The organism is Pseudomonas anuradhapurensis (assembly GCF_014269225.2).
Lineage (GTDB): Bacteria > Pseudomonadota > Gammaproteobacteria > Pseudomonadales > Pseudomonadaceae > Aquipseudomonas > Aquipseudomonas anuradhapurensis.
Genome location: NZ_CP077097.1, coordinates 2784974 through 2842644 on the forward strand (window position 1 = coordinate 2784974; position 57671 = coordinate 2842644).

Here is a 57671-nt window from a genome sequence, read left to right on the forward strand (position 1 = left end):
CGCGCAGTTTGCCGAATTGCGCAGCGTGGCCAGCCGCTACCCGCTGCTGGAGCGGGTGCCGGCCAGCAACTACCTGGAAACCCGCCTGGACATGAAGCACATGATGATGCTCAAGTCCCGCCTGCGCGAAGCCACGGTATTCGGCAACCACCGCCGCCACGGCCTGCTGCTGGACTGCGTGGACCAGGTCAAAGCGCGCAAGCTGTTCAACCACGGCAATGCAGACGGCTTCGACTTCCAGGGGCATCATCTGTACTGGGGCGGCACCCGCACCAGCGGCCCGTTGCTGGCCCTGGCCCTGTACTCGCCGACCAGCGCTGGCAGCCAGTTCTACGAGCTGATCCATGTGGCCAGCGTACCGGTGCTGTCGCGGGCGCACCTGTTTCCGGTCTATCGCGATGAGGAACGCGAACCGCTCAAGGCGCTGGTGTCGCTGATCGACTGGATGGCCAGCAAGGGCGTGAAAGTGCAGATGCGCCGCCCGGTGATCGGCGGCGAGGTGATGGATGAACTGGTGCTGACCTCGGACCAGGACCGGGTGCTGTCGGTATCGCTGCTAGAGCAGCCGATCGGGCCCGAGCCGGATACCGAGAACTTCAAGCGCTACGCCGACTTCAAGAGCCCGGAAACCTTCCGCAAGTACGTTGCGGGGTTCTTCATGCGTGAGCGCTGAGGGCCATTGGCGCTTGGGGGGCTCGCCGGAGCCTTTGTAGCGCCTGCGAGATCGAGCGCCGCCCGCGCGGCGCTCGATCTGCCAGGCGCTACAAATCAAACGGCATGCACCCCGTTACCAAACAAACGGCTCAGCCAAGAAACAGCTTGTACGCCGGGTTGTCGGTCTCGTCCCAATAGCGGTACCCCATCTCATCCAGCGCCAGCGGCAAACTCGCCAGCTCATCCCCCGGCACTTCCAGTGCAGCGAACACCCGTGCCTCTGCCGCACCATGGTTGCGGTAATGGAACAGGCTGATGTTCCAGCGCTTGCCCAATCGCTCCAGGAAGCCCAGCAACGCCCCCGGTCGTTCCGCAAACTCGAAGCGCAGCACCCGCTCGGCAGCACCTGGCGCGGCGTGGCCACCCACCGTATGACGCACATGCAACTTGGCCAGTTCGTTGTCGGTCAGGTCGAGTACGCTGTAGCCCTGCTCACGCAGGCTGGCCAGCAAGCGCTCGCGCGGGTCGTGCAGCGGGTGTGTCTGTACCCCGACGAACAAGCGCGCCTCCTTGCCCGGATAGTAGCGGTAGTTGAATTCGGTGATCTGCCGCTTGCCCAGCGCCTGGCAGAAGGCGCGAAAGCTACCCGGCTGTTCCGGGATGGTAACGGCGATGATCGCCTCGCGCTGCTCGCCCAGTTCAGCACGCTCGGCCACATGGCGCAGGCGGTCGAAGTTGACGTTGGCCCCGGAGTCGATGGCCACCAGGGTGTGACCCTGCACGCCTTCGCGCGCCACGTACTTCTTGATCCCGGCCACAGCCAGGGCGCCGGACGGTTCGGTGATGGAACGGGTGTCATCGTAGATATCCTTGATCGCCGCGCACAACTCATCGCTGCTCACGGTCAGTACCTCGTCGACGAAATGCCGGCACAGTTCGAAGCAATGGGCACCCACCTGTGCCACCGCCACCCCGTCGGCGAAGGTGCCGACCTGTGGCAGGATCACCCGTTCGCCAGCGGCCATGGCCGCCTGCAGGCAGTTGGAGTCTTCTGGTTCGACGCCGATCACTTTCACCTCCGGGCGCAGGTACTTCACATAGGCAGCAATCCCCGCGATCAGCCCGCCACCGCCCACCGGCACGAAGATGGCGTCCAGCGCACCCGGGCGCTGGCGGAGGATTTCCATGGCCACGGTACCTTGCCCGGCAATCACATCCGGGTCATCGAACGGCGGCACGAAGGTAGCGCCTTCGCTGTCGGCCAGTTTCAGCGCGTGGGCCAGGGCATGAGGGAAGCTTTCACCGTGCAACACGACATGGCCACCGCGCGAACGCACACCCTCCACTTTCAGCGACGGTGTCGTGGTAGGCATGACAATGGTGGCTTTCATGCCCAGGTGCGAGGCTGCCAGGGCCACGCCCTGGGCATGGTTGCCTGCCGACGCGGTGATGACCCCGCGCTCGCGCTGCAGGCTGCTCAGGCGTGACAGACGCGTGTAGGCACCACGGATCTTGAACGAGAAGGTCGGTTGCAGGTCTTCGCGCTTGAGCAACACCTGGTTGCCAAGGCTTGCCGATAGCGCCGGGGCGCCTTGCAAGGGTGTCTCGATGGCCAGGTCGTACACGGGCGCAGAGAGAATACGGCGCACCTGTTCCGACAGCAGTTGCTGCGTGGAGGTCGGGGTACGAGGGCTGACATTGAGGCTGGTCATCGATTGCAACTCCTTGGCTTTTATTCACGTTGCCCAGGAGTCAGAGAGAAGAAACCCGCCTCCAGGGCGGGTTCGGTGCACGTACGCGCTAGCCCGCCAAGCTGATAATGGCGGTAATAATAATGGCGTGCGCGTGCGGGAAGGTTTTCATGCCCAAGAACTTAGCCGGTCCTGCGGCATGAAGTCAACACTTGGCGTGCTGCGCCGAAAGCGGCACATCGAACACCTTGTCGAAGCCCCACTGGAAGACAAACGCATAAACGAAGAAGAACACGAACAACGCCAGGTTGGTCAGCAGCGCCGCCCACAGGCTGACATCCAGCCAATAGGCCACCAGCGGCAGCAGGATCAGCACCAACCCGCCTTCGAAGCCCAGGGCATGCAACAGACGGCGCAGGAAAGTACGCTCGCGCCGCCGCTGACGCGCTTCCCAGCGTTCGAATACCCAGTTGTAGGCCATGTTCCAGCTCATCGCGATGCCCGACATCAGCACCGACAACACGGTCGACTGCGCCATACCTGCGCCGAACGCCAGTTCCAGCGCGGGAGCCACACAGGCGACGGCGATGGCTTCGTAGAGTATGGCCTGGACGATCTTGCGTGCCTTGCCTTGCATGTTCTGCTCCCTGGGTGAACGACCTGTAAACTACTAGAAGTGGCTTGCAAGAAAAAGCCTGAAATTTGGACAACGCTGCATCCGGCTGCTTGTATCTATCGAGGACAGACGCCGACATGTCGTACTACTTCGTCCAAGGAATCGAACGAGGATAAAGACAATGGCTTACGCCTTACTACTGGTGGCCGGCACATGAGCCTGGCATTCATCGATTTCCTTACCTATGTGCTGTTCGGCCTGAAGATCTTCGCGATCGTGCTGGCCTCGCTGATGTTCCTGCTGGGCCTGGACGACCTGTTCATCGACCTGTGCTACTGGTGCCGCAAGCTGGTCCGGCGTTTTCGTATCTATGACAAGTACGAAAGAGCCGACGAAAAACGCTTGTTCGAGGTACCGGAAAAGCCCCTGGCGATCATGGTCCCGGCCTGGAACGAAGTGGGCGTGGTGGGAGAAATGGCGCGCCTTGCCGCCTCGACCATCGACTATGAAAATTACCAGATCTTCGTCGGCACCTACCCCAACGACCCGCAAACCCAGGCCGATGTCGACGCGGTGTGCCTGCACTACCCCAACGTGCACAAGGTAGTCTGCGCGCGCCCCGGCCCCACCAGCAAGGCTGACTGCCTGAACAACATCATCGACGCCCTGCTGCGCTTCCAGCAGGACGCCGGCATCGAATTCGCCGGTTTCATCCTGCATGACGCCGAAGACGTGATTTCCCCCATGGAGTTGCGCCTGTTCAACTACCTGCTGCCGAACAAGGACATGATCCAGATTCCGGTGTACCCCTATGCACCGGAATGGAAAGGCTTCACCGCCGGCCATTATGTCGACGAGTTTGCCGAAAACCACGGCAAGGACGTGATCGTGCGCGAAGCCCTGACCGGCCAGGTGCCCAGTGCTGGCGTGGGTACCTGTTTCAGCCGCCGCGCCATCGCTGCGCTGCTCGAGGACGGCGACGGCATCGCCTTCGACGTGCAGAGCCTGACCGAAGACTACGACATCGGTTTTCGCCTGAAGCAAAAGGGCATGAAGTGCATCTTCGCCCGCTACTCCATCACCGACCCGAGCCTGACCCTGAAGCAGGAGTGGCGCCCGGGCATGAGCCGCGAATTCTCGCAGGTGATCTGCGTGCGCGAGCACTTCCCGCGCGACTGGCAACACGCCATCCGGCAGAAGTCACGCTGGATCGTCGGCATCGTGTTCCAGGGCACCAGCAACCTTGGCTGGAGCCGCAAGGGCGCGCTCAACTACTTCCTCTGGCGTGACCGCCGCGGCTTGTTCGCCTACCTGCTGAGCTTCCTGGTCAACCTGTTGCTGCTGGTGTTGCTGGCCATGTGGCTGGTCACGGTCATTGCACCGGAGTCGTGGCGCTTCATGTCGATCCTCGATGACAGCCCGCTGCTGGCCACGTTGCTCTGGCTGAACGGCCTGCTGCTGGTCAACCGCCTGTTCCAGCGCGCCTGGTTCGTCACCCGCTTCTATGGTATCGGCGAGGGTCTGCTGTCGGCACCACGGATGATGTGGAGCAACTTCGTCAACTTCTTCGCCAACTTGCGCGCCTTGCGCCAGGTGATGGAAATGGGCGACTCGCGGCGCGTGGCCTGGGACAAGACCACTCACGAATTCCCCGCCATCGCCGCCCCGGCCCGCACCCCGCTGGGCCAGCGCCTGATCGCCAAGGGCCTGATCAGCGACGAGCAGTTGCAACAGGCGATCATCAGCCCGGTACGCCGACGCCTGGGCCGTGAACTGCTGCTGCGCGGCTGGCTGAACAGCGAACAGCTGGTGGCTACCCTGGCCGAACAACTCGACCTGCCCTGGGCACCGCTGAACCCGTTCAAGCTCGACCCGCGGCTGATCGCCAAGCTGCCACGCAAGCTGGCCACGCACTACGGCGTGCTACCGGTAGCCGAAGACGGTGACACGCTGATCCTGGCCAGCGAAAGCCCGGTCAGCCAGGTGTCGCTGGGGGTGATAAGCCGGCAGTTGAAACGCCCGGTGAGTGCACGCCTGGCCCCCCAGGGCCGGGTGACCCTGGGCCTGCGTTATCACTACCCTAGCCCCTGGCAGAAGCCGGAAACCCGCGACATGCTGGCCGTTCTGGAACGCTGTCAGGACGATGAAGCGCTGCTGGAACGGGTCAGCCATCACCAGGTAATGCTCGGTGCCCTGCTGCAGGTGCGCGGCATGGTGCCGGTGACCCTGTTCAACCAGGCGCTGATCGACTACAACCCCGACCACCAGAGCCTGGGCGAATACCTGATCACCCGCGGCATCATCACCGAGCAGGTGCTGCAAGAAGCCCTGATCGAACAGGCCAGCGAACAGCAGGCCGCCTTTGACCTGACCCGGGAGGTGGCATGAAGCCGCGCTTTTCCCTCACTTTCACTGGCCTGTTGCTGTGTTCCGCCGCCCTGCCCGCCGCAGCGTCGACACCGATGACCGACTTCCAGCGGTTCACCAGCTACCCGTTCATGGAACGTAGCTACCGAGAGGCGAAGAAGGACAACTGGGCCGAGGTCGAGCGCCTGACCCGGCACGTCCTCGAGCGGGTACCGAACAATGACGAAGCCCGCGCATTGCTGGTGCAAGCCCTGGCCCACCAACGCCGCTACCAGGAAGCCGAAGCGCTGGCCGAACAACTGGGGGACGACCCGGCGCAGGCCAACGCCCTGCTCGAACTGCGTCTGGCCTGGATCGAGCAGGATCCGCCCCCGGCCAGCCAGGTGGAACGCTGGCTGGCCAGCAGCGATGGCACCCAGCGCGTGCGCCTGTGGCAGGCCTACAGCCTGAGCCTGGCCAAGTCCGGTGGCGCCGCCAAGGCCCTGGAGTGGCTCAATCATCTGCCGCCACGAGAGGATGGCCAAGTCCTGCGCCTGGCCCGGGCCAACTTTGCCGAACAGCTGCACAACTGGAAGGAAACCATCGAACAGCTGCAGCCGCTCGCCGATAAGCGCCAGTTGCCGGCCCAGGACTGGCAGCGCCTGGCCAATGCCTATATCCAGCAGGTGGACGAAAACGGCTTGAACGCACTGCTGCCCAGCGCCCCATCCGCCGCAGCCGCCGACCAGGCCCGCCTGGCCATGGCCAACCGAGCCATCGCCGTCGGCCACAACCAGCAGGCCCAGCGCTGGCTGCAGGCGCTGCCGACCGAGCAACTGAACCAGCCGGTGCAGCGCCAGCAGCTGTGGGAACTGGCCCGCGAAGGCGAGGATGCCGCGCTGGTGCAGCGCCTGAGCAACGAACTGCAACGCCCCTGCCTGGAAACCGTCGACTGGCTGTCACGCCGCGACCCGGCGCTGGCCCGCGAGCAATTCAAGGGTTGCACGGCCAGCACCGATCCCAAGGCTTACGCCGTGCTCAGGCAGCGTCTGTACGGTGACCCGCCACAGCCTGCGCAACCACGCACTGCCGCCGAATGGGAAAACCGCTACCGGCAAAGCGGTGACCTGGCGGCGCTGGAGCAAGCCACCTTCCTGCTGACCCAACAGGGCCGCACTGATCACGCCCGGCAACTGCTGGAGCAAGCCTACGACCGCCACCAGGGGCGCCTGGCCCCGTCGCTGCTGCAGCGCCTGGGCAACCTGTATGCACGCAACGACGGGCCGCTGGACCGTCGCCGCATGCTCGGCCTGGTCCCCCGGGTCGACGCCAATACCCGCGCCCAGCTGCTCGGCCGCCTGGCCGAGGCCGGCCACTGCGATGCCGTGCGCCAGGCCATACCGGCCGCCCCCAGCGAGCCCGGCCAGTACCGCGCGCTGGGCCGCTGCGCCATGCCTGACCAGCCCGGTGAAGCAGTCGTCTACTATCAGGCCGCCGAGCGCCTGGGCGACCGTGGTAGCCGTCTGCCGCTGGCCTATGCCCTCGAGGCTGCCGGTGACTCCGAGGCCGCCCTGGCCATCTGGCGCAGCCTGCCGGACAGTACCTGGACCGAGAACGCGCGCCTCACCGCTGCCCGTGGCGCGCTGAACGCCGGCGACCCGCAGGCGGCCCGCCGCTATTGGGAGGCCGCCGGGCAGCATAGCGCCGACGACTGGGCGCTGGGTGCGGCCATCGCCGAGCAGCAAGGCGATTACCAGGGCGCGCTGGCCTTGCAACGCCAGGCCTTGGCGCATGCGCCGCGAGCCGACCATTACTACGCCGCCGCCAGCACCGCGCAACTGGCCGGCGACCCCGCGCAAAGCAGCGCCTGGCTGGCCGAAGCCGTACGCCTGGCCCCCGACCAGCCGCGCTACCGCGCCGACTACGGCATGCGCCTGGCCGGCTCGGCAGACAAGCACCAGCGCCGCCAGTCAATCCCCTTGCTGGAGCGTGCCACCCACGACTTTCCCGAGGATTACCGCCTGGGCGAGACGCTGGCCTTGCGCTACGACGAGGCCGAAGACAGCGCCGCGGCACGTCGCGAGCTGCGCCGGGTGCTCGATGTCGAGCAGAACCTGGTCGACGGCGATGACGAGTACGGCAGCCTGGAGGCCCGCAAGTACCGCCAGCGGCGGGCCCATGAGAGCCTGTCGCGGCGCGACACCATCACCCTGGCCAGCACCTGGTCGCCGGCCGGTACCTCGACCAACGACAGGTTCCTCGACAATGGCCAGCGCAGTGGCACTTCGCGCCACGCACAATCGCAGAACGTGCAGTTGGCGATGTGGGACCATGCCCTGGGTGAAGAGCCCAGCCGCAATGGCAGCACCCTGTCGGTGTATGGCCGGGTGCTGTTCGGCGGGCAAAGCCGTACCGACTACGCACAAAGCATGGGCACCGGCGTCGGCCTGCGCTACAAGCCGCTCGGCCAGGCCAACCTCAACCTGTACGCAGAGCTGTACCACCAGCGCCAGGTCGACGAGGCGCACTACCGCGGCCTGAGCCTGGGGCAGCTGCTGAGCCCGGCCAAGGTCGGCGGCAACTGGGGCGACCTGCGCCACCACGCCGAATCGAGCAATGACCTGCTGTTGCGCGCCACCGCCTCGTTCCTCGACCAGGGCGCCTGGCGCAACGACTGGCGGGTCGATGAGGACGACTGGAACGAGCGCTTCCTCTACCTCGACGCCGCCTGGTGGACCCGTGCCGGTGACCACGCCTGGCTGTCGCGCTACCAGCAGGGCCACGCCTGGAAGCTGCCGGGCAGTTCGCCGCAGACCCTCATGCCGTATGGCTTTGTCGAGTTCTCCAGCCAGGACCCGAGCAACGACTGGCGCCAGGACGCCCGGGCCGGGGTCGGTGTGCGCTGGCAATGGTGGTTCGACGATGACCGCTACAACGCCTACCGCGGTTCGCTGAAAGTGCGTGCCGAGTACCAGCAATCGCTGGGCGGCAACCTCTACGAGCGCGCCAATGGCGTGCTGGTCGGTGCGGAGATGACCTTCTGATGCGTACGCTCCTTGCCCTGTGCCTGCTCGCCCTGTGGTTGCCGGCCAGCGCCGACCAGCGCCTGTTCTACCAACCGCTCAACCGCGACGCCAGCATCACCCCTGGCCAATGGCAACAGCTGTGGCATGCCACCGCCGCGCAGGGCGGCAAGACCTTGATCGTGCAATGGAGCGCCTACGGCGACAGCGATTTTGGCGGCGCGAATGGCTGGCTGGCCAACAGCCTGCGCAGCGCCCGCGCCGAAGGCTTGCAGCTGGTGCTGGGGTTGTACATGGACCCGGCCTATTACCAGCGCCTTGACCAACTCGATGGTGATGGCCTCACCAGGTACTGGCAGGCGCAGTTGGGGCGCTCGCTCAGCCACTACCAGCAACTGCGCCAGACCTGGCAATTGCCGGTGGATGGCTGGTACCTGCCGATGGAACTGGACGACCTGCATTTTCGTCAAGCCGAGCGGCGCGCTGCGCTGTTCAGCCAGTTGCAGGCCTTCAACCGCCAGCTCGACAAGCCCTTGCACATCAGTGCCTTCAGCGCGGGCAAACTGGCGCCGCGGGTCAATGGCGCCTGGCTGGATCAGCTGGCCGGCCTGGGCGTGACCGTGTGGTGGCAGGACGGCACTGGCACCGGGCGCTTGCCCGCGCTGGTACGCCAGAACTATGAGCAGGCCTTGCCGTGCCGGGTGGGCGTGGTGCGCGAGGCGTTCCGCCAGGTAAGCGCGCCAGGGCAGCCGTTCCGCGCCGAGCCCGCTGAACCGCAGCTGGGCGGCGGTTGCCATGCCGAGGCCGTGTTCGACTTGCGTTACCGGCCTTGGGCCCGGGGTGTTCTGCCCAACAATTGAGTCGCCAGGCCTGGCAGTACTCACAGGAGCCCAGCGATGTTCAAGACCATCGAAGCGCACGTACGCAAGCAGGTCGCCCCAGCCGCCCTGCGCGCCGAGTTCCGCCAGCACGAATTCGAGTCCATGCGCCCGTTCTGCCTGCTGGTGTTCTGCGTCAGTATCTTGATCTGGCTGGTCTTCGACCTGATCGTCAGCTTCCTCGGCGGCCAGGGCTTCACCTGGCTGTCGTGCGTGTTCCTCGCCCTGCTCGGCTGCCTCACCCTGGTGCTGCGGTTCACCCGCCGCAGCCATCACTTCGATGTGCTCAACCTGCTGTTCGTCGCGGTGATCACCCTGGGCATGCGCCTGGTGATCGAAGGCATCCCGGTGGCCCAGCGCCCGGTGTGGCTGGTCCTCGGGGTGTCCACCGTGCTGTATGCCGTGTCGGTGCTACCGGTTCGACGCTGGTCGTTCTTCTGCGCCATGGCCATCACCTGGGTGGTGCTCAACCCGTTCTATCACACGCGTATCGACGCGGACGAGCTCGAAGGCGCCATGCTGCTGAGCTATGCCGCGTTCCTCAGTGGCCTGGTCATCTACAGCTACGTGCAGATGCGCAAGGCCAAGCTGCATAACTTCTATCTGTCCAAGGTGCTGCTGGAGCAGGCCTATGTCGACACCCTGACCGAAATCCCCAACCGCCGCTCGTTCATGACCCAGGCGGGTGACCAACTGCGCTTGGCCAACGCCGGGCAGTACCTGGCGATGATCGACATCGACAACTTCAAACGGGTGAATGACCGCTTTGGCCATGACGTGGGTGATGAAGTGCTCAAGCGCGTGGCCATGCATATCAAGGCGAGCATGGCCGGTTTCGAATTTGCCCGGCTGGGCGGTGAGGAGTTCGCGGTGTTTTTCCAGGGGCTGGACCAGCAAGGCGTCGAGCAGCGGGTGGCGGGTTTGTGCCAACGGGTGCGCGAGGACATTGCCGAGCACCCGGTGACCGTCAGCATCGGCCTGGCCCGGGTAGCCCCGGGAGACAGCCTGACCACGGCGCTGGTGCGCGCCGACCGGGCGCTGTATGAAGCCAAGCGCAGTGGCAAGGACCGCTTTGTGCTGTGGTCAGGCACGCTGGCAGACAGTGATTAGCAGGCTCGGCCCTTTCGCGGGTAAACCCGCTCCTGCTGCATCTGCATCGCGCTCGGGTTCAGCGCAATACCTGCGGCAGCGAGTTTACCTGCGAAGCGGCCGGCACAGGCGACACCTCACCCGGCAGGCAGGCGAATCCGGAACTGCGCCCCGCCCAGCGCCGACTGTGCCACGGTCAAGGTCCCGCCCTGCCCTTCGATCGCCCGTCGGCTGATCGCCAGGCCCAGGCCAAAGCCACCGGTATTGCGGTCACGGCTGCGGTCCAGCCGGTAGAACGGCTGGAAGATCCGCTCGCGCTCTTCCACCGGTATGCCAATCCCGTCATCTTCCACCGTCACGAGGCAGGTACCATCCTCTTCCCGGCGCAAACGCAGCAACAAGCTCTCGTCGCAATAACGCATGGCATTGCGCACCAGGTTCTGCACCGCGCGCGCCGTCAACCTGGGGTCCAGGACAAAACGTGGCAAATCACCTTCGGCGCGCACTTCCCACTTGATGCCGCGGCCATCGAGTTCCTCGGCAAAGCCGCCGAGTACGCTGTCGACCAGCTCCAGCAACGACACCTCGACCCGCTCGCGGGCCTGGTCGGCGTTGTACAGACGGCTGTAGGACAGCAACTCCAGCACCAGCTCGTCCAGCTCGCGCACGTGCCCCACCAGCTCCAGCAGGCGCTTGCGGCTGGCCGGAGGGACTTCGTCGAACAGCAGCACCAGGCCGAAATCCAGCCGGGTCAGCGGTGTGCGCAACTCGTGCGACACCGCATTGAGCAGCTCGCGCTGCTGGTTGACGTGGCGCTCCAGGTCGCCAGCCATGGTGTCGAACACCCTGGCCAGCTCACCGATGTTGGAATGCGGCGAGATGTGCGTGCGCTCGGCCATCTGCCCCTGGCCCAGGCGCCGGGCGGTTTCTTTCAAACGCTCCAGGTCGCGCCAGTGCGGCCATACCCACAGCAGCAGGCAGCCGAGCATGACCGCACCGATCAGTACGGTCACCCCCCACGACAGCACGTTGATGTCCAGCGGGTCGGGGGGTGAGTGCAGGCGCACCAGCCATTCCTTGTCCAGCGGTGCCAGCACCGTTTCGTAGTAGCCCCACTCGGCGATGCGCACCACATGCAGGCCATGCTCCAGGCGCGCCTGCTCGGCCTCGCTCAAGCCGGCCTGGTCCATGCGCAGCAGCTGCAATTGCAACGGCGCGAAATCCCTGGCCAGCTCCTGTTCCACTGCCGGCCACTGCTCGCGCGGGGCCTGGCGGAACTGGCGCACGATCAGCGCCTGCACGCCCTTGGCCTGGTCCAGGTTGTAGGCCATGAAGCGCTCCTGGAACAGCCCGACGATGGTGTCAGGGATGAACAGCAGCGCGCCGGCATAGGCGACGATGATGACCAGGTACAGACGCACCAGGATCTTGAGCATGGCCGATCAGCACTCCCACTCGACGCGGCTGAACAGGTAGCCCTTGCCCCATACGGTCTTGATCTTGCGCGCCTCGCCAGCGTTGTCGTCGAACTTGCGTCGCAGCTTGGAAATGGCCACGTCCACCGAGCGGTCGGTGCCGTTGAACTCGATGCCGCGCAGCTGCTGCAGGATGCGGTCGCGGTTCAGCACCTCGCCGGCATTGCGCGCCAGCACCACCAGCAGGTTGTATTCACCACTGGACAGCTCCACCTGCTCGCCGCGCCAGCTCACTGTGCGCTCGGCCAGGTCGATGCGCAGGCCGCCGATCTGGATCAGCTCGTTGTCCAGGCGCGGTTCATGCACACTGCTGCGGCGCAGCAGGGTGCGCACGCGGGCCAGCAGCACGCGCGGCTCGCAGGGTTTGGTCACATAGTCGTCGGCGCCCATTTCCAGGCCCAGGACCTGGTCATGGCTGTCATCGCGAGCGGTCAGCATCAAGATCGGCAGGCTCTGTGATTCCTGGCGCAACAGGCGGCACAGCTGCAGCCCATCGATGCCCGGCAGCATCAGGTCGAGGATGACCAGGTCGGGCTTTTGCCGGCGGTACTCGTCAAGCACCTGATCGCCACGGGCGATCACCTGGACATGGAAGTCGTTGCGTTGCAGGTAGCTGGCGATCAGTTCGGACAGGGCGCTGTCATCTTCGACCAGGAAAATATTTGGCATAGGCGCTTGGAAGTCTGGGTTGTGGTAGGCCTTGCCGGCCTCTTCGCGGGTAAACCCGCTCCCACAGGGACCGCACAGCAACTGGAACCTGTGCAGTCCCTGTGGGAGCGGGTTTACCCGCGAAGAGGCCGGTACAGGGACACGCAGAATATAGAACCCTACAGGTCCAGAGGATTGTTCTTCACACTTTTTCACACTCGTCCTACAGGTATTAACAGCCATCCAAGCAGCGCCTGCCTTAGCATATGGGCGGTCATCATCGGAAGATCCGTATGTCTACTACCCTCCCCCCACGCTTGCGCCCGTTGGCGCTTTTGGCGTTCCTGAGCCTGTCCCTGGCCGGCTGCGACGACAGCGCCGAACAGGAAGTACAGGCCCCCACCCCGCAAGTGCGGGTGGAAACCCTGCAACTGCAACCTCTGGCCATCAGCAGCGAACTCAGCGGTCGCATCCTGGCGCCGCGCACCGCCGAAGTCCGCGCCCGGGTGGCTGGCGTGGTGCTCAAGCGGGTGTACCGCGAAGGCAGCGACGTCAAGCAAGGCGATGTGCTGTTCCTGATCGACCCGGCGCCGTTCAAGGCCGACCATGACAGCGCCCGCGCCACCCTGGCCAAGGCCGAGGCCACGCTGTACCAGGCACGCCTGCAAGAGCAGCGCTACCGTGAGCTGGTCGACGACAAGGCCGTCAGCCGCCAGGAATACGACAACGCCAGGGCGGCGTTCCTGCAGGCCGATGCCGCCGTCGCCGAAGCCAGGGCCGCCCTGGAGCGTGCCCGCCTGAACCTGGGCTACGCCACCGTGACCGCACCGATATCCGGCCGTATCGGTCGCGCCCTGGTCACCGAAGGCGCGCTGGTCGGGCAGAACGAGACTACGCCGCTGGCGACCATCCAGCAGTTGGACCCGATCCACGCCGATGTCACCCAGTCGACGCGTGAACTCAACGCCTTGCGCCGGGCCCTGCGAGCGGGTGAGCTGCAGCAGGTCGGTGACGGTCAGGCCCGTGCCACGCTGATCCAGGACGATGGCAGCGCCTATCCGTTGCCGGGCAAGCTGCTGTTCTCCGATATCAGCGTCGACCCCAGCACCAACCAGATCACCCTGCGCAGCGAGTTCCCCAACCCGGACCTCGACCTGCTGCCCGGCAGCTACGTACGCGTGCGCCTGGAGCAGGCCGTGCAGCCCAAAGGCCTGAGCGTGCCGCAACGCGCCATCCTGCGCGACAGTGCTGGCGTGCCCAAGGTACTGGTGGTCGACCCACAGGCCCGGGTCAGCGATCGCCAGGTGGTCCTGGGCAGCGCCCAGGGCGACCGCTGGATCGTCAGCGAAGGCCTGGCGCCCGGCGAGCGGGTGGTGGTCGAGGGCCTGCAACACGTCAAGGCCGGTGACCAGGTGCAGGTCGACAATGCATCCGGGGCGCCGCCCATCGCACAGCACACTGGCCAGTGAGGGCCTGATTCATGCCGCAATTCTTCATCGACCGCCCGGTATTCGCCTGGGTGGTCGCACTGTTCATCCTGCTCGCCGGCGCGCTGGCCATCCCGCAGCTGCCGGTGGCCCAGTACCCCAATGTGGCACCGCCGCAAGTGGAGATCTACGCCGTGTACCCGGGCGCCTCGGCGGCGACCATGGACGAAAGCGTGGTCAGCCTGATCGAGCAGGAGCTCAACGGCGCCGACAACCTGCTGTACTTCGAGTCGCAGAGCAGCCTGGGCAGCGCCACCATCACCGCCACCTTCGCCCCGGGCACCAACCCGGACCTGGCCCAGGTCGACGTGCAGAACCGCTTGAAAGTGGTCGAGTCGCGCCTGCCGCGCCCGGTCACCCAGCAAGGGCTGCAGGTGGAGAAGGTATCCACCGGTTTCCTGCTGCTGGCCACGCTCACCTCCGAGGACGGCAAGCTCGACGAAACCGCGCTGTCGGATATTCTTGCGCGCAACGTGATGGATGAGATCCGCCGCCTCAAGGGCGTCGGCAAGGCCCAGCTGTACGGCTCGGAGCGCGCCATGCGCATCTGGATCGACCCGCGCAAGCTGATCGGCTTCAACCTCACGCCCAACGACGTGGCTGCGGCGGTCGCGGCGCAGAACATCCAGGTTGCGCCTGGCAGCATCGGCGACCTGCCCGGCCGCAGCACCCAGGAAATCACCGCCAACGTGGTGGTCAAGGGCCAGTTGAGCACCCCCGAGGAATTCGCCGCCATTGTCCTGCGCGCCAACCCGGACGGCTCCAGCGTTACCATCGGTGATGTCGCCCGGGTCGAGATCGGCGCCCAGGAGTACCAGTACGGCACCCGCCTCAACGGCAAGCCGGCCACCGCCTTCAGCGTGCAGCTGGCGCCGGGGGCCAACGCCATGGAAACCGCCACGTTGGTGCGGGCAAAGATGCACGACCTGGCGCGCTACTTCCCCGCAGGCGTGAAGTACGACATCCCCTACGACACCTCACCGTTCGTCAAGGTGTCGATCGAGCAGGTGATCAACACCCTGTTCGAGGCCATGCTGCTGGTGTTCGCGGTGATGTTCCTGTTCCTGCAGAACCTGCGCTACACCCTGATCCCCACCCTGGTGGTGCCGGTGGCGCTGATGGGCACCTTTGCCGTCATGCTGGCCATGGGCTTCTCGGTCAACGTACTGACCCTGTTCGGCATGGTGCTGGCCATCGGCATCCTGGTCGACGATGCCATCGTGGTGGTGGAGAACGTCGAGCGGATCATGGCCGAGGAAGGCCTGCCGCCGAAAGCGGCCACGCGCAAGGCCATGGGCCAGATCAGCGGCGCGATAGTCGGCATCACCCTGGTGCTGGTCGCAGTGTTCCTGCCCATGGCCTTCATGCCAGGCTCGGTGGGCGTGATCTACCAGCAGTTCGCGCTGTCGATGGCGGTGTCGATCCTGTTCTCGGCATTTCTTGCCCTCAGCCTCACCCCGGCACTGTGCGCCACCCTGCTCAAGCCGGTGGCCAAAGGCGAGCAGCATGAGCGCAAAGGTTTCTTCGGCTGGTTCAACCGCCGTTTCGAGGACATGAGCAACGGCTACCAGCGCTGGGTGATGCAGGCGCTCAGGCGCAGTGGCCGCTACCTGCTGGTGTACGCGGTGCTGCTGGCCGTGCTGGGCTATGGCTTCAGCCAGTTGCCGACGGCGTTCCTGCCTACCGAAGACCAGGGCTACACCATCACCGACATCCAGCTGCCACCAGGCGCCAGCCGCATGCGCACCGAACAGGTGGCGGCCCAGATCGAGGCGCACAACGCCGAGGAGCCAGGCGTGGGCAACACCACGCTGATTCTCGGCTTCAGCTTCTCGGGTAGCGGGCAGAACGCGGCGCTGGCCTTCACCACGCTCAAGGACTGGTCCGAGCGCGGTGGCGATGACAGCGCCCAGTCGATCGCCGACCGTGCCACCCTGGCCTTCGCCCAGCTCAAGGACGCCGTGGCGTTCTCCGTGCTGCCGCCACCGATCGACGGCCTCGGTGAGTCGACCGGCTTCGAGTTCCGCCTGCAGGACCGCGGCGGCATGGGCCACGCCGCACTGATGGCCGCCCGCGACGAGCTGCTGGCCAATGCGGGCAAGAGCAAGGTCCTGGCCAACGTGCGCGAAGCGTCGCTGGCGGAAAGCCCGCAGATCCAGCTGGAAATCGACCGCCGCCAGGCCAACGCCCTGGGCGTATCGTTCGCCGATATCGGCACGGTCCTGGACGTGGCCGTGGGCTCCAGTTACGTCAACGACTTCCCCAACCAGGGCCGCATGCAGCGGGTGGTGGTGCAGGCCGAAGGCGACCAGCGCAGCCAGGTCGAGGACCTGCTGAGGATCCACGTGCGCAACGACAGCGGCAAGATGGTGCCGTTGGGTGCATTCGTCCAGGCCAGATGGGTCAGCGGCCCGGTGCAGCTGACGCGTTACAACGGCTACCCGGCAGTGTCGATTTCCGGCGAGCCGGCGGCCGGCTACAGCTCGGGCGAAGCCATGGCCGAGATCGAGCGCCTGGTGGCCCAGCTGCCGGCCGGTTCCGGCCTGGAATGGACCGGCCTGTCGCTGCAGGAACGGCTGTCCGGCAGCCAGGCGCCGATGTTGATGGCGCTGTCGTTGCTGGTGGTGTTCCTGTGCCTGGCGGCACTGTACGAAAGCTGGTCGATCCCGACCGCAGTGCTGCTGGTGGTGCCGCTTGGGGTACTCGGCGCGGTGCTGGCCGTGACCCTGCGCGGTATGCCCAACGACGTGTTCTTCAAGGTTGGCCTGATCACCCTGATCGGTTTGTCGGCGAAGAACGCCATTCTCATCATCGAGTTCGCCAAGAGCCTGGTCGACCAGGGCGTCGATGCCGTTGACGCCGCCGTGCAAGCCGCACGCCTGCGCCTGCGCCCGATCGTGATGACCTCGCTGGCGTTCATTCTTGGCGTGGTCCCCCTGGCCATCGCCAGCGGCGCCAGCTCGGCCAGCCAGCAGGCGATCGGCACCGGGGTGATCGGCGGCATGCTGAGCGCCACCCTGGCGGTGGTGTTCGTGCCGGTGTTCTTCGTCGTGGTGATGCGCCTGGCCGGGCGCCGCCAAGCGCGTGATAGCGACATACCGAGCGTGGCCAGCGAGCGCTGACTGGACAAGCAGCGCGTGACATGGGAGGGTTCCCGGCAATGACTGCCCGGAACCCTTTTTCATGCCTGATGCACTGCCACCCTGCTCGATCCTCATTCTTGCCGGCGGCCGCGGCCAGCGCATGGGCGGCCGCGACAAGGGCCTGATCGACTGGCAGGGCGAACCGCTGGTGGCGCATGTGCAGCGCGTGGTACGCCCGCTCAGCGATGACCTGGTGATTTCCTGCAACCGTAACCAGCAGGCCTACCGGGCGTATGCCGACCAGTTGGTGGGCGATGCCGAGGCGGACTACCCCGGGCCGTTGGCGGGGGTGATTGCCGGGCTCAAGGTGGCGCGGCATGAATGGGTGGTGCTGCTGGCCTGTGATGCGCCGCTGGTTGACCGGGGGTTGATCGAGGACCTGCTGCGGCTGGCGGTGCCCCGTGACAGTGCGGCCATGGTGCGCCAGGGTGGCTACTGGCAGCCAATGTTCAGCGTGTTGCCACGTCGGCTGTTGCCGGTGCTGGAGCAGGCCTGGGCAGCGGGTGAACGGAGTTTGCAGAAGGCCTTGCTGCGTGAAGCGGTGCAAGGGCTGGAATGTAGTGACGATGATCGCAGGTTGAGCAACTTCAACAGCCCGGAGCTGTTGCAAGGCTGAGATCATCTACTGCCTGTGCCCGCGAAGAGGCCAGTGCAGGCGACACATCATCCGGCAGACAGCTCCTCGACACTGATCTCGCGCATGCACCTTGCCGGTCACCGGCATCTGGTTGTTGCCTGACCATCAGGCCTGCGCGGTCCTTGTAGGAGCGGCCTTGTGTCGCGAAAGGGCCGCAAAGCGGCCCCGGGATTTCAGCAGCGATGCATGAATTGCCGGGGCTGCTTTGCAGCCCTTTCGCGACACAAGGCCGCTACAGAGGCCCCATTCCCCTTCAGCTGGTGATTTACCCGGCAGCCAGCTCTTCGACACTGATCTCGCGCATGCGGAACTTCTGCACCTTGCCGGTCACCGTCATCGGGAATTCATCGACAAAGCGGAAGTACCGGGGCACCTTGAAGTGCGCTATCCGCGCCTTCGCCCAATCGCGCAGTTCCTCCACACTGGCCGTATGCCCCGGGTGCAGCCGCACCCAGGCCACGATCTCTTCGCCGTACTTGCTGCAGGGCACGCCAATCACCTGCACATCGGCCACCGCCGGGTGGGTGAAGAAGAACTCCTCCAGCTCGCGCGGATAGATGTTTTCGCCGCCGCGAATGATCATGTCCTTGCTGCGCCCGACAATACGCACATAGCCCTGCTCGTCCATTACCGCCAGGTCGCCGGTGTGCATCCAGCCGTCCTGGTCAAGGCTTTCGGCGGTGGCCTCGGGGTTGTTCCAATAGCCCAGCATCACACTGTAACCGCGCGTACACAGCTCACCGATCTCGCCGCGCGGCACGGTGGCGCCGGCGCCATCGATCACTTTGTTCTCCAACCGCGGCTGGGTGCGCCCCACACTGGTCACGCGACGTTCCAGGTCGTCGCTGGCACCAGTCTGCAGCGATACCGGGCTGGTCTCGGTCATGCCATAGGCAATCTGCACCTCGGCCATGTGCATCTCGCCGATCACCCGGCGCATCACCTCGATAGGACAGGTGGCGCCCGCCATGATCCCGGTGCGCAGGCTGGACAGGTCGAATTCGCCACGCTGCGGGTGATCCAGTTCGGCGATGAACATGGTCGGCACGCCATACAGCGCAGTGGCCCGCTCTTCGGCGACCGCACGTAGCGTGGCCAGCGGGTCGAACGCGTCGCTGGGGTAGATCAGGGTACTGCCGTGGGTCATGCAGCCAAGGTTGGCCATGACCATGCCAAAGCAGTGGTACAGCGGCACCGGCACCACCAGCCGGTCATGCTCGGTCAGGCCGAGGCTTTCACCGACCATGTAGCCGTTGTTGAGGATGTTGCTGTGGCTCAGGGTGGCGCCTTTCGGGAAACCGGTGGTGCCCGAGGTGTACTGGATATTGATCGGGTCGTCGCAGCGCAGCTGTGCCTGGCGCTCGGCCAAGGCTTCACGGCTGACAGCCGTGGCACGCGCCTGCAGCTCGTGCCAGGCGAGAAAGCCCGGCGGTGGCGCGGCAGCCAGGCTGACAACACCGCGCAACTCGGGGAAGCGATCGCAGATCAGGGCGCCCGGCTGGTCGCTGGCCAGACCCGGTACCAGGCCCAGCAGCATGGCGTTGTAATCGGAGGTCTTGAAAGCGTCGGCGCAGATCACCCAGCGGCAGCCGGACTGGCCAAGGGCGTAGTCCAGTTCGCTGGAGCGGTAGGCCGGGTTGATGTTGACCAGGATCGCGCCAACCTTGGCACTGGCGAACTGGGTGATGCACCATTCGGCGCAGTTGGGTGCCCAGATGCCCAGGCGGTCGCCGGGTTGCACGCCCAAGGCCATCAGGGCGCGGGCGTGCTGGTCAACTGCAGCGGCCAGTTGGCGCCAGGTGTAGCGCAGGGCCTGGTGGCGGACTACCAAGGCTTCGCGATCGGGGAAGCGGGCGACGGTGGCGTCGAAGGCATCGCCGATGCATTGGCTGAGCAGGGCTTTGTCCTGGTTACCCTGGGAGTAGCTTGGCTGGGGCATGGGTGTTCTCTTGTTGTTTTTATAGTGTTTGTACTGGCCTCTTCGCGGGTAAGCCCGCTCCCACAGGATCACCACAGGTTTCAGAACTTGCGCCTTACCTGTGGGAGCGGGCTTGCCCGCGAAGAAAGCAACACCGGTTTAACGAATGAACACCTGCGGCGTCGTGGTCGACATGTCACCACCCGGCAACTTGATGTTCTTCACTTTCTCCAGCGTATCCGGGTTGAACACCGCCAGGTCGTTGAAGGTGCCGCCCAGGTACAGTTTGTCGCCCTTCTTGTCGAACGTGACGCAGTAATAGGTGTGCTCCAGATTAGCCGCCTTGATCAGCTTGCGCTGCTTGAGGTCGTACTTGGCCAGGCGGTTGAGTACGCCGTAGATCTGGTTCGGGTCTTTTGGCGAACGCAGCCCGGTGAAGTACAGCTCGGTCAGGTCGGCGAATTCCTGGGTGTGGGTCCTGCCGGTCTTCAGGTCGACGCTCAGGTAGCCATACAGCAGCTCGGCAGTGGCCGGGTCCTGCTTGTCATCCTTGAACCTGGCAATGGTGTACAGCATCGAGAACTCATGGCGCGGGCTCTGGTGCGGCCAGAAGTACAGCACGTCCGGGGCGCTGTAGCCTTTGCGGTTCCAGTTGCGCAGCGGCAAGGCCACCGTGTACTTGCCGGTCTTCACATCCATCTTGTAGATGTCCGGCCCGGCGACGTACAGGCTGCCGTCGTCCGCCGCACGCATCAGGTACACCTGGCGCGGCATCGGGAAGGTGCGCACGGGCTTCGCCTGCAGGCCATCGGCAGTGCTGAACACTTCCAGCCGCGGTGGCTTGACCACGTAGTGGTCGTTCAGTCGCTGGGTCGGGTTGACCGTGGCATAGACTTCCTTGCCGTCGGGGCTGATGGCAAACGAGTACATCGACTTGCCGACCTCGCCCGCCACGCTGGACAGGTTGGCATGGAAGGTGTTCTTGCAGGTGTCCAGGTCGATGCCGTAGATGTCACCGTAGTGGTTGTTGAGCACGTAGGCGGTACGGTTGTCCGGCGCCATCATCGCGGTGCCTGGGCCGAACTTGTCGGGCATCACGCAGCTCTTGTACACCGTGTCGCTGGCCACATCGACCACGTGCAGGTTGTTCGGGTAGTTGGTCACGATCATGTATTCGTGGCCAGCCTTCAGCGCCGGCCCGGTGTCGGCGGCCTGTACCAGCCCGGCACAGGCCGTGGCGGCGATGGTGAGCGCGAGTGACGCGCAGCGTCCAGCTTTCATGCGGTTTCCCCTTGTCATTCTTGTTGGGCCGGTCACTTGTCTTTCGGGAACACGGTGCCGAGGTTGCGCCAGTCTTGCGCCGAGTTGCTCGCCTGGGCGTTCCAGTCCTGGTAGGTGCTCATCATGTCCGGCACCTGGGCCGGCCACCAGCAAGGGTCGGAGCAGCCATACAGGTCGGCCTCCATCGGCTGGCACAGCGAGCTCACGCCACCAAAGGCGTCCACTTCCCAGCCCGGGTCGGTGGTGGCGGTGCAGCCCGCCACCGCACTCATGGCCATGACTTCTTCGACGCGGTCTTCGGCGGCGGCCTGTTCGAGGATGCGCGCCTTGTTGTTCAGGGGCTTCAAGTGCTTCATGTCAGTGCGCCTTCCGCGGAGTGATGTAGCGATCGATGAAGGCCGGGTTGGCGGCCATGATGCGGCTGTAGACTTCGATGCCGAAGTCGACCCAGTCGCGCATCAGTTCGCAATAGTGGTAGGTCGGGTGCTGCGGGTCGCCATAGCGGGCATAGCTTTCGTGGTAGCAGCCGCCGGAGCACAGGTTGCGGATGCGACAGCTGTCGCAGCCGGTGTTGCTGCGGTCCAGGCGCTGCGACAGGAAGTCGTTGAGCTGCGCCTGCTTCACCCCCTGGTGCACATTGCCGAAGGTCGGCAGGCTGGAACCGGTGAAGCGATGGCACAGGTTCAGCTCACCTTCGTGGTCCACGGCCAGCATCTTCAGCCCGGCGCCGCACGGCAGGGCCTTCTTGTGGCCTTCGTGGATGTCGGTAATCAGCTGGTGCAGGTTGGAGAAGCCGATGTTGCGGTGCTCCAGCGCAGCCTCAAGGTAACGCCGGCCCAGCGCCTTCATGTTGGCGAACACCTGCACCAGCTCTTCGCCGGTGAGGTTGAAGTTGGCCATGTCGCCGGAGGTGACCGGGGCAAAGCCGACTTCAGCGAAGCCCAGTTCGTTGAACAGGTGGTTCCAGATGGTCTCGACGTCGGTGATGCCACGGGTCAGCGTGACCCGCGCGCCCACCGGGCGGCTGTGGTAGCGCGACAGCAGCATGTCGACCTTGCGCCGCACCACGTCATAGGTGCCCTGCCCGCCCACGGTGATGCGGTTGCGGTCGTGAACGGTCTTGGGGCCATCGATGCTGACCGACAGGCCGAAGCGGTGGGCGTTGAGCCAGTCGACGATCTCTTCGCTGAGCAAGGTGGCGTTGGTGGTCATGATGAACTCCACCTGCTTGCCCGCCTCGGCGAAGCGCCGCTCGCAGTAGGCCACCATATGCTCGATCAGCGGCCGGTTGGACAGCGGCTCGCCACCGAAGAACACCACGCTGTAACGCGGCTCGTCGGGCGATTCCTTGAGCAGCATCTCCACCGAAGCCTCGGCGGTGGCAGCGCTCATCTTCTTGCCTGCCGACGGCTTGTCCAGGTCTTCTTTGTAGCAATAGGTGCAGCTGAGGTTGCAGCCGGTGTTGACGTTGAGCACCACAGTGTTCAGCGCGGTGCGTTCGACCTGCCTGAGGGCGATTTCCGGGGTCAGCGGCGAGCCGTCGCTGACCAGCTCCAGCGCGATCAGCTCGCGCAGGGTGGCCTGGATATCGTCGCCGGCAAACTGCTGGCCAAGGCGCTGCAGCAACTCCTCGGCCGAGCAGCCTTGCTGGCGCAGGGTGTCGATGATGCCGCCGGTCACCGCATCGGCGCTGAACAGCGAACTGCTGGGGATATGGAAAAGCATGCGGTCGGCATCGACCTGCACTTCATGCAGGTTGCGTTCGACCAGGTTCAGTAGTGCGCCCATGGCGACCTCCCGATAATCGATCCGTTGGAAAACCGTAAGCCCCCTGCCGTTACGGCAGCGGCGGGTTGTTCCAGCGCTGTACGGTGACGATCATGTGCCCTTCGCCGGTCGGGCCACCGTCGGCCAGGGTGGCGATGACCTTCAGGTTGCCGGCGTTGTTGGTCATCATCTTGCGCGCCGGGTTGGGGCCAGCGCCGCCGGGCACGAACACACCATCGGCCTGCATCTGCCCGGCGAACTTGACGTCTTCGTCCTCGACTGCTCGCTCGTTGAACGGCTCGACCTTCCAGCTGGCCGGCAGGTAGCCGATGCGCAGTGGCTGGCCGTTGGCGTCCTTGCCCCACGCCTCAGCCTCGAAGCGGCCCTGCACCTTGGGCACCGCGGCGCCGTTTTCGCCGATACGAGCGATGGAGAACGCCGGTACCACCTTCACTGCCTCGACCTTGTCGTACACCGCCAGGTTGACGCCCTTGAGCGCCCCCACGGCGACTTCGCGCTGGCCTGGCTTGGCATCAGCTGCGGCGCGGGCCTTCACCCGTACCAGGGTCGGGGTCTGCTCCAGCACCTCGGTCACCTCCACGCCAGCGCCCAGGTCCGGTTTGCCGGCCAGGCCGCTGCCGACCAAGGTGATCTCGCTTTCGCCACCGGCCTTGATGAATGCCGGTTGTACCGCCAGCAGGCGCGCCTTGCCGTCCTTCACTGCGGTGAAGTCCAGGCCACGCTCGTCGTGCTCGGCCTCGAACATGCGGCCTTTCATTTCGCCATCCAGCGCGGCGAACACCTGGCGCAGGTTGGCGTCGCCGACCTTGACGTTGCCACGCCACTCATAGCCGTTGTAGAGGATCGCCGAACCGCTGCCATTGAACGGCGTGCCGTCGGCATAAGCGCCTTTGACCTCGACCTTGAAGGTGTCGCCCTGGTCAGGCGTGACGCTCATCACCCCGCGCACATCGCCCTTGGCCAGCATGTGGCCGCTGAACGCCCACTGGCCCGGCAGCGCATCGGCCTTGGGCCTGGCCTTCTGCCATTCGGCCCACGCCGCGCTTTCCAGCGGGTAGCGCTTGGCCAGGTCGGGCACCACCTGCTGCAGGGCGATCGGCAGCCAGTCGCGGTCACGCGCCTGGGCCTGGTATTCGAGGGATGGCCATTGGCCGAGGTGGAAGTTGACCAGGTGTTCCCATTCCTTGGCCGGGCGCCGCTGCAAGGCGACACGGGCACCCGAGTGGCAACGGCCACAGGTTTCGCTGAGTTGGGTATCGAACTGCTCGACGGTATTCAGCCGGCGCTCCATGGCGTAACGCACACCATCGGTCTCGCTGGGCGCCAGGCCCTGCTTGTCGGCGAGGTATTTGACCAGGGTGCGGCGGTCGTCGTCGCTGATCTGCAGGCCGTGCATCACCTGCATGCGGGCGATGCTCATCAGCCAGCCTTCCGGTGTTTTACGCTGATGGCTGATGCGGCTGTAGGTGTCGTTGCCTTCGGGGATATGGCACCCCATGCACTTGTTCTGCAACAGGCTCGGGCCCTGCTCGGCCGCCATGGCCTGGGTGCTCAGCAGCGCGGCGGCGACCAGCGCCAGTTTGCCCGCATGCCGCTGGAGTCGAGTCGTCTTCAAGGTCAGACCTCCACGGTTGTTGTTCTTATCGTTTTCGCACGCTTTGGAACAGCAGGTGTGCATGTGACGGTTGCGATACAGGAACTGTGCCAGATGTTGTAAAAGTGTTTTCTTTCAACCTGTTAGCCGGTTTTCGGGCGCTTGATGCCAGCAGCGATGGCCAACTGCAGCGTGCCATTTCGCGACAGCGTGTGTCAGGTTGAGACTGGACCGCTACGCAGGCCAGTCGGCAAGCCAGCGACTGGCCCGGGAGGCCACTGTTGCAACACCGTCTCACAGCGTCTCAATGTGCAACAGCTCCACCCCGCAGTCCCAACCTTTCTCGCCGATAAAACCCAACGCCTTCAACGCTTTACCAGCACTTGTCCAGCTTGGCACGACCATTGCGCCTCTGCCTGTCACATCCAATGACAAGAGGCACAGCCCAATGCTTTCCGAACTGCCCATCCTGCCCACCACCCGCGCCTTTCTCGAACGCAAGCTGAAGATGCGCATCGGCGCCGACTGGCAGGATGCCGCCAGCGGTCGCACCATGTCGTTCCGCAACCCCGCCACTGGTGAGGTACTGGGTGAAGTGCCCGCCGCCGACGCCGAAGATGTCGATCGGGCCGTGCGCGCCGCGCGCCAGGCTTTCGACGACTCGCCGTGGAGCCGCCTGCGCCCACGCGAACGGCAGAACCTGCTGTGGCGCCTGGCCGACCTGATGGAGCGCGACGCCCGCCAGCTGGCCGAACTGGAATGCCTGAACAACGGCAAGAGCGCCGCCGTGGCCCAGGTGATGGACGTGCAGCTGGCCATCGATTTTCTGCGCTACATGGCAGGCTGGGCCACCAAGATCGAGGGTAGCACTGTCGAACCCTCGCTGCCGTTGCTGCCCAACGACCAGTTCCACGCGTTCGTCCGCCGCGAAGCGGTAGGCGTGGTCGGTGCCATCGTCGCCTGGAACTTCCCGTTGCTGCTGGCCTGCTGGAAGCTCGGCCCGGCCCTGGCTAGCGGTTGCACCGTCGTGCTCAAGCCCGCGGACGAAACACCGCTGAGCGTGCTCAAGCTGGCCGAACTGGTGGACGAAGCCGGCTACCCGGCCGGCGTGTTCAACGTGGTCACCGGCACCGGCCTGAACGCCGGCGCCGCGCTCAGCCGCCACCCCGGCGTGGACAAGCTGACCTTCACCGGCTCCACCGAGGTTGGCAAGCTGATCGGCAAGGCGGCCATGGACAACATGACCCGTGTCACCCTGGAACTCGGCGGCAAGTCGCCGACCATTGTCATGCCCGATGCCAACCTGCAGGAGGCGGCTGCCGGCGCCGCCACGGCGATCTTCTTCAACCAGGGCCAGGTGTGCTGCGCAGGCTCCCGGCTGTATGTACACCGCAAGCACTTCGACAACGTGGTGGCCGACATCGCCGGCATCGCCAACGGCATGAAACTCGGCAACGGACTGGACCCGGCGGTGCAGATGGGGCCGTTGATCTCGGCCAAGCAGCAGGACCGGGTCACCGGCTACATCGAGCTTGGCCGTGAACTGGGAGCGACCATCGCCTGTGGCGGCGAAGGCTTCGGGCCAGGCTACTTCGTCAAGCCGACGGTGATCGTCGACGTCGGCCAGCGCCACCGCCTGGTTCAGGAAGAAATCTTCGGGCCAGTGCTGGTGGCGATGCCGTTCGACGACATCGACGAAGTGCTCGGCCTGGCCAATGACACCCCCTATGGGCTGGGCGCGAGCATCTGGTCGAACGACCTGGCCGCCGTGCACCGGATGATCCCACGCATCAAGTCGGGGTCGGTGTGGGTCAACTGCCACAGCGCGCTGGACCCGGCCCTGCCGTTTGGCGGCTACAAGATGTCCGGTGTCGGCCGCGAGATGGGCGCGGCGGCCATCGAGCATTACACCGAGCTGAAATCGGTGCTGATCAAGCTCTGACGACGCCCCTGGTCTGGCCCTGGCGCCAGCAAGCCAGCTCCACAGGTAAACCACTGCTCTCGCAGCCTGTGCTGCCCCGGTGGGGCTGGCTTGACGGTGATCGAGCCGCAACACGGCCCCGGATTTTCAGCGATAGCCCTGCTCGGCCAGCCAACGCCGCAACGTCATCTGCTGCCCTACCGGCCGACCGGTCAAGACTGCCTCGAGTGGCCGGCCAGCCTGCAACGCCCGCACGACTGGCGCCAACTCCAGCCCCTGCAAATGCCACACCCCCAGCGGCTGATCCGCCGTCACCACCACCTCGGCCTCGTCCACCCAGCCATCGCGCAACACCGGCCGCCGCTCAACCCTGAGCGCCTGCCAGTCTGCCGCCACATGCAACGCTTGCCCATCCGGCCATGCCTGGCGTCGGTCCCAGAACGGCTGCCCCATCCGAGTCTGTTCCTGACCATAGAAATCCCGCCCGATCCTGGCAAAGCGCAAGAACAGCTGTTCGACCCGCTGCTGGTGAAATTGCCGCGCCAATGCAGCCCGCTCGGGCCGGCACAGCAACGTATTGATCACCACCGGCGCCTGCAACGCCGAAGACAGCGACTGGAATATGCCGTTGCCCGACAACGGGTCAACGGCCATTGCGGCATCGCCCACCCGTATCCAGTCCGGCCCGACGCATTCGCCGGCCAGAATTGCCGTACTACTGCGCGCATGCACCTGCGCCGGCGCCAATGCGTGGGCGTCGAACAGCTCTGCGACCAGAGCGCTGTGCGCCCGCCGCGCTGCACAGTACGCTGCCAACCCGGCCTTGCCCGGCAGGCCGGTGGCGTCCAGGGTGACCTGCCAGTAGCAGCGGCCATCTTCCAGTCGCGCCATCCACGCCCAGCCATCCGCCACGCTCTCCACCGCCGATGCTGGCGTACCTGGGCTGCCCTGCCAGACATTGAGCAGGCTGACTGTCTCCGGCCCGCGCAGGCGGTCAGCCGTCAATGGCGCCTGACGGCCACGGGCCTCGACCAAAAAATCGGCCAGCAATACCTGCCCGTCGTCCATACGCACCTGATGAGCGCCGGCGTGCGAGACGTCGCGCACGCGCCCCTCGACCACGCTTACGCCCGCCTGTTGAAGATCGTCGCGCAGCGCCCGGTCAAACCGTTGCCGGTCGAGCAGGAATTCCTGGTTCAGTTGCAGTTGCCGGCCGTTCCATTGCACCCGTCGCGTGGCCGGCAGCGCCGCCTGGCCCAGGGCAGCGCCAAGGCCCGCGTGACGCAGCCCCTCCAGCACCCGTTGTGAAACCCCTTCGACCGCCGCGAAGCGCCGCCACTCGGACACCACCGTGACCGGGTAGCCCAGGCGTCGCAAGCCAATGGCCGTGGCCGCGCCCGCCGGGCCTGCGCCCAGCACCACAATGCGCGGTTCAGCCATGCCCGCCCCCTCGTCGCTCGGGGCCGACGAACGCCGCATGCTGGCGCAACCAGTCATGCACCTGCGGGCGGCCCATGCCGGGCGCCTCACGCAACAGCGCGGCGATCCGCCCGCTCATGGCCGCGCACCCCAGGCTCGCGCCGGCCCTGCCACCCGCCCCCACATAGCCGCCGAAGTCTGCCTGCCGGGTGCCAAGCCACGACCATTGGCCCGGCGCGCAGCGGGCGTCACCAGTGACTCGAATCACCCCTGGGTAGCTCGCCGGATACACCGGTCCGCCTTGTGCCGGGCTGGAGGCACACAGCAGCACGCCGGCGGCCACGGCTTCGGCACACGCCTGGTGCAGCACGGGCCGATCCTGCTGCAGGCCAAGGCTGAGGTTGACCAACCTGGCCCCCGCCTCTACCAGCCACAGCAGCGCGGCCGCGACCTGCAACGCACTGGTACTGGACTGGTCAGTGAACACCTGGGCCACCAGCACCGGCACCGACCCGGCCTCACGCTGCAAGGCGTCCAGTACCGCGCCCCCGTGCCCGAGCAGGTCGGGTAGTGTCTCACCTTCGCGCAACTGGCCATCCTCCAACCAGAAGCGTCGCGCCCCCCGCAGCGCGCGGACCTGTTCCGGCGAGCAGCCGCTATCGATGATGCCCACGCACAGATCAGTGCCCATGGGTGAGCATCTCCCGCGGCAACACCTGCAGTTGGCCATCGTGCAGTTGCAGGTGCAGGTCGGCATCGGCCAGGGTCGATGCGCGGTGGCTGATCAGGATCCGCGTACGGCCGGCAAACAATTGGTCGATGGCCGCGATCACGTCGCGCTCGGTCGCTTCGTCCACCGCCGACGTGGCCTCGTCCAGTACCAGGATCGCCGGGGCCTGCAGCACCGCGCGGGCGATGGCGATGCGTTGCTTCTGGCCGCCGGACAATTGCTGGCCACGCTCACCGAGCAGGCCGTCCAGGCCCTGTGGCAAGCTTTCGACCAGGCTGTCCAGCCGTGCCAGGTGCACGACCCGCTCAAGCTCTGCGCGGGTGGCTTCGGGCATGCCGTAGGCCAGGTTCTGCGCCAGGGTGCCACGGAACAGCACGATGTCCTGACTGACCACCGCGATGCACCGGCGCAATGCGACCAGGTCCAGCTCGCGCAGGTCGGTGCCGTCGAGCAGAATGCGCCCGGCATCCGGGTCGTAGAAGCGCTGCAACAGGTCGATCAGGGTCGACTTGCCGACCCCCGAAGCACCGCTGATGGCCACTTTCAAGCCTCCGGGCACGCACAGCTGCACGTTGTTCAGCACCATGCCCTGGCGCCCTTCATGGGCGAAGCTCAGCGCTTCCAGGCGCAGTTCGCCCGAGCCAGCGGGTATCGGCTGAGGATTGGCCGGCGAACGCACGGTTACGGCCTGCTGCTTGAGTTCCATTACCCGCCCCAGGCTCACGGCCATGCGCTGCACCGCCACGTACAGGCCCAGCAGGCTTTGCACCGGGCCGACCGCCATGCCTATGTAGGTGGAAAAAGCGATCAGCGCACCTAGCTGCCAGGTGCCCTGGATCACCCACCAGCCGCCGACCAGGAACGCGCAGGCGCGACACCAGGAGGTCAGCGTACCGGGGATGGCCTGGGTGAAGAACTCGGTAACCTGTACCTTGAGCAACTGACGCATGTAGCCCTGGCCCAGCTGGTCCAGGCGCCCGGCCTCGCGCTCTTGCTGGCCGGCCGCCTGGATGAACTTCATCGCCGGCAACGTTTCCACCAGGAACGCCGACACATCTGCCGAACGTTCGCGCAGGTTGCGCACTTCATGCTCGACCTTGCGCCGCATCCAGCGCAGCCACAGCACTTCGATCGGCACCAGCAGCGCCAACAGCAGCGACAACTGCCACGACAGCATCAGCATCAACGCCAACGCGCCCGCCAGGCCAATCACCGCGGACACCGCCGAGAACAGTGAATCCACGGCAAAGCGCTGGATCTCCGCCACGTCACCATCCAGCCGCGACAGCAGGTCGCCGATACGTCGCCGACCATAGAACGTCGGCGACAATTGCTGCAGGTGCCGATAAAGGTCATCGCGCAGGGCAAACAGGATGCGCCCCGACAAACGCGTGTGCAGGTAGCGGTTGACCCCGGCCAGCACAGTGCCCAGCAGGCCGGCAGCGATCATGATCGCCGCCATGTGCCACAGCATCTGGTAGTCCTTGGCCAGCAAGCCCTCGTCGATCAGTGTCTTGACCAGCCAGGGTTGCGCCAGGGCCAGCAGCGAGGCGCCCAGCGACAAGCCCAGCAACAAGCCGATGGCGCGCCGATGCGGGCGCACGAAACTGTACAACCAGGCCAACGCCTGGCGCATGAGGACCGGGTTGCTGGACTCTACCAGCCGGGCGAACAGGCTGCCCATGTCAGCCCCGCAGCTGTTTGAGCTTGCGGTACAACGTGGCCCGGCTGATACCAAGCGCCTCGGCGGCGGCGGACACGTTGCCCTGGTGGCGCGCCAGGGCGCCGCGGATCATTTCCAGTTCGTTGTCCTTGAGGCTGCCGGAGGCTGGCGTGGCGCTGGCCAGTTCGTCCAGCAGGCAATCGGTGAGGTGGTCCAGGGTCAGCACTTGCTCGCCGTCCTCGCGCATGGCCAGTGCCGTGCGCACGACCATTTCCAGCTGGCGGATGTTGCCCGGCCAGTCGAACCCTGCGAGCAACGCGCTCAGCGCCGGGTCGAGCGTGACCCCGCGCGCCTCGGACTTGTCCAGCAATCCCTGGATGATCGCGGCCAGGTCATCGCGCTCGCGCAGCGCCGGCAGGCGCAGCGACACGCCGTTGACCCGGTAGTACAGGTCCTCGCGGAAACGCTGCTCCTGTACCAGGCGCTTGAGGTCGCGGTGAGTGGCGCAGATCAGCGCCACGTCAATGTCCTGCTCGTCACCCGCCCCCAGCGGCGCCACCCGCCGCTCCTGCAACACGCGCAGCAGGCGCGCCTGCAGGGCCAGCGGCATGTCGCCGATCTCGTCGAGGAACAGCGTGCCGCCATGAGCCTGCATCAGCCGCCCGACCATGCCACCCCGGCGCGAACCGGTAAACGCGCCCTCGCGGTAGCCAAACAGCTCGGACTCGATCAGCCCTTCGGGAATGGCCGCGCAGTTGACCGCCACGAACGGCTTGTCGGCCCGCGCGCTGGCCTGGTGCAAGGCCCGGGCGACCACTTCCTTGCCGGTGCCGGTCTCACCCAGCAGCAGCACCGGCAGGCCACTGCCCAAGCCCTGGCCGGCCATGCGCAGGTTGCGTGCCAGGCGTGGGTCGCCACCGGCCAGGGCATCCAGTGCCGGCGACTGCTTGCTCGGCGCCGGCTTGCCGGCCGGTGTGCTGCCATTGACCCGGGCATGGCGCGGCAACTGCAGGGCGCGGAAATGAAACTCGCCCTTGGCCGTTTGCACACTGCTCACCCCGCCCTGCCACAGGCGGGCGATGAAGGCCGGTGCACGTTCGCCCAACAGGTCGCTGCTGCGCCGCCCGATCAATTCATGGCGCAGCACTTGCAACAACTGGCAGGCACTGTCGTTGGCGGCCAGTACTTCGCCATCCAGGCTCAGTGCCAGCAGCCCATGCCAGGCGCTGTTGAGGTACTGCGGGCGGCTGTGGAAGGCCAGCACCCACTGCTCCGGGTGGCACAAACCGAACAGCCGGCTTTCGATGTTGCCGGCTGCCAGCATCAGCGTCGACAAGCTGTCCTGGGGCTGCGCCATCACGCCTTCGCGGGTGATGTCGAGCACACCGATCACTTCGCCTTGCGGGTCGCGCAGCGGCACGGAGGTGCAGGAGAACGGGCTGAGGCGGTCCAGGTAGTGTTCGCCGCAGTTGATCAGCGTTGGCCGGCCTTCCACCACCGCCGTGCCGATGGCATTGGTGCCGCGCAGCGACTCGCTCCAGCAACTGCCCGGGTGCAGGTCGCGCAGGCCTTCGCGCTGCAGCACGTGCTTCTGCCCTTCGATGGTCAGCACGTTGGCCTGGGCATCGCCGAGGATGACGATACCGGCCTTGCCCTGGCGCGCGACCAGATAGTCCAGTTCCGGAGTGACGGCGTCGACCAGCAGGCGGTTGCGCTCCAGCAGCATGCGCAAGTCATGGCCTTTCTGCAGGCCCAGGCCAACCTGCTCGCCCTGCAGGCAGTCCAGGCCATGGCCCAGGCTGCGGCGCCAGGAGGCGTCTATCTCGTCGCGCAGCATGCCCAGCGGCAGCTCGCCTTCGCTGGCCAGCTTCAAACGGGCCTGGCGGGATTCGTGCAACGGATCGTGGGCGTTTGTTATGAGTTGTCGCGCCATTTTCTTCTCCGGCTGTGCCCCACAGGGTGGCGGGGAACGGGCTTGGGAATTTTCCGCAGTGTGCGCGAGAAAACGCTGGGCGTCATCTGGCAGCTGCGTGGTGCATGGCTTGGGGCAAGACCCGGGCCGCCTGACATCTGGCAATGTTCATGCGGTACTACCTGGCCCTAGGGCCGCGCCCAGTTCGAGGGCCAGCCGAAACCTTGCTAGAGTGGCGGTAGCGTCGGCCAAGGCAAAAATGCAGAATCCCCCTGCAGATATGTCGATTGTGCACGGCAAATTCGCATGACAGGATTCTGCGATCCTCCAGCGAATTCCAGACTTCACTTGGAAAATCAATAACAAAGCAGGGAGAACGCAATGACTGCGCACGCTACTACCTCAGCCACCGCCCCTGTGCTGGCCGAAGTCCGCAACCACATCGGCCACCTGACCCTGAACCGCCCTGCCGGCCTCAATGCCCTGACCCTGGACATGGTGCGCAGCCTGCGCCGGCGCTTCGACCTGTGGGCCAACGACCCGCAGGTGCAGGCCGTGGTACTGCGTGGCGAGGGGCCCAAAGGCTTCTGCGCCGGTGGCGACATCCGTTCGCTGCATGACAGCTTCAAAGCGGGCGAAACGCTGCACGAGACGTTCTTCGTCGAGGAATATGCGCTCGACCTGGTCATCCACCATTACCGCAAGCCGGTGCTGGTGCTGATGGACGGCTTCACCTTGGGCGGCGGCATGGGCCTGGCCCAGGGCTGCGACCTGCGCGTGGTCACCGAGCGCAGCCGCCTGGGCATGCCCGAAGTGGGCATCGGTTACTTCCCGGATGTCGGCGGCAGCTACTTCCTGTCGCGCATCCCTGGCGAGCTGGGCACCTATCTGGGCGTCAGCGGCGCGCAGATCCAGGCAGCCGATGCGCTGTACTGCGGCCTGGCCGACTGGTACCTGGCCAGCGACAAGCTCGCCGCCCTCGACCACGGCCTCGACCAGTTGCGCTTTGGCGACCACCCGCTCAAGGACCTGCAGAACCTGCTGGCCAGGCTCGGCACCCAGGTGCTCGACGATGCCCCGCTGGAAAAGCTGCGCCCGGTCATCGACCACTTCTTCGCCCTGCCCGATGTGCCGGCGATCGTCGAGCAACTGCGCGCAGTCAGCATTGGCGACAGCCACGCCTGGGCCGTGGCCACCGCCGAGCAGCTGGAAAGCCGCTCGCCGCTGGCCATGGCGGTTACCCTGGAGATGCTGCGCCGCGGCCGCCACCTGGGCCTGGAGGACTGCTTTGCCATGGAGCTGCACCTGGACCGCCAGTGGTTCCAGCACGGCGACATCATCGAGGGTGTGCGTGCGCTGATCATCGACAAGGACAAGCAGCCACGCTGGAACCCACCGACCCTGGCCGCGTTGCAGCGCCAGCGCGTCGAACAATTCTTCGAAGGCCTGTGAGCCGGGGAGTACACAGATGCAAGACCTGGAACTGAGCGAAGAACAGATCATGATCCGCGACATGGCCCGGGACTTCTCCCGCGGCGAGATCGCCCCGCATGCCCAGGCCTGGGAAAAGGCCGGCTGGATCGACGATGGCGTGGTGCGCAAGATGGGCGAACTGGGCCTGCTGGGCATGGTCGTGCCGGAACAATTCGGCGGCAGCTACACCGACTATGTCGCCTACGCCCTGGCCGTCGAAGAGATCGCCGCCGGCTGTGGCGCCACCGGGGCGATGATGAGCATCCACAATTCGGTGGGCTGTGGCCCGCTGCTGGCCTACGGCACTGCCGAGCAGCAACAGCAGTGGTTGCCGCGCCTGGCCAGTGGCGAAGTGATCGGCTGCTTCTGCCTGACCGAACCGCAGGCCGGCTCCGAAGCGCACAACCTGCGCACTCGCGCCGAGCTGGTGGACGGCCAGTGGGTAATCAACGGTGCCAAGCAGTTCGTGAGCAACGCCCGCCGCGCCGGCTTGGCGATCGTCTTCGCGGTGACCGACCCTGAGCTGGGCAAGAAGGGCCTGTCGGCATTCCTGGTGCCCACCGACAAACCGGGCTTCAAGGTCGACCGCAGCGAGCACAAGATGGGCATCCGCGCCTCCGATACCTGCGCCGTGACCTTCGACAACTGCCGCATCCCCGCTGCCAATATCCTCGGTGAACGTGGCAAGGGCCTGGCCATCGCCCTGTCCAACCTCGAAGGCGGCCGCATCGGCATTGCCGCGCAAGCCTTGGGCATTGCCCGCGCCGCCTTCGAAGCCGCGCTGCTGTACTCACGTGACCGCGTGCAGTTCGGCAAGCCGATCAACGAGCACCAGAGCATCGCCAACCTGCTGGCCGACATGCAGGTACAGGTGAATGCCGCGCGCCTGCTCATCCTGCATGCCGCGCGCCTGCGCAGCGCCGGCAAGCCGTGCCTGTCGGAAGCGTCACAGGCCAAGCTGTTCGCTTCGGAAATGGCCGAGCGGGTGTGCTCGATGGCGATCCAGGTGCATGGAGGGTATGGCTACCTGGAGGACTACCCGGTGGAGCGCTACTACCGCGATGCGCGGATCACGCAGATCTATGAAGGCTCGAGCGAGATCCAGCGGATGCTGATTGCCCGCGAGTTGAAGCACTACCCGATTTAAAGCCTTGCACGCACCCTGAGCGGCCTCGTGTCGCGACAGGGCCGCAACGCCGCCCCAGGATGTCAGCTTTGATGCACACATTGCTGGGGCCGCCATGCGGCCCTGTCGCGACACAAGGCCGCTCCTACACAGGCCAGCGTTAACCGCCCCCCACTCGGCTATCGCCAATAGCGCGCATCATCCACCACGCTGGCATGGCCCTCGAACAACGCCGGCAACTGCTCCTTGAGGTAGTCGATCCAGGTCCGTACCTTGGCATCCAGGTAATGGCGTGACGGGTATACCGCGTACAGCGCGTTCTCCCGCAGCCGGTACGGGGCCAGCAAGCGGCACAAGCGCCCCTGTTCGATCGCCTGGCTGGCGGTATAGAACGGCAGCAGGCCAATGCCCATGCCCAACTCGCTGGCCACCAGCATGGCGTCGGCAACGTTGGTGGAGAAACTGTCGCTCGGCGCGATCACGCACTGGTCCACCCCTTGCGGGAATACCCAGTCCCCTTCGTACATCGGGTAGGCCATGCGCAGGCAGCGGTGCTGGTGCAGGTCTTCCGGGCGCTCGGGTACGCCGTGGGCCTGCAGATAGCTGGGCGCCGCACACGGAATGCTGAAGATGTTGCCCAGCGGCACGGCGATCAACTGCGAGTCCGGCAGGGCCCCGTCTACGGTAATCACCACGTCATGCCCTTCGGCCAGTGGGTCGGGGTTGCGCTGCGACAGGGTCAGCTCGATCACCACCTCCGGGCACAGCGCGTTGTAGCCGGCCACCAGCGGCATCAGCAACAGCCCCAGGCCGTGCGGGCAATGCAGACGCAGGTGGCCACGCGGGGTCAGGTGCGCACCACGGGCTTCGCCCACCGCTTCTTCGGTCAGCAACAGGATCTGCCGCGAGCGCTCAAGAAATCGCTCGCCGGCCTCGCTCATGCGTAAACGCCGCGTCGTACGGTGCAGCAGGCGGGTCTGCAGCTGGTTTTCCAGCTCGGCAACAATGCGCGATACCTGCGCCGCGGAAATGTCCAGGGCGTTGGCAGCCGCAGCGAAGCTGCCGCATTCCACGACCCGGGCGAAGGTACGCATGGCATGCAGCATGTCCATGAATGGGCTCCTTGATCACATTATTCTTGCGCTATAGGCAGGAATCTATCACGGATCAGCCCATTTATTGTGGATGACCAATGAATGGATCATGAGTCATCCACTGAAAGGAGCCTGCCATGAAACGCTCGATCACTGTCCTTGCCATAGCCGCCAGCCTCGCCTCGTTCGGCGCTCTCGCCGACACCGCCAGCAGCCAGCCCGCCAGTACCCACTACGAATACGGCATGCCGCTTGACGTGGCCAAGGTCATTTCCATCACCCCGGCCAGCAACGCCGCCGACTGCCAGGTCGGCACCGCGCACATGGTGTATGTCGACCACCAGGGCCAGCAGCGTGAAATCGACTACCGGGAGATGGGCAACTGCTCGCAGCAATGACTCAGGCCAGGACTGTGTTGATCCAGCCCAGCTGTTGCCTGAAGTGGTCGAGCTTCGCTTGAGGCACCGCATCGCGAGCCCGCTCGAAGTTGGCCAGGGTCTGCTGCTTCTGCCGCAGCATGCGCCGCCACTTGACCAGGAACGCCTCGCTTTTCTCCTGCAACAGCAGCGGGCCGAAATACAGCTGTTCAGCGGTGTACGCCGCCGCACCTGGCTCGGCGACGATGATCTCGTAGTCGAAGCGGTTCTCCCGCAGCAGTTCTTCGTTGACGATGCGCAAGCCATTTTCCATCAGCCATTGGCGCAGTTCGCGCTCACCGCCATTGGGCTGGAGCACCAGGCGGGTGACGCCAGCCAGGCGCTGCTTGCCGGCTTGGAGAATGTCACACATGGTGTCGCCGCCCATGCCACAGATGCTCACCACCGAGATGCGGTCCTGCGGCTCGATCGCTGCCAGGCCATCGGCCAGGCGCACGCTGACCCGGCCGTCCAGGCCGTTCCTGCGCACGTTGCGCTGGGCCGAGGCGAACGGTGCCTGTGCCACCTCGCCGGCAACCGCTGCCGCCAGCACGCCACGCAACATCAGGGCCACCGGCAGGTAGCCGTGGTCCGAGCCGATGTCGGCCAGGCGCGCGTCTTGTGGCACATAGGCGGCCACGCGCTCCAGGCGCCTGGACAATGTATGTTCGTTCACGGTAAACCCCTGGCTTTGCAATGGGGCGCGATTGTGACGGCGAACGCCAGGCATTTCAAACACCGGGGCGCCCTCGACCGGGCCAGCGCGCTCGCGTAGGCTTGCCGCTTTCCTTCCGTTGCAAGGCACGATACACCATGGCAAATGCAGACATCATCTACACCCCGGACCCGGACGCCGAGTCGATCTCATCTGACGTCGCCGAATACAATGGCGTGCTGGTCACCACCCAGATCCCGACCCACGCCGATGGCAGCCTGGAGCTGGGTGGCATCGTCGCGCAAAGCGAGTGCACCCTGCAGGCGCTGAAGGTGGCGCTGGAAAAAGCCGGCAGCGGCATGGACCGCGTGCTGCACCTGACCATCTACCTGACCGACATGGCCGACCGCGCGGCATTCAACGAGGTGTACCAGCGCTACTTCAGCAAGCCCTGGCCAGTACGCGCCGCCGTGGGCGTGGCCGCGCTGGCGGTCGAAGGCATGCGCGTGGAAGTGACCGCGATGGCCGCCAAGCGCTGAGCGGTCCGTAACGCAAAATCCGTGCAGGAGCGGCCTGGCGTCGCGATGGGCCGCAACGCGGCCCCGGCGATATCGGCGGCGCAGCTGATGGCCTGGGGGCGCTGCGCAGCCCTTTCGCGACGCAAGGCCGCTCCTGCACAGGACTGTATCCGCTACCGACCTGCACCTCTGGGCAGCGCAATGATGTCGCCGTCCGCTTTCGCCGCTACAATGCCCGCCTAAACCGTGACAGCCCGAACCTATAACGACATGTCCCTTCCAAAGAATCACCTGGAACTGCTCAGCCCTGCCCGTGACGTTGCCATCGCCCGCGAAGCGATCCTGCACGGCGCTGACGCCATCTATATCGGCGGCCCGAGCTTCGGCGCGCGCCATAACGCCTGCAACGAAGTCAGCGATATCGCCGAACTGGTCGAGTTCGCCCATCGCTACCACGCACGCGTTTTCACCACCATCAACACCATCCTCCACGACAACGAACTGGAACCCGCCCGCACGCTGATCCACCAGTTGTACGACGCCGGCGTCGATGCCTTGATCGTGCAGGACCTGGGCGTGATGGAACTGGACATCCCGCCGATCGAGCTGCACGCCAGTACGCAGACCGACATCCGCACCCTGGAGCGGGCCAAGTTCCTCGACCAGGCCGGCTTCTCCCAGCTGGTGCTGGCCCGCGAGCTGAACCTGCAGCAGATCCGCGCCATTGCCGCCGAGACCGACGCCGCCATCGAGTTCTTCATCCACGGCGCGTTGTGCGTGGCCTTCTCCGGCCAGTGCAACATCTCCCACGCGCAGACCGGCCGCAGCGCCAACCGTGGCGATTGCTCCCAGGCCTGCCGCCTGCCCTACACCCTGAAGGATGACCAGGGCCGCGTGGTGGCCTTCGAGAAGCACCTGCTGTCGATGAAGGACAACAACCAGACCGCCAACCTGCGCGACCTGGTCGATGCCGGCGTACGCTCGTTCAAGATCGAAGGCCGCTACAAGGACATGGGCTATGTGAAGAACATCACTGCCCACTACCGCAAGGAACTCGACGCCATCCTCGAAGACCGCCCGGAGCTGGCCCGCGCCTCCAGCGGCCGCACCGAGCATTTCTTCGTGCCCGACCCGGACAAGACCTTCCACCGTGGCAGCACCGACTACTTCGTCACCGAGCGCAAGGTCGACATCGGTGCCTTCGACTCGCCAACCTTCACCGGCCTGCCGGTAGGTGTGGTGGAGAAGGTCGGCAAGCGCGACCTGCAGGTAGTCACCGAAGTGCCGCTGACCAATGGCGACGGCCTCAACGTGCTGGTCAAGCGCGAAGTGGTGGGTTTCCGCGCCAACATCGCCGAGCTGCGCAGCGCGTTCGAGGAAGACGGCGAGAAGCGCTACCGTTACCGCGTCGAGCCCAACGAAATGCCCGAAGGCCTGCACAAGCTGCGGCCCAACCACCCGCTGTCGCGCAACCTCGACCACAACTGGCAGCAGGCCCTGCAACGCACCTCGGCCGAACGCCGGGTCGGCGTGCACTGGCACGCGGTATTGCGCGAGCAGCGCCTGGCGCTGACCGTCACCAGCGAAGAAGGTGTGAACGCGCAGGTGGCGCTGGACGGCCCGTTCGGCCCGGCCAACAAGCCGCAGCAGGCGCTGGAGCAGTTGCACGACCTGCTCGGCCAGCTGGGTACTACGATGTACCACGCCGACAGCATCGAACTGGATGCCCCGCAGGCGTTCTTCATCCCCAACTCGCAGCTCAAGGCCCTGCGCCGCGAAGCCATCGAGGCGTTGACCGCGGCACGTGTGCAGGCGCACCCGCGTGGTGGGCGCAAGGCCGAGACCACGCCACCGCCGGTATACCCCGAGTCGCATTTGTCGTTCCTGGCCAACGTGTACAACCAGAAGGCCCGTGACTTCTACCACCGCCACGGGGTGCAACTGATCGACGCAGCCTACGAGGCCCATGAAGAGCATGGCGAAGTGCCGGTGATGATCACCAAGCACTGCCTGCGTTTCTCCTTCAACCTGTGCCCCAAGCAGGCCAAGGGCGTGACCGGCGTGCGTACCAAGGTGGCGCCGATGCAGCTGATTCAGGGCGACGAAGTACTGACCCTGAAGTTCGACTGCAAGCCGTGCGAAATGCATGTGATCGGCAAGATGAAGAGCCACATCATCGACCTGCCGACCCCAGGCAGCGCGGTGGCCCAGGTGGTCGGGCACATCAGCCCGGAAGACTTGCTCAAGACCATTCCACGCGGGCCGCATTGAGCGTAGCGCCAGCGGGTTCGCACGATCCGGCAAGGACCGGGCGAACCCGCCCTCAGCGTATCTGGTGCTTGTGCAGCAACCGATAGAATGTCGGCCGCGAAATACCCAGCACCTTGGCCGCCACGCTCAGGTTGTCACTGTGCCGGTTGAGCACGTCGCATAGCGCCTGGCGCTCGGCCCGGTGCTTGTACTCCTCCAGCGTGCCCAGTGGCGGTTGTGCCGGCTCGAGGGTATCCAGCCCCAGGTCCTGCGCTTCGATTTGCCGGCCTTCGGCAAGGACCAGCCCGCGGCGTACCCGGTTGGCCAGCTCACGCACGTTACCCGGCCAGTCATGCCGGCCCATGGCCGCCAGGGCGTTGTCGCTGAACGACCGCGGGCGACGCCCGGTTTCCAGGCTGTAGAACTGGGCAAAATGGCTGGCCAGCATAGCCAAGTCACCATGCCGGTCACGCAGTGGCGCGGTGACTACCTGCAGGACGTTGAGGCGGTAGTAAAGGTCCTCACGGAAGCGCCCTTGTGCGATGGCCTTTTCCAGGTCCACATGGGTAGCCGCCAGCACCCGCACGTCCACCGGGATCGGCTGGCTGCCGCCCACGCGCTCGATATGCTTTTCCTGCAGAAAGCGCAGCAGGTTGGCCTGCAGCTCCAGCGGCAGGTCGCCAATTTCGTCGAGGAACAGCGTGCCGCCGTGGGCGGCTTCGATGCGCCCGGTCTTGCGCTGGTGGGCACCGGTGAACGCCCCTTTTTCGTGGCCGAACAATTCCGACTGGATCAGGTGTTCGGGTATCGCCCCGCAGTTGATGGCGATGAACGGTTGCTCGCTGCGCTGCGACTGGCGATGCAGGGTGCGCGCGACCAGCTCCTTGCCGGTGCCACTTTCACCACGGATCAGCACTGGCGACTCGGTGGGTGCCAGCTTGCCCAGCAGCTTGCGCAGCTCGCGGATCGGGCGGCTTTCACCCAGCAGCTCGTGGGTGGTTTCCTCGGCCTTGCGCACGCCCCTGCCGCGCAGGCGGGCCATGCCGAAGGCACGGCCCAGGGTGACCTGCACCCGGGATACGTCGAATGGCAGGGTGTGGAAGTCGAAAAACCATTCGCAGACAAAATCGCCGACCGCCGGCATGCGCAGCTGTTCGGCGCTGAGCACGGCAATCCATTCGGTGTTGCTGCGGGTGATCAGGTCCTTGACCGCATCCGGATGCCTCAGGTGGCTAGCCTGCAAGCGTAACAGGCCCACATCGCAAGGTTGATCCAGCGCGGCGCCGAGCCTGCAGCTGTCCACATCCCAGCCTGCGCTGCGCAGGCCTGGCAACAAGCGGTGGCAGTCGTCGCAAGGGTCGACGATGAGCAGACGGCGTTGGGCGGCTGGCTGTTGCATGACCGATCCTTGGCGCCAGTTTTTGGTTTTGTGAAATAAAACAGCAAGTTGTGGCGCCCGATTAACAGTAGCAACGAAGTTGACGGTGCCCAGTACCGTCTGTCTGCCGAATCATTTTTTTACAATCTGTCATGGGAATTTTCGCACTTTATCGACATCACATGGCGGCAAGGGCCGGGGTGAAACACCGCCCTGAAAAATTTTTTACCAACCCTGTGTGACTTGCCCCCGGACATTGAGCATCAGTACACATAACCCCGCGCTGCACTTCGCGACCACTGAGGCGACTTTAAAGCAACGCGGACTTCATCTGGATGTTTGGGACCATAGAGAGACCGAACCATGAATGCCCCGCTCCGTGTCAACGAAGCACTGCTGATTGCCGACCACGCCTTCGAACCCTTCCAGTGCGTAGCCTGGGATGCCCCCAACGGTACTGGTGAACTGAGCCTGGCAGTGATCGACCGGACCAGCACCCGCATCGGCAGCAAGCAAGTGTCGTCGAGCATCTATTCCGACCCGGCCCAGTGGGCCAGCCTGATTGAAGAAGTGCGCGCGGAACTCTGCGAAAAAGGTTACGACCTGCAACCGTGGTCGATGCCGAAATAATATAACCCGGCAAAAACCAAGTGCGTGCTTGCCACGCACTTGTATAACTTCCTCAGTTGCTGTTCTGGCAACGCTGCTTGTTGCGACATTGTGTCGCGCCGGTACTTTTCACTCCCGGATCTTGAACTGTTGCAAGTGCTGATAATCCGCTTGCAGTTGTTCCGCCAGACGCTGCGCGCGCCCCAGGCGCACCGGCGCCATTTCCATATCCACCAGCAACGTGGTGCACGGCATCGGCTGTACACCATTGCAATGCTGCAGGCGGCCATCGGTAAACACCAGGCAACGCAACGCTTCCTGCGGGTGGGCGCGTTGCCGCGCCTGGAGCCAATGCCGGGCCTGTTCCAGTGCGGCAAGCAACGGCGTTCCGCCACCGGCACCCAAGGCGTGCAGCCACGGCTGCAAGGCGGCCGAAGCCTTCAGGCCGTGACGTTGCCACTGCGGCGTGCGCCCGCTGGCAGTCAGCAGGGCCAGCCTGGCGCGCTGGCGGTACGCCTGGTCGAACAGTGTCGCCAGCAGCCCCTTGGTCTGCGCCAGTGCCTGGTGGCGCCGGGTCGAGGCCGAGGCATCGACGATAACCAGCCACAACTCGGCTGGCCTGGCCTGGCGCAGCTGCCAGCACAGGTCCTGGCGCAGCCGTGGCCGGCCCTTGAGCAAGGTCGGCAGCCAGGCCACCCGACCGCTGGCGGCATGCCGCGCACGGCCCGTGCGGGTACCGTGCTGCTTGCCTGCGCCTGCTTTGGCATCCGGCCCCTTGGCAGTTGGCTGGGGGATGCTCAGGGCTTTTTTGCCCAGTTCGGCACCTCACGGCGGGCGCCGCTGGCGACCGGCTGCGCCGGCAATGCCCCCCAGTCGCCCTGCCCGGCCTGTTCACCCGGGTTACCGGCACCCTGCGGCACAGGCTGCTGCCCAGCTTGCGACGGCGTCGAAGGCGGGTTGGCCTGGGGAGTAACCCGGCGACGATGGCGCAGGGCGAACTCGGCCACCGCCTCGACATCGGCCTCTTCGATGGCTGCAGCACCGCGCCAGGCGCAGTGCGCGCGCGCAGCCCGCAACCAGACCAGGTCGGCACGCAGGCCATCGACCCCGGCGGCATAGCAGCGCTCGGTGATCCAGGCCAGCGCCTGGTCGTCCAGGGCGATATCGGCCAGGGCGTGGCGGGCGGCCTGGCAGCGTTCGCGCAATTGCGCCTGGGCCGGGGCCCATTGCGCACAGAAAGCCTGCGGGTCGCTGTCGAACGCCAGGCGGCGACGAATGATTTGTTGACGCGCTGCCGGCTCGGGCAAGCCTTCCAGGGCCACGTTCAGGCCGAAGCGGTCGAGCAGCTGCGGGCGCAGTTCGCCTTCCTCCGGGTTCATGGTGCCGATCAATACGAAGCGGGCACTGTGCCGGTGCGAAATGCCGTCACGCTCGACCCGGTTGGTACCGCTGGCCGCCACGTCGAGCAACAGGTCGACCAGGGTGTCGGGCAGCAGGTTGACCTCGTCGACGTACAGCACGCCGCCATCGGCCTGGGCCAGCACGCCCGGGGAAAACTGCGCCTTGCCCTGCCCGAGCGCAGCATCCAGGTCGAGAGTGCCGACCAGGCGTTCCTCGCTGGCCCCCAGCGGCAGGGTGACGAACGGCCCCTCCCCCAGCAGGTCGGCGAGGCCACGGGCCAGGGTGCTCTTGGCCATGCCACGCGGCCCCTCGATCAGCACACCACCGATCTTCGGGTCGATAGCCGTCAGGCACAGCGCCAGCTTGAGGTCGTCGGCAGCGACCACGGCGGCCAGCGGAAATTGCACGGGTTCACTCATTTCAAGCCTGTTCCTCGCCGTCGAGCAGTTGCTCCTCGAGGGCTTCGCGGTAATCACCCGGCGCCTGCCACAGGCCGCGTTGCTGGGCCTCCAGCAGGCGCTCGGTAAGGTCGCGCAAGGCCTCGGGGTTGTGCTCGCGCATGAAGTTGCGGGTCGCCGGGTCGAGCACATAGGCATCGGCCAGCGACTGGTAATGATGGTCGTCGATCAGGTGCGTGGTGGCATCGAAGGCAAACAGGTTGTCGACCGTCGCCGCCATCTCGAACGCGCCCTTGTAGCCATGGCGCTTGACCCCGTCGATCCACTTCGGGTTGAGTGCACGGGCGCGGATGACCCGGTTCAGCTCTTCCTTGAGGGTACGGATGCGCGGTCGGTCGGCCTGGCTGTGGTCGCCGTGGTAGCTGGCCACCGCCGCAGCGGACAAGGTTTCCGACGCCGCCAGCATGCCACCCTGGAACTGGTAATAGTCGTTGGAGTCGAGCAGGTCGTGCTCGTGGTTGTCCTGGTTCTGCAACACCGCCTGCACCCTGGCCAGGCGCTGGGCGAACTGGGCGCGGGCCGGTGTCCCGTCGTCGCTGCCGCCGTAGGCATAGCCGCCATGGTTGAGGTAGACCTCGGCCAGGTCGTCGCGGCTGTGCCACAGGCGCCCGTCGATGGCGTTCTGCACCCCTGCGCCATAGGCCCCGGGTTTGGCGCCGAACACCCGCCAACCAGCCTGGCGCGCAGCCTGCTCGGCATCCAGCCCTTGCGCCTGCAGCGTGGCACGCTCGCTGCGCACCCGGGCAGCCAGAGGGTTGAGATCGTCCGGCTCGTCCAGCGCAGCGACCGCCTGCACAGCGGCATCGAACAGGCGAATGAGGTTGCCGAAGGCATCGCGGAAAAACCCGGAAACGCGCAAGGTCACGTCCACCCGCGGGCGGTCGAGCAGGCTCAACGGCAGGATCTCGAAATCGTCGACACGCTGGCTGCCACTGGCCCAGACCGGGCGTACCCCCATCAGTGCCATGGCCTGGGCGATGTCGTCGCCACCTGTGCGCATGGTCGCCGTGCCCCATACCGACAGGCCGAGCTGGCGCAAGTGGTCGCCATGGTCCTGCAGGTGACGTTCGAGGATCAGGTTGGCCGAGGCGAAGCCCAGGCGCCAGGCCGTGGTGGTGGGCAGGTTGCGCACATCCACGGTATAGAAGTTACGACCGGTGGGCAGCACATCCAGGCGCCCACGGCTGGGTGCACCACTGGGGCCGGCAGGCACGAAACGCCCTGCCAGCGCGGCCAGCAGGCCGCTGATTTCGGCGTTACCGCAGGCGTCCAGGCTGGGTGCCACCGTTTCACGCAGGGCCTGCACCACGTCATGGACCGGTTGCCATTCGCCCTCTGCCGGTAACTGTACGGTGCCATCCAGTGCCTGCTCGATTACCTGCAAGGCCAACAGTTCGAGACGTTCGCGGGTGTCGCCACAGGTACGCCAAGGTTCGTCGCTCAGGGCCAGCAGTTGCGCGGGTCGCACGCCCTGCCACGGCTGGCCGAGGTCACAATCGAGCGGGTCGAAACCCGGCACCAGCGCCTTGGCCAGCACGCGCAGCAGGCTGGCATTGCCGCCGCGACCATCGCCCCGCTCGACCCGTAACAGCGCCAGCAGGGTATCCACGCGCAGCCGCCCTTGCGGCGACTGGCCGAACACATGCAGGCCATCGCGAATCTGCGATTCCTTCAGGTCGCACAGGTAGGTGTCCAGGCGCGGCAGCCACACGGCGGCATCATCCAGTTGCCCTTCCAATTGCAATTCGCGGTCGATGTGGTTGGCCTTGACCAGTTCGAGGATGTCGCGCTGCAGCTCGCGGGCACGCCTTGGGTCGAGCAGTTGCGCTTCATAGAATTCATCCGCCAGTTGTTCCAGATGGCGCAACGGGCCGTAGGTTTCGGCGCGCGTCAGCGGCGGCATCAGGTGGTCGATGATCACCGCCTGGGTGCGCCGTTTGGCCTGGGCGCCCTCGCCCGGGTCATTGACGATGAACGGGTAGATGTTCGGCAGCGGGCCGAGCAACGCATCCGGCCAGCATTGCGCTGACAAGCCGACGCCCTTGCCGGGCAACCATTCGAGGTTGCCGTGCTTGCCCACGTGGATCACCGCGTCGGCGGCAAAGGCATGGCGCAGCCAGAAGTGAAACGCCAGGTAGCCGTGGGGCGGCACCAGGTCGGGGTCGTGGTACACCGCGCTGGGGTCCACCTGGTAGCCGCGGGCCGGCTGGATACCGACGAAGGTCAGGCCGAAGCGCAGGCCGGCCACCATCAGCCGGCCACTGCGGTACATCGGGTCCTGCTGCGGCGGCCCCCAGCGTTCCAGCACGGCCTGGCGGTTGGCCTCTGGCAGGCGCTCGAAGGCAGCCTGGTAATCGGCCAGGCTCAGGCTTTGCGCGCAGGGGCGCAGGTCCAGCAGGTCAAGGTCATTGGTCACACCACCCAGCAGTTGCTGAATCAGTTGCGTGCCGCTGCCCGGCAAATCGGCCAACGGGTAACCTTCGGCCCGCAGCGCCTTGAGGATGTTCAACGCAGCCGCTGGCGTGTCCAGGCCGACACCGTTGCCGATGCGGCCATCCCGGGTCGGGTAGTTGGCCAACACCAGGGCCACCCGCTTCTGGGCATTGGGCAAACGCGCCAGCTCGACCCAGCGGCGGGCCAGCTCGGCGACGAAATCCATGCGTTCGGGGTGGGCACGGTAGCAGACCACGTCGGACTGGCTGCGCTCGCTGCGCCAGGCCATGTCCTTGAAGCTGACCGGGCGGGTGATGATGCGCCCGTCCAGTTCCGGCAAGGCAATGTGCATGGCCAGGTCGCGCGCGCCCAGGCCTTGCTCGCTGGCTTCCCAACCGGGCTGGTTGTCCTGCGCGCAAATGGCCTGGAGCACCGGGATGTCGCGACGGAACGGGCGCAGGTTGGGCCGTTCGGGGCTGGACAGGGCAAAGCCTGTGGTATTGACCAGCACCTCGGCGCCAACCTCGTCCAGCCAGGCTTCGACCTGTTCCAGGCATGCGCTTTCCTTGAGGCTGGCCACGGCGATCGGCAAGGGGTTGAGGCCGGCAGCCTGCAGCCGTTGGCAGAACACGTCGATGAACGCGGTGTTGGCCGCCTGCAGGTGCGAGCGGTAGAACAGCAGCGGTGCCACCGGCTGTTCGGGGTGCCACTGCGGGTACCAGTCCTCCAGCGTGGCGCTGCCCTTGGCCGGGTGATACACGGCGGTGCGCGGCAAAGGCTGCGGCTCGTCCCAGGCATAGTCGCGGCCCAGCCACTGGCTGGCCAGGCAGTTGAACAGGTTGATGGCATTGGCCTTGCCGCCCTGGCGCAAGTAGTGCCAGAGGCGCTCGGCCTGCTCGCCGCTGACACTGCCCAGGCTGGTCAGCTCCGGGTCCGGGCGGTCGTCGCCCGGCACCAGGATCAGTTGCACGCCACGGCCGGCCAGTTCGACCAGTTGCTCGACGCCATAGCGCCAGTAACCGACGCCACCGTGCAGCGACACCAGGATGACCTTCGCATGGCGCAGTACCTGGTCGACGTACAGGTCGACCGAGGCATGGTTCTGTACCTGCATCGGGTTGGCCAGGCGCAGGCTGGGGTAATCCTCGGGCAATTGCTCGGCGGTATCGGCGAGCAATGCCAGGTGCGAATCGCCGCTGCAGAGAATCACCAGCTCGGCGGGCGTCTGGCCGAGGTCGGCAATGCTGTCATCCGGCACGAAGCCGCCGGGCTGGGTCCGCAGCAGGTGCATGGGTCAGGCGCCTAGTGCCTGGCGCAGGCGCGCTTCCAGCTGGGCGGCGTCGAGGTCCTGGCCAATCAGCACCAGGCGGGTGATGCGCGGCTCGTCGGCGCGCCAGGCGCGGTCGAAGTGCTTGTCGAAACGGGTACCCACGCCTTGCACCAGCAGGCGCATCGGTTTGCCGGGGATTGCAGCGAAGCCTTTGGCGCGCAGGATGCCGAACTCCACCACCAGCTGGGTCAGGGCATCGAGCAGCAGGCTTTCGTCGGCTTCGGGCAGGTCGATGGAGATGGAGTCGAAGGCGTCGTGGTCATGATCGTCATGGTCATCACCGTCATGGTGGGAATCATGGTGGGTACGGCGGCCATCGATGTGCGCCTCGGACTCGGCGCCCACACCCAGCAGCACCTCCAGCGGCAGCTTGCCGCTGCTGGCCTCGACAACCTTGACCGCCGGAGGCAGTTCTTCGGCCACCTCGGTGCGGACCTTGGCCAGGCCTTCGGCGTCGATCAGGTCGGCCTTGTTCAGCACCACCAGGTCGGCGCTGGCCAACTGGTCGGCGAACAGTTCGTGCAGTGGCGACTCGTGGTCCAGGTTGGGGTCGAGCTTGCGCTGGGCATCGACCTGGTCCGGGTAGGCGGCGAAGGTGCCGGCGGCCACCGCAGGGCTGTCGACCACAGTGATCACCGCGTCGACTGTGCAAGCATTGCGGATTTCCGGCCACTGGAAGGCTTGCACCAGCGGTTTGGGCAGCGCCAGGCCGCTGGTTTCGATGAGGATATGGTCCAAGTCGCCACGGCGTGCCACCAACTCGCGCATCACCGGGAAGAACTCTTCCTGCACGGTGCAGCACAGGCAGCCGTTGGCCAGTTCGTAGACCCGACCGCTGGCTTCTTCCTCGGTGCAACCGATGCTGCACTGCTTGAGGATTTCACCGTCGATGCCCAGTTCGCCGAACTCGTTGACGATTACCGCGATGCGGCGGCCCTGGGCGTTGTCGAGCATGTGCCGCAGCAAGGTGGTCTTGCCCGAGCCGAGGAAGCCGGTGACGATGGTGACGGGGAGCTTGGCCAGTGTTTTCATGTCGCATTGCCCTTGGCAGATTGGCGCGGGCATGCAGGACGACAGCCGCAGGCCAGGCCGGCCGGGCTTGTTCGCCACCGGATCACCCCGCCCGGTTGAAAGTCGAAAACGTGCCGAGGCAGGTCTCCTGGCTCGCACCGTTCCAGTTGCTCGCCAATGCGGCAGGCTGGCGGGATGACGCCTTCCCGCGCGCGGGCGCAGTGGCTGTGTCGATCCGTTGTCGGTGCTTACAGTTGCGGGGGCAGCCGCGGCTTGTACCGCGTTCCCGTCTTAGCTTCGGCCTGGCCGAAGAACCTCGAAGTGGCAAGGCTACGCAGTGGTTGGCGGGTGGTCAACCATTGCCGCTGGGGCTTGCCTCGATATGTTCAGCGCCTGGGAGTTTCGTGACTGGCCGTTCCCGATCTGCCGCGGATGTATTATGGTGGCGTGGTGCGCATATAACAGCAGCCCGAGTGATTGGGCACTTGCAAGACAATGAGGGTGTCATGAGCAACGAAAGCATTAATTGGGACAAGCTGGGTTTCGACTACATCAAGACCGACAAACGCTACCTGTCCGTATGGCGCAATGGCGAGTGGGACAAAGGCACCCTGACCGAAGACAACGTGCTGCACATCAGTGAAGGCTCCACGGCCCTGCACTACGGCCAGCAATGCTTCGAAGGCCTCAAGGCCTACCGCTGCAAGGACGGTTCGATCAACCTGTTCCGCCCGGACCAGAACGCCGCACGCATGCAACGCAGCTGCGCCCGCCTGCTGATGCCGCAGGTGCCGACCGATGCGTTCATCGAGGCGTGCAAGCAAGTGGTCAAGGCCAACGAGAAGTTCGTCCCGCCACATGGCAAAGGCGCCCTCTACCTGCGCCCGTTCGTGATCGGCACCGGTGACAACATTGGCGTGCGCACCGCCCCCGAGTTCATCTTCTCGATCTTCGCCATCCCGGTGGGCTCGTACTTCAAGGGTGGCATGAAGCCGCACAACTTCCAGATTTCCAGCTTCGACCGCGCGGCCCCGCAAGGCACGGGCGCGGCCAAGGTCGGTGGCAACTACGCCGCCAGCCTGCAGCCGGGTGCCGAAGCGAAGAAGGCCAATTTCGCCGACGCGATCTACCTCGACCCGCTGACCCACACCAAGATCGAGGAAGTCGGTTCGGCCAACTTCTTCGGCATCACCGCCAACAACGAGTTCGTCACGCCGAAATCGGCCTCGGTGCTGCCAGGCATCACCCGCCTGTCGCTGATGGAACTGGCGCAATCGCGCCTGGGCCTGACCGTGATCGAAGGCGATGTCGAAATCAACAAGCTGGACCGTTTCGTCGAAGCCGGCGCCTGCGGTACTGCTGCGGTGATTACCCCGATCGGCGGCATCGAGTACAACGGCAAGCTGCACGTGTTCCATGACTTGGAAAAGGTCGGCCCGGTTACCCAGAAGCTCTACAACGAGCTGACCGGCATCCAGAGCGGTGATATCGAAGCACCGGCAGGCTGGATCGTCAAAGTCGCCTGAGGCGCCTTGGCGGAATGAAAACGGGGCATGCCAGCGATGGCATGCCCCGTTTTTTGGCATTCAAGGAACTTGCGCGCGCCTACAGGGTGCGTGTCGGGCTGGTGACTGGTGCAGCACGGCGCTGCAGGAACAGGTGCCGTGCCCTGTCGAACGCCCAGTTGTACAGCACGGTGTAAGGCAGGATGATCACGAAGAAGCCCAGCTCCACCATGAACGCCTGCACCAGGGAGATATCCAGCATCCACGCCGCCAGCGGCAGGCACCAGACCACCAGCCCCGCCTCGAAACCCAGGCCGTGCACGAACCGTGCGCGGGCCGTCCAGTGGATCCGCTCAAGCCGTACATGGCGATCGACCAGCGCGTTGTAGACCATGTTCCACAGCATCGCGATCAGCGACAGCAGCACCGCCAGCATCCCTGTCGTTGCCAGCGACTTGCCCATGATCCAGGACAACAGCGGCGCACACAGCAGCACGGCGAACACTTCATAACCAACGGCATGAACCAGGCGTTCAATGAAGGAAACGTTTTTCATGGCAAAGCCCATCATATTGCTTGAGTCGTGCTTCCCATTTTCTTTGTTAAAACTGATACTCGCGACATAGCTACCATCGGTTTTATCAATACCATGCGCTACTCACCCGAAGCTCTGCTCGCCTTTGTCGAAGCCGCATCGCTGGGCTCGTTCTCCGCGGCAGCGCGCAAGCTGCGTAAAAGCCAGTCCACCATCAGCATCGCCATCGCCAATTTCGAGGCTGATATCGGCTGCCCATTGTTCGACCGCAGCGGTCGCCACCCCACCTTGAACCAAGCGGGCCGGCAAGTGTTGAGCCATGTCGAGGCGATTCTCGATGCCAGCGCCCAGCTTGATGCCTTGGCGGTACGGCTGGCGGAAAAGGTCGAGGCATTGGTGTCGGTGGTGATGTCGGACAGTTACAGCGTCACCTTCCAGGGCGCGCTGATGGCCCGCTTTGCCGAGCGTTATCCGCATACCGAACTGCGCTGCGGCCCGTCCGAAGATGCCGATGTCATCGAGCTGATCCAGCAGGGCCTGGCGCAGATCGGCATCCTTGCCGCGCAACCTGGATACCCCGCAGACGTGGCCGTCGCCCGCTTGCCGGAGCAGGCGGAGTTCGGTGTGTACGTGGCCAGCGATCACCCGTTGGCGAACCGGGCTCCGTTGCAAATGCAGCACCTTGAAAGCACGCGCCAGCTGTACATCAGGACCTATGCCCCCAGCCCGCATCAAGGCCGCGGCCAGGCCTGGTCGGCGCCGGACTACCTCACCCTGCTGGAGTTCGCCGTGCGCGGATTCGGCTGGGCCGAACTGCCCAGGGCGCTGGTGGCGCGGTTTGGCAACGGGTTGCTGGAGCTGCAGGTGGCCGGTTACCCACGGCGTGTCGCCATGGATGTGGTCTGGTCAGGCAGGCAGGCGCTGGGGCCTGCTGGGCAGTGGCTGGTGCGGCAGATGTTGAGGCAGTAGGCGGATCGCGCCGGCAGCCAGCCGAAGCTGCTGGGCAGCCCGCTCGCACAAGAGCGCTAAACCGAAGATTCCTACGATGTTTTAGGAAGCTTGTTGCTCGCCCTTCAGCCCTGCCGCCACCCGGCGAACCCAGAGACCACGACGACGTGCTTTGGCGTGAATTCGCTCTGCGTTTGGCCCCGAAGGTGAACTGGCCGGTCGACATGGACCTGGAATCGCGAACCGCGCCCTGAACCCTCACGGGACTCGCCCCCTCAATCCTCCGCCGGCACCTCCACCACCTTCCAGCTGTCATCCGGGTCGAAGCGCTTCATCTGCCTGGCCAGGTGGTCACCTTGCGGCCCGAGGTCCTTCTCGAACACCTCGCCGTCATGGCTGATCATGAAGCTCATCACCCCGCTGTCGTCGTACTTCGCCGGCCAGGCGACCATGGCAAAGCCGCGGCTCATGTGCTTGCCGATCAGGTAGCTGTAGGCACCGCCGGGGGCGGATGGGCCTTGTGCGTCGAGGATGCGGAAGTGGTAGCCATACCACGCGTCGCCGACCACGTCCTGGCCAAACAGCGGGCCCAGTGGGCTGACTTGCCCGTCGCCGTCATCATCCCAGTACAACCCGTCATGCTTGCCAGGTTCGCTGAAGATCTTCTGCGCATATTCCAGCGCGCCGTCACCGTTACGGTCCTGAGTGGCGTAGTCCATCTGCGCGTCGTGGTAGGCCAATAGTGATTGCATGGCCCCCAACTCGTTGCGGCCAATACGCCGGGCGCGGATTTCGGCACTGCCGGCCTTGAGGTCGAAGCGCCAGCCCTGGCTACCTTGAGTTAGCGGGATGGGCAGCGTCCAGTGTTCACTGCCCACCGCGAGGATGGCCTTGCCATCCCCCGACCTGTCGATGCTGTGCTGCGCGCGATACTGCTCCAGGAACGTGTCCACGTCACTGCGTTGCACACCGCCGCGCGGTATGTAGATACGCCAGTCATCGCCCAGCAGCTGGGCCAGACGGGCTTCATCGGGTTTCTCCTCGCCCAGCGCCGCAACGAAGGCGTCCACGGCCTTTTCTGGCGTGGCGAAGGCTTCCTGCGCCGCAGCCACGGTTGGCCAAAGCAGACCCGCTGCGATTAGCAGCGCCGCTATCGATAGACGGTTCATCGACGGCCACCTCCCCCGCGGCGTACAGGCGCACTGGGCCGGAAGATCGTGTGCCCGGCGGCACGCGACGCGCCTGGCCGCTGGGCGAACGACTGGCTGGTGCGACCACGGCTGGCCTGCATGCTGGTGCGCGACGGCGCTCGCACGCCATCAAAGGCATTGTTGCGGGCCCGACCGGCACTGCTGCCGGGCCGGTTCTGCGCGAGTTGCCGCGCCTGGCCTTCACCCTGCCTGCGCGGGGTCACCTGGTTGTTCTGCAGGCGCGCCTGAGTGCTGCGAGCGTCCTGACGGCGCTCGGCTGCCCTGGTGTCGTTGGCACGCGTTTGCAGGCGGTTGCCCACCGTATTGCCTGCTTGCGCCTCGCGCATCTGCTGGCGCGCCTGGCGATTGCTGGTGGCCGGCCGTTCGATACCAGCCCGGTCCATGGACGCTCGGGCCTTGTCGCGGGCCTGGGCGCGCTGGGCGTCATCACCACGGAAGGCGGTACGCTGGCTGGCACCGTCGAGCTGGCGACCATATTGCTGCCGGCTGCGGGCATCGCGGTACGGCACGCCGTCGCGGTTGGCGGCGTTGTGCTGCCATTTGTTCTGGGTGTTGCTGATGCGGTTGTTGGCATTGATGTTGTTGTAGCGGTCGACGTCGATATCGATGTCGTGGTTGTCCCAGTCGCAGTCCCCCCACAACGAGGCGACGATCGCCACGCCGGTACCAAAGGCCAGGCCGGCAACCAGCGCGGAACCGGGGTAGTACATGGGCGGCGGCGGGTAATACGGCGGCGGCGAGGCTGGGTAGGCCCAGCTGCCATAAGCAGTGGTTGGGTTATAGCTGGGCACGTACACCACTTGCGGGTCGGCCGGCTCGATGACGATGGTGGTGGGCGGGCTGCTGGCCGCGACCACCTGGGTTGTGCCACTGCTGGCGGCCGGCGCTGGTGCCGGGGCGGCCTGCACGGTCACGTTCTGGTACTGGTTGCTCTGCAGGTTACCCGCCGCCTGGGCCTGGTGACGCAGGCGCTGCACGCCGCCCATGACATCGTCGGGCTGCGCGAGGAAGGCATCGCCCAGCCGCTGCACCCACACCGGGTCCTGGCCCAAGGTGGCCAAAACCTGGGGGAAGGCCACCAACGCTTGTACGCTGGGGTCCCAGGGCTGGTTCGCCACCTGCTTGACGGCCGCGTCACCAGAGGCCTTGGGGTTGGCCTTGGACCAGCTCACCGCTTCGCTGACCTGCCCAGGGTAGGTGGCGGCCATCAGCACCTGGGCCAGCAAGGCATCGGGGTACAGGGCAATGGGCGCGAGCATCTGGTCCAGTTGTTCCTGGCTGAACACCGGGTCCTTGGCCACCACCGTCTCGGCTTGCGGTGCCGGGTCCGGGGCGGGTACGTCTTCTGCCGACACCGGGCCAGGCATTGCGCTCAGATACAGCAGCACCGACAACACCATTGACAATGGCTTGCGCATCGCTTCTCTCCACGAGGCCGGACCGCGTGGGTTAAGGGTAGCAACGGCCATGCTTTTGGCCAGATGCACAGGCGCAAACTTTTCATGCACCAAAGTTGCCAGCTGCAGCAGCTCGTTACCGGCCTCTTCGCGGGTGATGCAGTGCCCATCCAGGTCCTTGGAGAAGGCACCTCAACCCCCCAGGGCAATGATCGCCAGGATCAACGCCGCCCCGACAGCCGCCAGGACCACTCCGGTCAACTGGGTGCGACCACCGGAATACCGCGCCAGCAGCCAGCCTGCCAGGTACAGCATGGCCAGGGCCACCAGGTGAGATACGCGGATGGCCGTGGCAGTGGTATCGATCAGCAAGAACGGGATCACCACCGGGAACGTCGCCACCACCACCAGCAGGAACGTGGCCAGGGCGGCCTTGAAATCGTCCAGCCCCAGGCGGGCCGGTATCGGGCGGGCGGCATCCCGCAGCATACGCTCGCGCAGCACTTCAAGCCCGTCCTCATCCAACGCCAGGCTGATGCGCGCCGGCAACGCAGCGGCAATCAGCCTGCGCGCCTGGCTGCCCTCGCCGGCCTGCATGCGGGCCAGCAGCGTACGGCTGCGGGTGCGCTCGGTCCAGGTGCGCAGCAGGTAGATGACTGCATCGGCCAGGCCCCAGGCCAGGTTGCAGCCGAACGCGGCAATCAGCATCAGCCGGGCATCTTCGCGCCCCGCCGTGGCTACGCTCAGCGAGCCGATGAAGGTCATGGCCATCAACAGCCCGAAGATCACTTCGGTAATACGGTCAATCGGCTCCAGCACTCCCCATTTGCGCGGTTGCTCGTCTTGCCCCATCACGCCCTCCCGGTTCTGCAGGAACCATCGATAGTCACTATCAAGAACGGCAATTTCTGCCCAATGGCCTGGCCGAATACCCTGGCTCCATCGACTTGACCTTCACCACACCGTTCCTGGAGCTACCCGATGAACACCCTGGCCCGCCTGCTGTCCGCCACCCTTGCCACTGTTGCGATCGCCAGCGCCAGCGGCTGTGCCAACCACCCCGAACTGCGCCCCTACAGCGCCGAAGAAACCCGCCAGCTGCAACTCGAGGCGCTGCAACGGCGTGGCCTGTCGCTGGACGATTACGAGCAGCAACGGCGGGTGATCCAGCGTGCCGGCAGCCTGCCTGTGGTGACCGAAGCCACCGACAGCGACGGTTCGCGCAACGGCTGAACAGGCCCGCCAGAGGTTCCCTCCGTCCTCCCGCACCGGTATGCTTTACCGCTCAAGCACAAGCCTTCCAGGATGGAGACCATGACCAGGCCCCTTCTGTTGTTGGGTGCGGCACTGCTGTTCTGCCCTGTGCTGCTGGCCCAACAGATCAAACGCGAACTGGGCGATTTCGACTTCACCCTCGGCACCAGCCCCTCACGCAGCATGGCCCAAGGGCTGATCTCGCCCACGGCGATCGGTGCGTTCCACGGTGGTCTCGACTTCAACCACCCCAGTGGCTGGTACCTCGGCCAATACGCCCCAAGCATGGGCGTGTCACCTGATTCCACCCTGCGCCTGGACAGTTACCTCGGCTACAAGCAGCGCTTCGACAGCAGCCTGGGCTACGAGGTGGGGTTGATCCAGTATAGCCAGCCAAACATCGCCGGCTCCGACAGTTATGCCCTGTACGGTGGGGTGTCGGTACTGGGCAGCCGTTTCGGTGGCGCGCTGCGCGACAGCCCTGACCATCGCACCGGCACGCTGTTCGCCGATTTCGGCCAATTGCCGCTGTTCGGCGTCGAGCTCACCGCCAAGCTCGCTCATCACCGCCTGGGCCAGCCCTTCACCCTTGGCGATGGTAGCCAGGTGAACGGCTTTTCCGATTGGTCGCTGGCGTTGTCCCGGCCCTGGCTTGGCATTGACCTGGACCTGATCTACAGCGACTCCAACCTCAGTGGTGGCGCTTGCGATGCGTATTCCGGCAGCAACAGCTATTGCGACAGCATGGTCACGCTGAAGGCGCAGCGCAGGTTCTTCTAGCGTTTTCGCACCAGGGCCAGGGCTATGCCGCCGAGCACAACGACGCACGCCAGCAGCAAGCGCAACGACAACGTTTCACCGATCAGGGCAACCCCACCCAGTGCGGCGATCACCGGTACGCTTAGCTGCAAGGTTGCCGCCTGTTGTGCACTGATCTGCCTGACCACGCTGTACCACACGGCATAGCCGGCACCTGATGCCAGGACGCCGGAGCCCAGGGCAAACAACACGCCCAATGGGGTCACCTGCAGCTCGGCGCCCAGTAACAGCATCGGTGCCAGCAGTACCAGGCACGGCAAGCTCCGGGCGAAATTGCCAGCAGTGTCCGCCAGCGGCCTGGGCGAGCCTTTGCCGAGTAGCGAATACACCCCCCAGGACACGCCGGACGCCGCCATCAGCAAGGCACTGGCCAAGGGTGGCGCTGCGCTGCCGGGCAACAGCAGCAGCAAAAGCCCGGCAAAGGCAATCAGCATGCCCAGCAACATCCGCGCGGTAATCCGTTCACCGGAGTACCAGGCGAAACCGAACATGGTGATCTGCACTGCACCGAACAACAGCAACGCACCGGCACCGGCGCCCAGTTGCAGGTACGCGGCAGAAAACAGGAACGCATAGAGGAACAAGGCCAGGCCACCCCGCCAGCTGCCGCCCATGGCCAACACCGGCTTGCGCAGGCGGATCAGGACCAGCAAAAACAGTGCGCCACTGGCCAGGCGCACCACCGTGAAGGATGCCGGGTCGATGGCGCCATCCTTCAGCGCCAGGCGACAGAACACCGAGTTGGCAGCAAAGGCCACCAGGCTGAACAGTGCAGGCCACAGCCAGGGCCGGGCCTTGCGGTGGTAGAGCGTGGTGGTGCCGGTACTCATGGTGTGGTCACCTCTGAGAAGGAATTGTTGTTATAGCGGCCATGCTGATCTGACCAGCACCGATATACAACAGCCTGTTCCGTTGCCGCCACCAGCGCATCGTCGGCGCTACAGCGCTGCCACCGCCTCAATCTCCACCAGCATGCCGTCCAGCGCAAGCCGCGCTACCGGTATCAACGTGCAGGTCGGTTTCAGGTGCGGGCCCCAAGCCTTGTCAGCCTCGGCGACCCACTCCCGCAGGCGCGTTTCGGAGTGGTCGACGATCAACAGCGTCAATTTGAACACCTGGGCCAAGTTGGCTCCTTTTGAGGCCAGGGCCACTTCCAGGTTGGCCAGCGCCTGGCGTGCCTGCTCGGCGAACAGCGGCGACAGCTGCCCGTCGCGGCCTTCCCCGCCCTGGCCGGCGATGAACAGCAGACGGGTGCCGGCCCGGACCTCGGCGACATGGGAATAGGCATTGTCGCTGGGGTCGTACAGGCCTTCGGGATTGCTCAGCTGGAACGCGGTTGAATGGGTCACGGTCAGTCCTCGATTGGTTGAAAGCGTGACGCAGTATCGGACCTCGAGTTAACTCGAGGTCAAGGGCGATCAGGCGCCCCCGCGCCTGATGCCGATCAGCTTATTTTTCCTCCAGTACCGCCCTGCCCTTCACCGCCCGCGGCCCGCGCCAGGCCCAGAACAGCAGGCCGGGGAATGGCGCGTAGACCACGAACACTACCCACAGCATCTTGCGCTCGGCGCGCCGGTCACTGCCAATGATGTGCCAGATGGCCCAGATTTCCAGCACGATCACCAGCATGGCGACGATGAACCAGATCGTTCCAATTTCCATGAGCATCCTCCCAATGGCATGTAATGCATTTGGGTTTCGGAGGACGCCCGGGGTTCAGATTTATTTGTCCAGGCTCACCGACAACAAGGCCGCCCCCGGCCGGCTTCAGTGGCGGGGTGCATTTTCCAGCGCCGCCTTCAACGCCGCCGCATCGGCAAACGCCTGCTGGCTCACCAGCTTGCCCTGCTCCAGCTGCAGCCACTGCACCTGGCCGTCCTGCCCGGGATAACGGCTGGCTACCCGCCCATCACGGTCAAGCAGCACGCGGTAGTGGT

Annotated in this window: 47 protein-coding genes and 1 riboswitch (2 of these 48 running past the window's edge); of the genes, 19 read left to right on the top strand and 28 right to left on the bottom strand. The window is 65.4% G+C overall.

Annotation, left to right across the window (positions count from 1 at the left end):
- Positions 1–673, top strand: partial view of a hypothetical protein gene (locus HU763_RS12955; RefSeq protein ID WP_186685762.1) — the 3' portion only. 512 nt of this gene lie to the left of the window's left edge; 673 of the gene's 1185 nt are visible here — the last part of the coding sequence; its start codon lies off the left edge, out of view; its stop codon occupies positions 671–673.
- Positions 674–803: 130 nt separating this feature from the next.
- Here HU763_RS12955 and ilvA read toward each other — a convergent pair whose 3' ends face one another.
- Positions 804–2366: a threonine ammonia-lyase, biosynthetic gene (gene ilvA / locus HU763_RS12960; protein WP_186685760.1), complete on the bottom strand. Its 1563-nt coding sequence runs from the start codon at positions 2364–2366 to the stop codon at positions 804–806.
- A gap of 184 nt (positions 2367–2550) precedes the next feature.
- Complete coding sequence (locus HU763_RS12965) at positions 2551–2982, bottom strand: PACE efflux transporter (RefSeq protein ID WP_170030132.1); 432 nt, start codon at positions 2980–2982, stop codon at positions 2551–2553.
- Positions 2983–3174: 192 nt separating this feature from the next.
- Here HU763_RS12965 and nfrB point away from each other — a divergent pair, with 192 nt between their 5' ends.
- From nfrB to HU763_RS12985, 4 genes are read left to right on the top strand one after another with little or no spacing between them, the layout of a single operon-like run.
- Positions 3175–5349 carry a cyclic di-3',5'-guanylate-activated glycosyltransferase NfrB gene (nfrB, locus tag HU763_RS12970; protein WP_186685759.1) on the top strand — a complete coding sequence of 725 codons (2175 nt, stop codon included), beginning with the start codon at positions 3175–3177 and terminating at the stop codon, positions 5347–5349.
- Positions 5346–8351, top strand: a complete 3006-nt coding sequence (locus HU763_RS12975; RefSeq protein WP_186685758.1) for a phage receptor — start codon at positions 5346–5348, stop codon at positions 8349–8351. The genes nfrB and HU763_RS12975 overlap by 4 nt, the downstream gene beginning before the upstream one ends.
- Positions 8351–9190, top strand: coding sequence for a DUF4434 family protein (locus HU763_RS12980; RefSeq protein ID WP_186685757.1), 840 nt, complete (start codon positions 8351–8353; stop codon positions 9188–9190). The genes HU763_RS12975 and HU763_RS12980 overlap by 1 nt, the downstream gene beginning before the upstream one ends.
- Before the next feature lie 36 nt (positions 9191–9226).
- Positions 9227–10318 carry a GGDEF domain-containing protein gene (locus HU763_RS12985; RefSeq protein ID WP_186685756.1) on the top strand — a complete coding sequence of 364 codons (1092 nt, stop codon included), beginning with the start codon at positions 9227–9229 and terminating at the stop codon, positions 10316–10318.
- A 116-nt stretch (positions 10319–10434) separates the two neighbouring features.
- Here the strand turns inward: HU763_RS12985 and HU763_RS12990 are convergent, their stop codons facing one another.
- Together HU763_RS12990 and HU763_RS12995 are read right to left on the bottom strand one after the other, a co-directional pair.
- Positions 10435–11733, bottom strand: a complete 1299-nt coding sequence (locus HU763_RS12990; protein WP_186685754.1) for an ATP-binding protein — start codon at positions 11731–11733, stop codon at positions 10435–10437.
- A 6-nt stretch (positions 11734–11739) separates the two neighbouring features.
- The gene (locus HU763_RS12995) at positions 11740–12441 is read right to left on the bottom strand and encodes a response regulator (protein ID WP_186685752.1); all 702 of its coding nucleotides are present in this window, start codon (positions 12439–12441) and stop codon (positions 11740–11742) included.
- A 272-nt stretch (positions 12442–12713) separates the two neighbouring features.
- Between HU763_RS12995 and HU763_RS13000 the strand changes: the two genes are divergently transcribed.
- The 3 genes from HU763_RS13000 (at position 12714) to mobA (ending at position 17666) form a co-directional block, all read left to right on the top strand.
- Complete coding sequence (locus HU763_RS13000) at positions 12714–13889, top strand: efflux RND transporter periplasmic adaptor subunit (RefSeq protein ID WP_186685750.1); 1176 nt, start codon at positions 12714–12716, stop codon at positions 13887–13889.
- A gap of 11 nt (positions 13890–13900) precedes the next feature.
- Positions 13901–17029, top strand: coding sequence for an efflux RND transporter permease subunit (locus HU763_RS13005; RefSeq protein ID WP_186685747.1), 3129 nt, complete (start codon positions 13901–13903; stop codon positions 17027–17029).
- Positions 17030–17090: 61 nt separating this feature from the next.
- Positions 17091–17666: a molybdenum cofactor guanylyltransferase MobA gene (gene mobA / locus HU763_RS13010; protein WP_186685746.1), complete on the top strand. Its 576-nt coding sequence runs from the start codon at positions 17091–17093 to the stop codon at positions 17664–17666.
- Between the two features lie 286 nt (positions 17667–17952).
- Here mobA and HU763_RS13015 read toward each other — a convergent pair whose 3' ends face one another.
- The 5 genes from HU763_RS13015 to peaA form a co-directional block, all read right to left on the bottom strand.
- A complete protein-coding gene (locus tag HU763_RS13015) occupies positions 17953–19626 on the bottom strand; it encodes a fatty acid CoA ligase family protein (RefSeq protein ID WP_186685745.1) in 1674 nt (557 codons plus the stop codon).
- A gap of 138 nt (positions 19627–19764) precedes the next feature.
- Positions 19765–20886: a quinohemoprotein amine dehydrogenase subunit beta gene (peaD, locus tag HU763_RS13020; protein WP_186685744.1), complete on the bottom strand. Its 1122-nt coding sequence runs from the start codon at positions 20884–20886 to the stop codon at positions 19765–19767.
- A 32-nt stretch (positions 20887–20918) separates the two neighbouring features.
- Complete coding sequence (qhpC, locus tag HU763_RS13025; protein ID WP_186676745.1) at positions 20919–21242, bottom strand: quinohemoprotein amine dehydrogenase subunit gamma; 324 nt, start codon at positions 21240–21242, stop codon at positions 20919–20921.
- 1 nt (position 21243) lies between these two features.
- A complete protein-coding gene (gene peaB / locus HU763_RS13030) occupies positions 21244–22674 on the bottom strand; it encodes a quinohemoprotein amine dehydrogenase maturation protein (protein WP_186685743.1) in 1431 nt (476 codons plus the stop codon).
- A gap of 49 nt (positions 22675–22723) precedes the next feature.
- Positions 22724–24289, bottom strand: coding sequence for a quinohemoprotein amine dehydrogenase subunit alpha (peaA, locus tag HU763_RS13035; RefSeq protein ID WP_186685742.1), 1566 nt, complete (start codon positions 24287–24289; stop codon positions 22724–22726).
- 427 nt (positions 24290–24716) lie between these two features.
- Here peaA and HU763_RS13040 point away from each other — a divergent pair, with 427 nt between their 5' ends.
- The gene (locus HU763_RS13040) at positions 24717–26210 is read left to right on the top strand and encodes an aldehyde dehydrogenase family protein (protein WP_186685741.1); all 1494 of its coding nucleotides are present in this window, start codon (positions 24717–24719) and stop codon (positions 26208–26210) included.
- A 126-nt stretch (positions 26211–26336) separates the two neighbouring features.
- On the opposite strand, the gene qhpG is transcribed toward HU763_RS13040, so the two are convergent.
- From qhpG to HU763_RS13060, 4 genes are read right to left on the bottom strand one after another with little or no spacing between them, the layout of a single operon-like run.
- A complete protein-coding gene (gene qhpG / locus HU763_RS13045) occupies positions 26337–27629 on the bottom strand; it encodes a flavin-dependent monooxygenase QhpG (RefSeq protein WP_186685739.1) in 1293 nt (430 codons plus the stop codon).
- Positions 27622–28299: a subtilisin-like serine protease QhpE gene (qhpE, locus tag HU763_RS13050; protein ID WP_186685736.1), complete on the bottom strand. Its 678-nt coding sequence runs from the start codon at positions 28297–28299 to the stop codon at positions 27622–27624. Before qhpE ends, qhpG begins: the two co-directional genes overlap by 8 nt.
- Entirely contained in the window at positions 28289–30022 is a 1734-nt protein-coding gene (locus HU763_RS13055; RefSeq protein ID WP_186685734.1) for an ABC transporter ATP-binding protein, read from the bottom strand. Before HU763_RS13055 ends, qhpE begins: the two co-directional genes overlap by 11 nt.
- 1 nt (position 30023) lies before the next feature.
- On the bottom strand, positions 30024–31934 hold the full coding sequence (locus HU763_RS13060; protein WP_186685732.1) for a sigma-54-dependent Fis family transcriptional regulator: 1911 nt from the start codon (positions 31932–31934) through the stop codon (positions 30024–30026).
- Positions 31935–32294: 360 nt separating this feature from the next.
- On the opposite strand from HU763_RS13060, the gene HU763_RS13065 reads away from it, so the two are divergent.
- Together HU763_RS13065 and HU763_RS13070 are read left to right on the top strand one after the other, a co-directional pair.
- Positions 32295–33365: an enoyl-CoA hydratase/isomerase family protein gene (locus tag HU763_RS13065; protein WP_186685730.1), complete on the top strand. Its 1071-nt coding sequence runs from the start codon at positions 32295–32297 to the stop codon at positions 33363–33365.
- A gap of 16 nt (positions 33366–33381) precedes the next feature.
- Positions 33382–34533: an acyl-CoA dehydrogenase family protein gene (locus tag HU763_RS13070; protein ID WP_186685728.1), complete on the top strand. Its 1152-nt coding sequence runs from the start codon at positions 33382–33384 to the stop codon at positions 34531–34533.
- Positions 34534–34691: 158 nt separating this feature from the next.
- Here HU763_RS13070 and HU763_RS13075 read toward each other — a convergent pair whose 3' ends face one another.
- A complete protein-coding gene (locus HU763_RS13075; protein ID WP_170030162.1) occupies positions 34692–35624 on the bottom strand; it encodes a LysR family transcriptional regulator in 933 nt (310 codons plus the stop codon).
- Between the two features lie 119 nt (positions 35625–35743).
- Here HU763_RS13075 and HU763_RS13080 point away from each other — a divergent pair, with 119 nt between their 5' ends.
- Complete coding sequence (locus HU763_RS13080; protein ID WP_186676700.1) at positions 35744–36004, top strand: DUF2790 domain-containing protein; 261 nt, start codon at positions 35744–35746, stop codon at positions 36002–36004.
- Position 36005: 1 nt separating this feature from the next.
- Here the strand turns inward: HU763_RS13080 and HU763_RS13085 are convergent, their stop codons facing one another.
- Positions 36006–36698, bottom strand: coding sequence for a tRNA (adenine(22)-N(1))-methyltransferase (locus HU763_RS13085; RefSeq protein ID WP_186685726.1), 693 nt, complete (start codon positions 36696–36698; stop codon positions 36006–36008).
- Positions 36699–36835: 137 nt separating this feature from the next.
- Here HU763_RS13085 and HU763_RS13090 point away from each other — a divergent pair, with 137 nt between their 5' ends.
- Positions 36836–37216 carry a RidA family protein gene (locus HU763_RS13090; protein WP_186685725.1) on the top strand — a complete coding sequence of 127 codons (381 nt, stop codon included), beginning with the start codon at positions 36836–36838 and terminating at the stop codon, positions 37214–37216.
- Positions 37217–37465: 249 nt separating this feature from the next.
- Positions 37466–39466, top strand: coding sequence for a peptidase U32 family protein (locus HU763_RS13095; RefSeq protein ID WP_186685723.1), 2001 nt, complete (start codon positions 37466–37468; stop codon positions 39464–39466).
- A 52-nt stretch (positions 39467–39518) separates the two neighbouring features.
- Here HU763_RS13095 and HU763_RS13100 read toward each other — a convergent pair whose 3' ends face one another.
- Complete coding sequence (locus HU763_RS13100) at positions 39519–40844, bottom strand: sigma-54 dependent transcriptional regulator (protein WP_186685721.1); 1326 nt, start codon at positions 40842–40844, stop codon at positions 39519–39521.
- A 342-nt stretch (positions 40845–41186) separates the two neighbouring features.
- Between HU763_RS13100 and HU763_RS13105 the strand changes: the two genes are divergently transcribed.
- On the top strand, positions 41187–41453 hold the full coding sequence (locus HU763_RS13105; RefSeq protein WP_186676691.1) for a hypothetical protein: 267 nt from the start codon (positions 41187–41189) through the stop codon (positions 41451–41453).
- A gap of 108 nt (positions 41454–41561) precedes the next feature.
- Here the strand turns inward: HU763_RS13105 and HU763_RS13110 are convergent, their stop codons facing one another.
- The 4 genes from HU763_RS13110 to cobW all read right to left on the bottom strand — a co-directional run bounded on the left by HU763_RS13110 (position 41562) and on the right by cobW (position 48086).
- Complete coding sequence (locus tag HU763_RS13110) at positions 41562–42128, bottom strand: vWA domain-containing protein (RefSeq protein ID WP_186685719.1); 567 nt, start codon at positions 42126–42128, stop codon at positions 41562–41564.
- Between the two features lie 101 nt (positions 42129–42229).
- Positions 42230–43252 (bottom strand): magnesium chelatase ATPase subunit I, encoded by a 1023-nt coding sequence (locus HU763_RS13115; protein ID WP_186685717.1) that lies wholly within the window; start codon positions 43250–43252, stop codon positions 42230–42232.
- 1 nt (position 43253) lies between these two features.
- Positions 43254–47015 (bottom strand): cobaltochelatase subunit CobN, encoded by a 3762-nt coding sequence (gene cobN, locus HU763_RS13120; RefSeq protein ID WP_186685716.1) that lies wholly within the window; start codon positions 47013–47015, stop codon positions 43254–43256.
- A gap of 3 nt (positions 47016–47018) precedes the next feature.
- The gene (gene cobW, locus HU763_RS13125; protein ID WP_186676679.1) at positions 47019–48086 is read right to left on the bottom strand and encodes a cobalamin biosynthesis protein CobW; all 1068 of its coding nucleotides are present in this window, start codon (positions 48084–48086) and stop codon (positions 47019–47021) included.
- A 100-nt stretch (positions 48087–48186) separates the two neighbouring features.
- Positions 48187–48399, bottom strand: a riboswitch (cobalamin riboswitch).
- 151 nt (positions 48400–48550) lie between these two features.
- On the opposite strand from cobW, the gene HU763_RS13130 reads away from it, so the two are divergent.
- A complete protein-coding gene (locus HU763_RS13130; RefSeq protein ID WP_264081851.1) occupies positions 48551–49591 on the top strand; it encodes a branched-chain amino acid aminotransferase in 1041 nt (346 codons plus the stop codon).
- A gap of 79 nt (positions 49592–49670) precedes the next feature.
- Here the strand turns inward: HU763_RS13130 and HU763_RS13135 are convergent, their stop codons facing one another.
- Positions 49671–50126, bottom strand: a complete 456-nt coding sequence (locus HU763_RS13135) for a multidrug/biocide efflux PACE transporter (RefSeq protein WP_186685712.1) — start codon at positions 50124–50126, stop codon at positions 49671–49673.
- A 93-nt stretch (positions 50127–50219) separates the two neighbouring features.
- Between HU763_RS13135 and HU763_RS13140 the strand changes: the two genes are divergently transcribed.
- Positions 50220–51074: a LysR family transcriptional regulator gene (locus tag HU763_RS13140; RefSeq protein ID WP_170030175.1), complete on the top strand. Its 855-nt coding sequence runs from the start codon at positions 50220–50222 to the stop codon at positions 51072–51074.
- 254 nt (positions 51075–51328) lie between these two features.
- Here HU763_RS13140 and HU763_RS13145 read toward each other — a convergent pair whose 3' ends face one another.
- The 3 genes from HU763_RS13145 to HU763_RS13155 all read right to left on the bottom strand — a co-directional run bounded on the left by HU763_RS13145 (position 51329) and on the right by HU763_RS13155 (position 54513).
- Positions 51329–52222, bottom strand: a complete 894-nt coding sequence (locus HU763_RS13145) for a DUF2950 domain-containing protein (RefSeq protein WP_170030176.1) — start codon at positions 52220–52222, stop codon at positions 51329–51331.
- Positions 52219–53682 carry a DUF3300 domain-containing protein gene (locus tag HU763_RS13150; RefSeq protein WP_186685710.1) on the bottom strand — a complete coding sequence of 488 codons (1464 nt, stop codon included), beginning with the start codon at positions 53680–53682 and terminating at the stop codon, positions 52219–52221. The genes HU763_RS13145 and HU763_RS13150 overlap by 4 nt, the downstream gene beginning before the upstream one ends.
- 171 nt (positions 53683–53853) lie before the next feature.
- Positions 53854–54513: a VIT1/CCC1 transporter family protein gene (locus HU763_RS13155; protein WP_186685708.1), complete on the bottom strand. Its 660-nt coding sequence runs from the start codon at positions 54511–54513 to the stop codon at positions 53854–53856.
- Between the two features lie 129 nt (positions 54514–54642).
- On the opposite strand from HU763_RS13155, the gene HU763_RS13160 reads away from it, so the two are divergent.
- Both HU763_RS13160 and HU763_RS13165 read left to right on the top strand, forming a co-directional pair.
- The gene (locus HU763_RS13160) at positions 54643–54894 is read left to right on the top strand and encodes a hypothetical protein (RefSeq protein WP_186685706.1); all 252 of its coding nucleotides are present in this window, start codon (positions 54643–54645) and stop codon (positions 54892–54894) included.
- Positions 54895–54975: 81 nt separating this feature from the next.
- Positions 54976–55695, top strand: coding sequence for a TorF family putative porin (locus tag HU763_RS13165; RefSeq protein WP_186685704.1), 720 nt, complete (start codon positions 54976–54978; stop codon positions 55693–55695).
- On the opposite strand, the gene HU763_RS13170 is transcribed toward HU763_RS13165, so the two are convergent.
- The 4 genes from HU763_RS13170 to HU763_RS13185 form a co-directional block, all read right to left on the bottom strand.
- Positions 55692–56564 (bottom strand): DMT family transporter, encoded by an 873-nt coding sequence (locus HU763_RS13170; protein WP_186685701.1) that lies wholly within the window; start codon positions 56562–56564, stop codon positions 55692–55694. The genes HU763_RS13165 and HU763_RS13170 overlap by 4 nt on opposite strands.
- Positions 56565–56672: 108 nt before the next feature.
- Positions 56673–57083, bottom strand: a complete 411-nt coding sequence (locus HU763_RS13175; RefSeq protein ID WP_186685699.1) for a RidA family protein — start codon at positions 57081–57083, stop codon at positions 56673–56675.
- 100 nt (positions 57084–57183) lie between these two features.
- The gene (locus HU763_RS13180; RefSeq protein WP_186685698.1) at positions 57184–57396 is read right to left on the bottom strand and encodes a PLD nuclease N-terminal domain-containing protein; all 213 of its coding nucleotides are present in this window, start codon (positions 57394–57396) and stop codon (positions 57184–57186) included.
- Positions 57397–57501: 105 nt separating this feature from the next.
- A protein-coding gene (locus HU763_RS13185; RefSeq protein WP_186685697.1) for an FAD/FMN-containing dehydrogenase crosses the window boundary here: on the bottom strand, positions 57502–57671 show its 3' portion. 301 nt of this gene lie beyond the right edge of the window; the window shows 170 of its 471 coding nt (coding positions 302–471); its start codon lies beyond the right edge, outside the window; the stop codon is at positions 57502–57504.

What these genes read in the sequence shown, in the direction of transcription:
- peaD (WP_186685744.1), bottom strand. Translation starts at nt 20,886, where the DNA reads ATGAAAGCTGGACGCTGCGCGTCACTCGCGCTCACCATCGCCGCCACG.
- HU763_RS12965 (WP_170030132.1), bottom strand. Translation starts at nt 2,982, where the DNA reads ATGCAAGGCAAGGCACGCAAGATCGTCCAGGCCATACTCTACGAAGCC.
- HU763_RS13155 (WP_186685708.1), bottom strand. Translation starts at nt 54,513, where the DNA reads ATGGGGCAAGACGAGCAACCGCGCAAATGGGGAGTGCTGGAGCCGATT.
- HU763_RS13095 (WP_186685723.1), top strand. Translation starts at nt 37,466, where the DNA reads ATGTCCCTTCCAAAGAATCACCTGGAACTGCTCAGCCCTGCCCGTGAC.
- HU763_RS13135 (WP_186685712.1), bottom strand. Translation starts at nt 50,126, where the DNA reads ATGAAAAACGTTTCCTTCATTGAACGCCTGGTTCATGCCGTTGGTTAT.
- ilvA (WP_186685760.1), bottom strand. Translation starts at nt 2,366, where the DNA reads ATGACCAGCCTCAATGTCAGCCCTCGTACCCCGACCTCCACGCAGCAA.
- HU763_RS13115 (WP_186685717.1), bottom strand. Translation starts at nt 43,252, where the DNA reads ATGAGTGAACCCGTGCAATTTCCGCTGGCCGCCGTGGTCGCTGCCGAC.
- nfrB (WP_186685759.1), top strand. Translation starts at nt 3,175, where the DNA reads ATGAGCCTGGCATTCATCGATTTCCTTACCTATGTGCTGTTCGGCCTG.
- HU763_RS13165 (WP_186685704.1), top strand. Translation starts at nt 54,976, where the DNA reads ATGACCAGGCCCCTTCTGTTGTTGGGTGCGGCACTGCTGTTCTGCCCT.
- HU763_RS13015 (WP_186685745.1), bottom strand. Translation starts at nt 19,626, where the DNA reads ATGCCCCAGCCAAGCTACTCCCAGGGTAACCAGGACAAAGCCCTGCTC.
- HU763_RS12990 (WP_186685754.1), bottom strand. Translation starts at nt 11,733, where the DNA reads ATGCTCAAGATCCTGGTGCGTCTGTACCTGGTCATCATCGTCGCCTAT.
- HU763_RS13100 (WP_186685721.1), bottom strand. Translation starts at nt 40,844, where the DNA reads ATGCAACAGCCAGCCGCCCAACGCCGTCTGCTCATCGTCGACCCTTGC.
- HU763_RS13065 (WP_186685730.1), top strand. Translation starts at nt 32,295, where the DNA reads ATGACTGCGCACGCTACTACCTCAGCCACCGCCCCTGTGCTGGCCGAA.
- HU763_RS13040 (WP_186685741.1), top strand. Translation starts at nt 24,717, where the DNA reads ATGCTTTCCGAACTGCCCATCCTGCCCACCACCCGCGCCTTTCTCGAA.
- HU763_RS13075 (WP_170030162.1), bottom strand. Translation starts at nt 35,624, where the DNA reads ATGGACATGCTGCATGCCATGCGTACCTTCGCCCGGGTCGTGGAATGC.
- HU763_RS13090 (WP_186685725.1), top strand. Translation starts at nt 36,836, where the DNA reads ATGGCAAATGCAGACATCATCTACACCCCGGACCCGGACGCCGAGTCG.
- HU763_RS13005 (WP_186685747.1), top strand. Translation starts at nt 13,901, where the DNA reads ATGCCGCAATTCTTCATCGACCGCCCGGTATTCGCCTGGGTGGTCGCA.
- qhpE (WP_186685736.1), bottom strand. Translation starts at nt 28,299, where the DNA reads ATGGGCACTGATCTGTGCGTGGGCATCATCGATAGCGGCTGCTCGCCG.
- HU763_RS13055 (WP_186685734.1), bottom strand. Translation starts at nt 30,022, where the DNA reads ATGGGCAGCCTGTTCGCCCGGCTGGTAGAGTCCAGCAACCCGGTCCTC.
- qhpG (WP_186685739.1), bottom strand. Translation starts at nt 27,629, where the DNA reads ATGGCTGAACCGCGCATTGTGGTGCTGGGCGCAGGCCCGGCGGGCGCG.
- HU763_RS13060 (WP_186685732.1), bottom strand. Translation starts at nt 31,934, where the DNA reads ATGGCGCGACAACTCATAACAAACGCCCACGATCCGTTGCACGAATCC.
- HU763_RS13180 (WP_186685698.1), bottom strand. Translation starts at nt 57,396, where the DNA reads ATGGAAATTGGAACGATCTGGTTCATCGTCGCCATGCTGGTGATCGTG.
- HU763_RS12980 (WP_186685757.1), top strand. Translation starts at nt 8,351, where the DNA reads ATGCGTACGCTCCTTGCCCTGTGCCTGCTCGCCCTGTGGTTGCCGGCC.
- HU763_RS13140 (WP_170030175.1), top strand. Translation starts at nt 50,220, where the DNA reads ATGCGCTACTCACCCGAAGCTCTGCTCGCCTTTGTCGAAGCCGCATCG.
- HU763_RS12975 (WP_186685758.1), top strand. Translation starts at nt 5,346, where the DNA reads ATGAAGCCGCGCTTTTCCCTCACTTTCACTGGCCTGTTGCTGTGTTCC.
- HU763_RS12985 (WP_186685756.1), top strand. Translation starts at nt 9,227, where the DNA reads ATGTTCAAGACCATCGAAGCGCACGTACGCAAGCAGGTCGCCCCAGCC.
- HU763_RS13105 (WP_186676691.1), top strand. Translation starts at nt 41,187, where the DNA reads ATGAATGCCCCGCTCCGTGTCAACGAAGCACTGCTGATTGCCGACCAC.
- HU763_RS13000 (WP_186685750.1), top strand. Translation starts at nt 12,714, where the DNA reads ATGTCTACTACCCTCCCCCCACGCTTGCGCCCGTTGGCGCTTTTGGCG.
- cobN (WP_186685716.1), bottom strand. Translation starts at nt 47,015, where the DNA reads ATGCACCTGCTGCGGACCCAGCCCGGCGGCTTCGTGCCGGATGACAGC.
- HU763_RS13170 (WP_186685701.1), bottom strand. Translation starts at nt 56,564, where the DNA reads ATGAGTACCGGCACCACCACGCTCTACCACCGCAAGGCCCGGCCCTGG.
- qhpC (WP_186676745.1), bottom strand. Translation starts at nt 21,242, where the DNA reads ATGAAGCACTTGAAGCCCCTGAACAACAAGGCGCGCATCCTCGAACAG.
- peaB (WP_186685743.1), bottom strand. Translation starts at nt 22,674, where the DNA reads ATGGGCGCACTACTGAACCTGGTCGAACGCAACCTGCATGAAGTGCAG.
- HU763_RS13160 (WP_186685706.1), top strand. Translation starts at nt 54,643, where the DNA reads ATGAACACCCTGGCCCGCCTGCTGTCCGCCACCCTTGCCACTGTTGCG.
- HU763_RS13145 (WP_170030176.1), bottom strand. Translation starts at nt 52,222, where the DNA reads ATGAACCGTCTATCGATAGCGGCGCTGCTAATCGCAGCGGGTCTGCTT.
- HU763_RS13070 (WP_186685728.1), top strand. Translation starts at nt 33,382, where the DNA reads ATGCAAGACCTGGAACTGAGCGAAGAACAGATCATGATCCGCGACATG.
- mobA (WP_186685746.1), top strand. Translation starts at nt 17,091, where the DNA reads ATGCCTGATGCACTGCCACCCTGCTCGATCCTCATTCTTGCCGGCGGC.
- cobW (WP_186676679.1), bottom strand. Translation starts at nt 48,086, where the DNA reads ATGAAAACACTGGCCAAGCTCCCCGTCACCATCGTCACCGGCTTCCTC.
- HU763_RS13150 (WP_186685710.1), bottom strand. Translation starts at nt 53,682, where the DNA reads ATGCGCAAGCCATTGTCAATGGTGTTGTCGGTGCTGCTGTATCTGAGC.
- HU763_RS13080 (WP_186676700.1), top strand. Translation starts at nt 35,744, where the DNA reads ATGAAACGCTCGATCACTGTCCTTGCCATAGCCGCCAGCCTCGCCTCG.
- HU763_RS12995 (WP_186685752.1), bottom strand. Translation starts at nt 12,441, where the DNA reads ATGCCAAATATTTTCCTGGTCGAAGATGACAGCGCCCTGTCCGAACTG.